46 protein-coding genes and 1 tRNA gene (2 of these 47 cut by a window edge) are annotated in these 57,671 nt (G+C 63.0%); 34 read left to right on the plus strand and 13 right to left on the minus strand.

The window, feature by feature from the left end; genetic code table 11:
- Positions 1–612: the 5' portion of a betaine-aldehyde dehydrogenase gene (gene betB / locus K5R33_RS02575; RefSeq protein WP_220747391.1), read on the minus strand. 849 nt of this gene lie to the left of the window's left edge; the window shows 612 of its 1,461 coding nt (coding positions 1–612); it begins with the start codon at positions 610–612; its stop codon lies beyond the left edge, outside the window.
- A gap of 279 nt (positions 613–891) precedes the next feature.
- Between betB and K5R33_RS02580 the strand changes: the two genes are divergently transcribed.
- The 3 genes from K5R33_RS02580 (at position 892) to K5R33_RS02590 (ending at position 3,739) form a co-directional block, all read left to right on the plus strand.
- A tRNA-Arg gene (locus K5R33_RS02580) sits at positions 892–968 on the plus strand.
- A gap of 714 nt (positions 969–1,682) precedes the next feature.
- A complete protein-coding gene (locus K5R33_RS02585) occupies positions 1,683–2,738 on the plus strand; it encodes a Gfo/Idh/MocA family protein (protein ID WP_220747392.1) in 1,056 nt (351 codons plus the stop codon).
- The gene (locus K5R33_RS02590; protein WP_220747394.1) at positions 2,735–3,739 is read left to right on the plus strand and encodes a Gfo/Idh/MocA family protein; all 1,005 of its coding nucleotides are present in this window, start codon (positions 2,735–2,737) and stop codon (positions 3,737–3,739) included. Before K5R33_RS02585 ends, K5R33_RS02590 begins: the two co-directional genes overlap by 4 nt.
- Positions 3,740–3,967: 228 nt before the next feature.
- Here the strand turns inward: K5R33_RS02590 and K5R33_RS02595 are convergent, their stop codons facing one another.
- Entirely contained in the window at positions 3,968–7,948 is a 3,981-nt protein-coding gene (locus K5R33_RS02595) for a beta strand repeat-containing protein (protein ID WP_220747395.1), read from the minus strand.
- A gap of 266 nt (positions 7,949–8,214) precedes the next feature.
- Here K5R33_RS02595 and K5R33_RS02600 point away from each other — a divergent pair, with 266 nt between their 5' ends.
- Positions 8,215–8,742, plus strand: coding sequence for an RNA polymerase sigma factor (locus tag K5R33_RS02600; protein ID WP_220747396.1), 528 nt, complete (start codon positions 8,215–8,217; stop codon positions 8,740–8,742).
- Between the two features lie 4 nt (positions 8,743–8,746).
- Here K5R33_RS02600 and K5R33_RS02605 read toward each other — a convergent pair whose 3' ends face one another.
- Positions 8,747–9,316: a hypothetical protein gene (locus K5R33_RS02605; RefSeq protein ID WP_220747397.1), complete on the minus strand. Its 570-nt coding sequence runs from the start codon at positions 9,314–9,316 to the stop codon at positions 8,747–8,749.
- Positions 9,317–9,597: 281 nt separating this feature from the next.
- On the opposite strand from K5R33_RS02605, the gene K5R33_RS02610 reads away from it, so the two are divergent.
- Complete coding sequence (locus tag K5R33_RS02610) at positions 9,598–12,390, plus strand: bifunctional aconitate hydratase 2/2-methylisocitrate dehydratase (RefSeq protein ID WP_220747399.1); 2,793 nt, start codon at positions 9,598–9,600, stop codon at positions 12,388–12,390.
- Positions 12,391–12,471: 81 nt separating this feature from the next.
- Here the strand turns inward: K5R33_RS02610 and K5R33_RS02615 are convergent, their stop codons facing one another.
- The 4 genes from K5R33_RS02615 to K5R33_RS02630 form a co-directional block, all read right to left on the minus strand.
- Positions 12,472–13,767, minus strand: coding sequence for a TRAP transporter large permease (locus tag K5R33_RS02615; RefSeq protein WP_220747400.1), 1,296 nt, complete (start codon positions 13,765–13,767; stop codon positions 12,472–12,474).
- Entirely contained in the window at positions 13,767–14,294 is a 528-nt protein-coding gene (locus tag K5R33_RS02620) for a TRAP transporter small permease subunit (RefSeq protein ID WP_220747401.1), read from the minus strand. Before K5R33_RS02620 ends, K5R33_RS02615 begins: the two co-directional genes overlap by 1 nt.
- A 94-nt stretch (positions 14,295–14,388) precedes the next feature.
- Positions 14,389–15,348: a TRAP transporter substrate-binding protein gene (locus tag K5R33_RS02625; RefSeq protein WP_220747402.1), complete on the minus strand. Its 960-nt coding sequence runs from the start codon at positions 15,346–15,348 to the stop codon at positions 14,389–14,391.
- Positions 15,349–15,509: 161 nt separating this feature from the next.
- Positions 15,510–16,742, minus strand: a complete 1,233-nt coding sequence (locus tag K5R33_RS02630) for an NAD(P)/FAD-dependent oxidoreductase (RefSeq protein ID WP_220747403.1) — start codon at positions 16,740–16,742, stop codon at positions 15,510–15,512.
- A 540-nt stretch (positions 16,743–17,282) separates the two neighbouring features.
- On the opposite strand from K5R33_RS02630, the gene K5R33_RS02635 reads away from it, so the two are divergent.
- The 8 genes from K5R33_RS02635 (at position 17,283) to argB (ending at position 25,346) form a co-directional block, all read left to right on the plus strand.
- Positions 17,283–17,978: an aspartate/glutamate racemase family protein gene (locus K5R33_RS02635; protein ID WP_220747404.1), complete on the plus strand. Its 696-nt coding sequence runs from the start codon at positions 17,283–17,285 to the stop codon at positions 17,976–17,978.
- 214 nt (positions 17,979–18,192) lie between these two features.
- Entirely contained in the window at positions 18,193–19,077 is an 885-nt protein-coding gene (gene ttcA, locus K5R33_RS02640) for a tRNA 2-thiocytidine(32) synthetase TtcA (protein WP_220747405.1), read from the plus strand.
- A 55-nt stretch (positions 19,078–19,132) separates the two neighbouring features.
- Positions 19,133–20,695 carry a putative bifunctional diguanylate cyclase/phosphodiesterase gene (locus K5R33_RS02645; RefSeq protein ID WP_220747407.1) on the plus strand — a complete coding sequence of 521 codons (1,563 nt, stop codon included), beginning with the start codon at positions 19,133–19,135 and terminating at the stop codon, positions 20,693–20,695.
- A gap of 251 nt (positions 20,696–20,946) precedes the next feature.
- Positions 20,947–22,902 (plus strand): membrane protein insertase YidC, encoded by a 1,956-nt coding sequence (gene yidC, locus K5R33_RS02650; protein WP_220747409.1) that lies wholly within the window; start codon positions 20,947–20,949, stop codon positions 22,900–22,902.
- Entirely contained in the window at positions 22,899–23,633 is a 735-nt protein-coding gene (locus K5R33_RS02655) for an MOSC domain-containing protein (protein ID WP_255576065.1), read from the plus strand. Before yidC ends, K5R33_RS02655 begins: the two co-directional genes overlap by 4 nt.
- Positions 23,630–23,800 carry a hypothetical protein gene (locus K5R33_RS02660; RefSeq protein WP_220747410.1) on the plus strand — a complete coding sequence of 57 codons (171 nt, stop codon included), beginning with the start codon at positions 23,630–23,632 and terminating at the stop codon, positions 23,798–23,800. The genes K5R33_RS02655 and K5R33_RS02660 overlap by 4 nt, the downstream gene beginning before the upstream one ends.
- Entirely contained in the window at positions 23,797–24,450 is a 654-nt protein-coding gene (gene yihA / locus K5R33_RS02665; RefSeq protein WP_220747411.1) for a ribosome biogenesis GTP-binding protein YihA/YsxC, read from the plus strand. The genes K5R33_RS02660 and yihA overlap by 4 nt, the downstream gene beginning before the upstream one ends.
- 26 nt (positions 24,451–24,476) lie before the next feature.
- On the plus strand, positions 24,477–25,346 hold the full coding sequence (gene argB / locus K5R33_RS02670; protein ID WP_220747412.1) for an acetylglutamate kinase: 870 nt from the start codon (positions 24,477–24,479) through the stop codon (positions 25,344–25,346).
- A gap of 99 nt (positions 25,347–25,445) precedes the next feature.
- Here argB and K5R33_RS02675 read toward each other — a convergent pair whose 3' ends face one another.
- Positions 25,446–26,723 carry a DUF3422 family protein gene (locus K5R33_RS02675; protein WP_220747413.1) on the minus strand — a complete coding sequence of 426 codons (1,278 nt, stop codon included), beginning with the start codon at positions 26,721–26,723 and terminating at the stop codon, positions 25,446–25,448.
- Positions 26,724–27,011: 288 nt separating this feature from the next.
- On the opposite strand from K5R33_RS02675, the gene K5R33_RS02680 reads away from it, so the two are divergent.
- Both K5R33_RS02680 and K5R33_RS02685 read left to right on the plus strand, forming a co-directional pair.
- Positions 27,012–28,586, plus strand: coding sequence for a Re/Si-specific NAD(P)(+) transhydrogenase subunit alpha (locus tag K5R33_RS02680; RefSeq protein ID WP_220747414.1), 1,575 nt, complete (start codon positions 27,012–27,014; stop codon positions 28,584–28,586).
- A 14-nt stretch (positions 28,587–28,600) separates the two neighbouring features.
- Positions 28,601–30,040, plus strand: a complete 1,440-nt coding sequence (locus K5R33_RS02685) for an NAD(P)(+) transhydrogenase (Re/Si-specific) subunit beta (protein WP_220747415.1) — start codon at positions 28,601–28,603, stop codon at positions 30,038–30,040.
- 72 nt (positions 30,041–30,112) lie between these two features.
- On the opposite strand, the gene K5R33_RS02690 is transcribed toward K5R33_RS02685, so the two are convergent.
- Positions 30,113–30,595 carry a hypothetical protein gene (locus tag K5R33_RS02690; RefSeq protein ID WP_220747416.1) on the minus strand — a complete coding sequence of 161 codons (483 nt, stop codon included), beginning with the start codon at positions 30,593–30,595 and terminating at the stop codon, positions 30,113–30,115.
- A 465-nt stretch (positions 30,596–31,060) separates the two neighbouring features.
- Positions 31,061–32,167, minus strand: coding sequence for a 4-hydroxyphenylpyruvate dioxygenase (hppD, locus tag K5R33_RS02695; protein ID WP_220747417.1), 1,107 nt, complete (start codon positions 32,165–32,167; stop codon positions 31,061–31,063).
- A 145-nt stretch (positions 32,168–32,312) separates the two neighbouring features.
- Between hppD and K5R33_RS02700 the strand changes: the two genes are divergently transcribed.
- The 3 genes from K5R33_RS02700 (at position 32,313) to K5R33_RS02710 (ending at position 35,591) form a co-directional block, all read left to right on the plus strand.
- Positions 32,313–32,765 (plus strand): Lrp/AsnC family transcriptional regulator, encoded by a 453-nt coding sequence (locus K5R33_RS02700; RefSeq protein ID WP_220747418.1) that lies wholly within the window; start codon positions 32,313–32,315, stop codon positions 32,763–32,765.
- A gap of 58 nt (positions 32,766–32,823) precedes the next feature.
- A complete protein-coding gene (locus tag K5R33_RS02705) occupies positions 32,824–34,779 on the plus strand; it encodes a monovalent cation:proton antiporter-2 (CPA2) family protein (protein WP_220747419.1) in 1,956 nt (651 codons plus the stop codon).
- 347 nt (positions 34,780–35,126) lie between these two features.
- A complete protein-coding gene (locus K5R33_RS02710; RefSeq protein ID WP_220747421.1) occupies positions 35,127–35,591 on the plus strand; it encodes a hypothetical protein in 465 nt (154 codons plus the stop codon).
- 650 nt (positions 35,592–36,241) lie between these two features.
- Here the strand turns inward: K5R33_RS02710 and K5R33_RS02715 are convergent.
- The gene (locus K5R33_RS02715; protein ID WP_255576063.1) at positions 36,242–37,669 is read right to left on the minus strand and encodes a Glu/Leu/Phe/Val family dehydrogenase; all 1,428 of its coding nucleotides are present in this window, start codon (positions 37,667–37,669) and stop codon (positions 36,242–36,244) included.
- A 223-nt stretch (positions 37,670–37,892) separates the two neighbouring features.
- Here K5R33_RS02715 and K5R33_RS02720 point away from each other — a divergent pair, with 223 nt between their 5' ends.
- From K5R33_RS02720 to K5R33_RS02750, 7 genes are all read left to right on the plus strand, one after another.
- The gene (locus K5R33_RS02720; RefSeq protein WP_220747422.1) at positions 37,893–39,857 is read left to right on the plus strand and encodes a TadE/TadG family type IV pilus assembly protein; all 1,965 of its coding nucleotides are present in this window, start codon (positions 37,893–37,895) and stop codon (positions 39,855–39,857) included.
- Positions 39,854–40,414: a TadE/TadG family type IV pilus assembly protein gene (locus K5R33_RS02725; protein ID WP_220747423.1), complete on the plus strand. Its 561-nt coding sequence runs from the start codon at positions 39,854–39,856 to the stop codon at positions 40,412–40,414. Before K5R33_RS02720 ends, K5R33_RS02725 begins: the two co-directional genes overlap by 4 nt.
- A gap of 10 nt (positions 40,415–40,424) precedes the next feature.
- Positions 40,425–41,225: a TadE/TadG family type IV pilus assembly protein gene (locus K5R33_RS02730; RefSeq protein WP_220747424.1), complete on the plus strand. Its 801-nt coding sequence runs from the start codon at positions 40,425–40,427 to the stop codon at positions 41,223–41,225.
- 131 nt (positions 41,226–41,356) lie between these two features.
- The gene (locus K5R33_RS02735) at positions 41,357–42,607 is read left to right on the plus strand and encodes a sarcosine oxidase subunit beta family protein (RefSeq protein ID WP_220747425.1); all 1,251 of its coding nucleotides are present in this window, start codon (positions 41,357–41,359) and stop codon (positions 42,605–42,607) included.
- A 142-nt stretch (positions 42,608–42,749) separates the two neighbouring features.
- On the plus strand, positions 42,750–43,013 hold the full coding sequence (locus K5R33_RS02740; RefSeq protein WP_220747426.1) for a sarcosine oxidase subunit delta: 264 nt from the start codon (positions 42,750–42,752) through the stop codon (positions 43,011–43,013).
- Complete coding sequence (locus K5R33_RS02745) at positions 43,010–45,928, plus strand: sarcosine oxidase subunit alpha family protein (protein WP_220747427.1); 2,919 nt, start codon at positions 43,010–43,012, stop codon at positions 45,926–45,928. The genes K5R33_RS02740 and K5R33_RS02745 overlap by 4 nt, the downstream gene beginning before the upstream one ends.
- Positions 45,921–46,430, plus strand: coding sequence for a sarcosine oxidase subunit gamma (locus K5R33_RS02750; RefSeq protein ID WP_220747428.1), 510 nt, complete (start codon positions 45,921–45,923; stop codon positions 46,428–46,430). Before K5R33_RS02745 ends, K5R33_RS02750 begins: the two co-directional genes overlap by 8 nt.
- Here K5R33_RS02750 and K5R33_RS02755 read toward each other — a convergent pair.
- Positions 46,427–46,600 carry a hypothetical protein gene (locus tag K5R33_RS02755; RefSeq protein WP_220747429.1) on the minus strand — a complete coding sequence of 58 codons (174 nt, stop codon included), beginning with the start codon at positions 46,598–46,600 and terminating at the stop codon, positions 46,427–46,429. The genes K5R33_RS02750 and K5R33_RS02755 overlap by 4 nt on opposite strands.
- Before the next feature lie 128 nt (positions 46,601–46,728).
- On the opposite strand from K5R33_RS02755, the gene dnaG reads away from it, so the two are divergent.
- From dnaG to K5R33_RS02785, 6 genes are all read left to right on the plus strand, one after another.
- Positions 46,729–48,747, plus strand: coding sequence for a DNA primase (dnaG, locus tag K5R33_RS02760; protein ID WP_220747430.1), 2,019 nt, complete (start codon positions 46,729–46,731; stop codon positions 48,745–48,747).
- Between the two features lie 86 nt (positions 48,748–48,833).
- Entirely contained in the window at positions 48,834–50,822 is a 1,989-nt protein-coding gene (rpoD, locus tag K5R33_RS02765; RefSeq protein WP_220747432.1) for an RNA polymerase sigma factor RpoD, read from the plus strand.
- 716 nt (positions 50,823–51,538) lie between these two features.
- Complete coding sequence (locus tag K5R33_RS02770) at positions 51,539–51,802, plus strand: HlyU family transcriptional regulator (protein WP_220747433.1); 264 nt, start codon at positions 51,539–51,541, stop codon at positions 51,800–51,802.
- Between the two features lie 85 nt (positions 51,803–51,887).
- Positions 51,888–52,355 (plus strand): thiol-disulfide oxidoreductase DCC family protein, encoded by a 468-nt coding sequence (locus K5R33_RS02775; protein WP_220747434.1) that lies wholly within the window; start codon positions 51,888–51,890, stop codon positions 52,353–52,355.
- Positions 52,352–52,864: a DUF4166 domain-containing protein gene (locus K5R33_RS02780; RefSeq protein ID WP_220747435.1), complete on the plus strand. Its 513-nt coding sequence runs from the start codon at positions 52,352–52,354 to the stop codon at positions 52,862–52,864. The genes K5R33_RS02775 and K5R33_RS02780 overlap by 4 nt, the downstream gene beginning before the upstream one ends.
- 4 nt (positions 52,865–52,868) lie before the next feature.
- Positions 52,869–53,288 carry a secondary thiamine-phosphate synthase enzyme YjbQ gene (locus tag K5R33_RS02785; protein ID WP_220747436.1) on the plus strand — a complete coding sequence of 140 codons (420 nt, stop codon included), beginning with the start codon at positions 52,869–52,871 and terminating at the stop codon, positions 53,286–53,288.
- Between the two features lie 546 nt (positions 53,289–53,834).
- Here the strand turns inward: K5R33_RS02785 and K5R33_RS02790 are convergent.
- A complete protein-coding gene (locus tag K5R33_RS02790; RefSeq protein ID WP_220747437.1) occupies positions 53,835–54,671 on the minus strand; it encodes a methyl-accepting chemotaxis protein in 837 nt (278 codons plus the stop codon).
- 169 nt (positions 54,672–54,840) lie between these two features.
- On the opposite strand from K5R33_RS02790, the gene nrdR reads away from it, so the two are divergent.
- The 3 genes from nrdR to K5R33_RS02805 form a co-directional block, all read left to right on the plus strand.
- Positions 54,841–55,305 carry a transcriptional regulator NrdR gene (gene nrdR / locus K5R33_RS02795; protein WP_220747438.1) on the plus strand — a complete coding sequence of 155 codons (465 nt, stop codon included), beginning with the start codon at positions 54,841–54,843 and terminating at the stop codon, positions 55,303–55,305.
- Positions 55,302–56,414: a bifunctional diaminohydroxyphosphoribosylaminopyrimidine deaminase/5-amino-6-(5-phosphoribosylamino)uracil reductase RibD gene (ribD, locus tag K5R33_RS02800; protein ID WP_220747440.1), complete on the plus strand. Its 1,113-nt coding sequence runs from the start codon at positions 55,302–55,304 to the stop codon at positions 56,412–56,414. The genes nrdR and ribD overlap by 4 nt, the downstream gene beginning before the upstream one ends.
- 306 nt (positions 56,415–56,720) lie before the next feature.
- Positions 56,721–57,671, plus strand: partial view of a calcium-binding protein gene (locus K5R33_RS02805; protein ID WP_220747442.1) — the beginning only. 1,299 nt of this gene lie beyond the right edge of the window; the window shows 951 of its 2,250 coding nt (coding positions 1–951); the start codon lies at positions 56,721–56,723; its stop codon lies beyond the right edge, outside the window.

The raw sequence follows: 57,671 nt of genomic DNA on the forward strand, positions 1-57,671 counted from the left end.
GAACAGACCGGCGGGCAGGCCCGCCTCGACCAAGATTTCGGCCACCTTGAGGGCGCAGAGCGGTGTCGTCTCGGAGGGTTTGAAGACCATGGCATTGCCGGTGGCCAAGGCGGGCGCGCCCTTCCAGCAGGCGATCTGCGTGGGGTAGTTCCAGGCGCCAATGCCGACGCACACCCCCAGTGGCCGCCGAATGGTATAGGCCCAATCGCCGCCAAACTGCATAGAGGTGCCTGTCGTATCCACGGCCAGCCCGCCGAAGTATTCCAAGGCATCGGCCCCCGACGTGGCATCGGCCACCAATGTCTCCTGCAGGGGCTTGCCGGTATCGAGGGTTTCCAACACCGACAGGTCCCGATTGCGGGCACGGATTAGGTCGGCGGCCCGGCGCAGGACACGCCCACGCTCGGTCGGGTCAGTCGCGGCCCAGTCCGCCTGGGCGCGTTGGGCTGACGCAAGCGCGGTTTCGACCACATGGGGCGTGGCCCCGTGGACGGTCGCGATGACCTTACCGGTCGCGGGGTAAACCACGGGGATCGGATGCCCGGCGGTGTCTTCCAAATAGGCGCCGTCGACGAAGTGACTGGCGGTTGGGGTCGGATCGATATGCGTCATCTCAAACTGTCCAAGGTCGGTCCGCGCCCCCCCAACTGTTTGCAGGGACCACGGACGTGCCGGGGCGGTCTGGTTGTCCACACCCCCCAATCGAAACTCTGTCTGTACGTTATGGACTCCGGTGGCGACGGGGCAATGCCCACCGCAGGCTCCGGACCCAGGGTGCGCGTAGGCAATTTCAGCACAGCCGTCAATTGATCCCTGGGCTGCATGTCGGCCCCGCCCGACCAATCAAAGGGTTGACGCAGCCATGGGTAGCGGGGCATCCGACGGTGTGGAGGGCTCTTAGCTCAGCTGGATAGAGCAGCCGACTTCTAATCGGCAGGTCGAGGGTTCGAATCCTTCAGGGCCCGCCACCGTCTCCCTCGCAGTGTTTTGGCTGGGAAGTCCCGGACAAGGGACGTGACTTTGGCGATCTACACTAGACTTAGGGGTGATCCTTCATTCAGACTTTGTAGGCCCCCTTCGCTGGGTGTGTTCGCCGATTGCGTCGCCTTACCCGTCTCAGGCTGTGCGGACTCGGATATACAGGGACGCGGCGAAGCTGTCTGAACTCCGCTGCGCACGACCAACATCCGCCCAAGTCGGGAAACCATTTCGGGTTCGCTCATCTACGCCAGGGGCTCAGTGTCGCATCCAGTGCAGCCTGTCGGCGTGTTTAGGTCGTCGAGCGTAATTCTGGGAATCTCAGACCCTGCAAATCGACCTTCAGATGCCAGAGCACATCGCTAGATCACGGCAGGCGACTACCCCCCGACAAGACAGAACAAGGGCAGAGGCCATACCACAGGTCCAAACCGTTTGCTCCCGGCTGCCCGATCCAGATCTGGCCACTCCCGCGACCGTTACGGGCTGCGGGTCGAACCCGGCATAGAGCAGAGCCAAGGGGAGCATCGTGCCGCCAGGCCGCAACACTGCACCCGTCAGGCACGAGGGGTGCCTTCCCGTGGGGCTATCGGCAAATGCGCTCTGTCGTCTTTTGCGTTCCCAGGGGCCGTCGATTGGCCTACGCCTGACGTCAGAGGAGGCGCCCGGATCACCACGGGCCGGAAGACACCGGGGGAACACATATGGACGAGATAGCGGGGCAAAAACCGCTTGGCCTGGCGATGATTGGCGCGGGCATGGTTGCGGCCACCCATCTCCGCGCGATCCGCGCCTTGGTCGGGCGCGTGACCCTGGTGGGGGTGATGGCACGCCAGGCAGCCTCGGCGCAGGCACTGATTGATCAGGCGGATTGGGACGTCCGCCCAAAGGTCTACGCATCACTGGCAGACGTGGCGCGCGATCCAGCGGTCGACATTGCCGTGGTCGTAGCACCCCCCAATGCACGTCTCGACGTGATTGCGCCGCTGGCCGACGCCGGACAGCATATCTTACTGGAAAAACCAGTCGCGCGGACGGCAGAGGAGGCCGCCCAGGTCGTCGCCCTGTGTGACGCGGCAAACGTGAGGCTCGGCGTGTTCTTTCAACACCGGATGCGCGAGGCCTCGCGGGCCGCCCAGACCCTTGTCGCAAGCGGCGATCTGGGTTCGCTCGGCTTGGTTGAGGTTGCCGTCCCTTGGTGGCGCGAACAATCGTATTACGACGACCCTGGCCGAGGGACCTATGCTCGCGACGGCGGCGGGGTCCTTATCTCCCAGGCGATCCATACGCTGGATCTGGCCTTGAGCCTGGCAGGTCCGGTGGTCTCGGTCCAAGCGATGACGGCGACCACCCGTCTCCATGATATGGAGGCCGAAGACTTCGCCACGGCTGGTCTGCGCTTTGCAAACGGCGCGGTCGGGTCCGTCGTGGCCAGCACAGCTGCTTATCCAGGCAAGGCGGAAACCATCGTGCTGCATTTTGAGCGCGCCAGCCTGACGCTGGACTCAGGCGTTCTGCGCGTGGCCTGGCGGGATGGCCGGGTCGAGACGGTTGGGGGTCAGGCCGGAACCGGTGGCGGCGCGGACCCCATGGCCTTTACCCACGAATGGCACCAGGGGATCATCGAGGACTTTGTGGACGCCCTGCACGCGGGCCGTCCCCCCATCGCCCCCGGCGCGCAAGCCTTGGCCGTGCATCGCCTGATCACCGCAATAGAAACGTCGGCCCGAACAGGGCAGCGAACGGAGGTTCTGCCATGAAATTTGGCGCAATCGGCATCGACCATCGCCATATCTTTGGGATGGCCGCCAACATGATCGCCGCGGGCGGGACCTTCGCCGGATGGTGGACCGATGGTGCCCCCGAACCGCTTGCCGGGTTCCAAAAACGATTTCCAGATGTTCCTCGGGTCGCGGAAGCCGATGCTCTGTTGGCCGATCCGACCCTTGATCTGATCTTAATCTCTTGCATCCCGCGTGACCGTGCGGGCTGGGCAATCAAGGCGATGCAAGCGGGCAAGGATGTGATGGTCGACAAACCGGGGTGCACGACCCTGGATCAATTGGCGGCGATCAAGGCCGTGCAGGCCGAAACCGGTCGCATTTGGAGCGTGGATTTTTCCGAGCGGTTCGAAGTGCCCTGCGTCACCCGCGCCGCCGAATTGGTGCGGGCGGGGGCGATTGGCAAAGTTGTTCAGACCGTCGGGCTCGGCCCCCACCGTCTCAACCGCGCGACGCGGCCCGGTTGGTTCTTTGAGCGGGAGGCCTATGGCGGGATCATCACCGATATCGGCAGCCACCAGATCGACCAGTTTCTGTATTTCACCGGCTCCACCGATGCGACGGTGATGCACGCCAGTATCGATAACGTGGGGAACCCGAACGATCCAGACCTTCAGGACTTCGGCGAGGTCGTGCTGCAGAGCCCCCAGGGGCGGGGCTACATTCGGTTGGATTGGTTCACGCCGGACGCCCTGCCGACCTGGGGGGATGGTCGGCTGACGATTTTGGGCACCGAGGGCTACATCGAATTGCGGAAGTATGTGGATGCAGGCGCCTCCGATGCGACGGACACGCTGATCCTCGTGAACGGGGAGCGCCACGCGAAGATCGACGCCAGCGACGCCGGGATGCCGTATTTCCATAGGCTTATGGCGGACATCCGGGATCGAACCGAGACCGCCATGCCCCAAGCCCATGCCTTTAAAGTGATGGAATTGGCCATCACAGCGCAACTCCATGCGGAGCGTCTCGGCGCCTAGATGACACGGCGACCCGACGCCGATCAACGCGCGCCGCTCTGCCACCATGTTGGGTCAGGCGATGAGGCGCCCTTGTCGCACGTCGAAGGCAAGGGGCGCATCGCCAGACGTTATCGCGCAGGACGAGCGGACTGCCCAAGGCAGTCGAGCCGCAGCCGGGCTAGCGAAGCCTCGTCCTCGGCACGCATCCTGCGACGACGGTCCTGCCCGCCGGGCTGTGCCCAGCCGTTACAGAACGAAGTCATCGACCGTCACGCCCGCCCCCACGATGTAGATCTGCCCGTCGGCCACCTCGTCCCCATCCACATCAAGCGAGGCAATCGTCACATCCACGCCCGACAAAACGAAGTCATTTAAGATTATCTCGCCCGCCATTCCCGTGAACTCGGTCCCTGCGTGGGTGAACCGCTGATTTCCGGCGAGGGTCTCATCGGCGTCGATCAGGAACAGGTTGATCTTGTCGCCTTCGGTGCCGTCGAAATCCCGCACCTCGTCCCGCCGGAATCGCCCCACGCCTGTATCGTCGATGCTGCGGAAGACGAAGTTGTCTGCCCCCGCCCCGCCCGTCATGAAATCACGGCCACCGCCGCCCTCGATCCGGTCATCACCGCCTTGACCCAGCAGAACATCGACATCGTCCCCTCCGAACAGGCTGTCGTTATCGGCGCCCCCGAGCAGGGTGTCGCGGCCATCGAGCCCGTGGAGCTCATCGGCGCCCAGGGACCCGTCGAGACGCTCGCCCTTGGCGTTAGAGCCGAAAATGCGGTCGGCATGGGCGGAGCCGAAGACGTTCTCAATGCTCCCGAGGACGTCGTTGCCGCCCCCACCCGACGCGAACCCGCTTTCCAAGGACACCAAGACACCGGACGACAGCCCCACATAAAGGGCCGTGTCAGATCCCGTTCCGCCGAACAGAGTGTCATCGCCAAGACCGCCGATCAGCGTATCGTTGTTAGCGCCGCCGTTGATGCCGTCATTGCCTTCACCGCCCTCCAGGCGGTCCAAGCCTGCGTCACCGGACAGGGTATCGTCGCCATCGCCGCCCAAAACCCTGTCGTTGTCGGCACCACCCGACAGACGGTCGCGGTCGTCGCCCCCGCTCAGCGTGTCGTCGCCCGCGCCCCCTGCGATATTGTTCACACCGCCATCGCCCCGCAGGTCATCGGAAAACGCAGATCCGATCAGCGCCTCCACGCTCTCAAACGTGGAGCCAGCGGCGAAGCCTGTGTTCAGGCTTTGGTTAGTCAGACGAACCGTTGCACCTTCGGTCGCCTCCGCCAGCGATACGGTATCAAATCCAAGACCGCCGTCGAAGGATTGACCAACCGCGCTGGCAACGATCCGGTCGCTCCCCCCGAAGCCAAAGACCTGGGTGGCCCCGGCTGGCGCGGCAATCGTCTCGGACCCGGAGGTGCCCAGAATGATGGCATCGTCGATCACGGCAGACAGGCTGACGGTGCCATCCGCGAACTGCAAACGTTCAATCGAGTCGAGAACATCGACGCCTTCGGCGGCATCCGTCGTGCGCAGGTCCCCGACCGCCACCTGCCCGGCAGCCGTGCGCCCGATGACGTAATCGGATCGGTTGCCGCTATAGACAGCCGTGTCGGTTTGACCTTCCCCAATTAGCGTGTCATCGCCCCGGCCACCGACCAAGCGGTCGGAGTTAAATGCGCCTTTGATGACGTCATCGCCGTCGAGCCCCTCAATCGTGACCTTGTTGTTGCGGGATTCGAGAACGTCGTCGAAGTTGGACCCCGTGATGTGTTCAACGCCGGTGATGGTATCGCCGTCCGCGTGACCACCCGACACGGTGGCAGCGGCCCCGTTCAGGCGCACATTCACGGCCGCATCGGACCCGCTGTAATCGATGCGGTCTTGATTACCGCCCCGCCCTTCGATCACGTCCGCACCGGCGCCACCGACAAACGCTTGGTTGCGGTCGTTCCCGATCAAGGTGTCATCGCCTGCGCCACCGTCGAACAGGCCCGTGCCGGTACCGCCGTTGCGAATGAGGTCTTCACCGTCGCCACCACGCAATGTATCGCGCCCGCCGCCGCCATTGAGGGTGTCGTTCCCCTTGCCGCCCTCAATCACGTTGACGCCGCTGTTGCCCTGAAGGTTATCGGCGAACTCGGTCCCGATAACATTCTCAAACCGTCTGTATGTGAGGGACCCTATGGTACCGCCGTCCAGCGTGGCCGTGACAGCCGATGACACCCGTTGAAGGTCCAACGTGTCGATGCCGGAGCCGCCGTCCAGGTCCAGACCAGCCTGCGCCGCCACATCGCCAACCAGCTGCGCCGTGTCATCACCGCCGCCGAAGACGACCTTGGTGGTCTCAACCTCTCGAATGTCGAGCGTGAAGAGACCGGCGGATGTTTGACCGTTCAGCTCCGTGCGCGCGAAGAGAAGGCCGTTTTGCCCCACTTCAAAGCTGGCCACATCCGCGTTCTGGAGGTCAGTGTTCACCAGATCCGTGTTGAAATTCACCTGAACCGTGTCGGTCCCGGCGCCGCCGTTGAATAGGTCGGACCCGTCTCCGTTGTTCCAAACGATGAGGTCCGCGCCGAGGCCACCGAACACCTGATCGTTGCCCTTGCCCCCAATCAGCGTGTCAGCACCATCCAGACCGTTCAGGGTATCGTCGCCCCCTAAGCCACGGATCTCATTGTCGCCGGTGTTGCCGGTCAAGCTGTCAGAGCTGAGGTCAGAGCCGGTGACGTTTTCGATATTGCGAACCGATTGTACGCCAGCCCCTCCACCGACTGTGTAGGTCTCAGCGGCTAAGTCGACGGTGACGAAGTTAAACGTGTAGCCCGACATGTCCAACAAGTCGGTGCCCGTGCCCCCATCGACGTCGTCGATGAAATTCCCGTTTTCGACAATGATCGTATCATCGCCTCCTCCGCCATTGACGGTATCGATGCCGCGATTGCCGTTGAGAACGTCATCTTCGCCGCCCCCCAAAAGGGAGTCTGCGCCCAATCCGCCAGTCAGGGTGTCGTCGCCCCGGCCGCCTGCAATGGTGTCATCCCCGTCGCCCCCGTCGATGGAATCGTCATCACGGGTCGCCAGCACATCATCGTTGGCGTCGGTCAATTGCAGGTTCAAAGGTCCCACGCCCAAGCCCACCGTTTGCAGCGTGGTGCCGTCTAGGAAGGACAAGATCAGAAGGCCGTTTGGAAGCAATGTGGCCGATGGCGACGACACCCCGGCGCCTTCGGCCACCTTAACGTCCGATCCGACCTTGGCGCCGGTGGAATCGAAGCGCTGGACCAGCAGTTTGTTGCCGCTGTTTTCGCGGTCGAACAGGGCGACGAAGCCCCCATCGTCCAGGGCAATGATCTCCGGCTCGTTGTGCTGGTCACCCCCGGTTCCGAAGATCTCGACGGGGGCAGGCGTCCGCGCGGTCCCGTCCGCCTCAAAGATTTGAAAGAAGACATCCGCCTCAAGGCCGGTGTCCGAGGTATAGGCAACGGCGAAGGCGCCATCGGACAGCGCCGTGACACGACCGTCCGAAACGGCCCCGCTGGTCGGAGAGGTGGACGTGCCACGGGCGAGTTCCGATCCATCGGGCGCCAGGAGGATGAACGTGAGAGCGTCAACCGCGCTGGTTCCCGTCCCGTTGCTGTCGATCACCACCACGCGGTTGCCACCAGCCAAGATAGCGGAGTCCAGCGTCGTCGCGGCATCGGCGTCGATTGCCGTGGATGTGGTTTGTGAAAAGGCGCCACCGGTAACCGCGCGATGTTCTTGCAGAGTTCGGACACCACCCGTCTCATCGACGACGTGCAGGGCAATGTCGGCCAGGCGCGTCCCACTCAGAACCGGATCGGTCAGTGTGCCCGCCGAGGTAAATGTCCCCGCAAGGGTGGTGGTGGCCGCGACTGTCCCGCCTGACACCCCAAAGGAGGCGACGACCACATCGCCCCCGACGGTTTGATAGGCCAAGACGATCTCTTGGCCGTCGATGGCAAGCACATCGAAATCGCCTGTGGCCGAGCCCGTTGCCAGGAGGGCTTCGACATCCACCGTCGTGACAACATCCGAGAAGGCTTGCAGGCGAATGTCACCGTTGGGTGCGCGGTAGACTGTCACAAAGGATCCGTCCGACAGCACAATCGTGCGGTGGTTTGCAGCAGGGTCAGCGGTCGTATTGGCCTGTTGTTGGGCAAACACGATGGACGGTGTGGTCACGGCAGGCATGGGACTCTCTCCAATTGCAAAACCTCCGCTCGCGCGGAACGATCAGGGAGTAGTCGGGGCCACCGCAGAAATGGTTCAAAGAAACGGCGAAAAAATCGCAAATATTTGTCTTGTCGCGGTTTTCTGACACGAGGCCGCCCCTCGCCACGGGTGTTCACGCTGGACGCTCGCCTTGAAGGACCAGTCTCTCAGCCTTGCAGGACCGGTCCCAGAGTGTCACAAATCAAGGGCGTAGCGATGCAGCAAGGGGTGCAGACGCAGTTCTCATGGAAGACCGTGATCTGCTCAAACGTATCGCATCGGGCGACACCTCTGCCATGCGCGTCTTCTTTGAACGCTATGAGGCCTCGCTCTTCGCGTTTCTGCGCAGTCGCGGGGCAGATACGCAGACCGCGGATGATGTTGTGCAAGACGCGATGCTGGCCGTTTGGCGCACGGCCGGATCCTTTCGCGGCACCTCGCGCGTTAAGACCTGGCTGTTTGCGATTGGGCGCAACAAATTGATCGACCGGCAGCGTCGCGGGTCCCACCTACAGGTTGTGGAGGACGTGCCAGACACGGCGGATGACGCGCCCAATGCCGAAGCCTTGCTGATTGCGGCGCAGGATGCAGAGCGTGTGCGCGCATGCTTGGACCGGCTTAAACCCCATCACCTGACGGCCATGCGGCTCGCCTTCTACGAGGACATGACCTACGCAGAAATCGCCGAGATTGAGGGCCGCCCAGAAGGGACGATCAAAGCCCGCGTCCATTACGCGAAGCAACTCTTGATGCGGTGCCTCGGCAAACGCTAGGCCCTCAATCCGCCGCAACCCGGGATATGAGATCGGGCCGCCGACCCAACAGATCCTGGGCCCGGTTCCGCGTCTGTTCGTCTGCGAAGGTCAAACGATAGACACCCATGGCCCCTGGGCCGCTTGAGATGCGGGCCCCGACCTCCGACAGCAGGGCAGAGACCTCGGCGACGTCTGCCGTCTCCACAAACACAACCTGCAAGGTGGTGATCCGATCCGTTGTGTAGGCGGGGTGATAGATCCGCTCCGACCACGGGGTCACCCCCGGCTGGACAAAGGACCAAACGGCCGTGGCGAGACAGGCCACGCTTGCCGCTTGCAGAATGGCGCGCGCCCGAGGCGTTCGTCGTTCCAAGGGCCGCGTCGCCAAGCGACGCTCAAATCGCGCCCATCCATCCGGTGGCGGTCGCGGCTGGGAGGACGGGTCGGCCAAGACTTGCCGGACCGTGCGCAGAAGCGCCACCTCTTGTGCCGTACCCGAGTGCCGGTCTTGGTCCCTCAACCCCTCTCTCGGATCGCGGTGCGAGGGGCGCCCCGCCACGTGGGTCCGCAGCCTGTCATCCCGATCCGTCATTATCCCTCCATCAGGTCGCGCAACCTCTCTGGGGCGCAGGGCACAGGACCTGCGCTCCCCCTGTGACGCATGGGGCGGTCGAAGGGTTGAAAAGATTTTTCGGCTTCGGGAGCCGGAACTGGCGACCTAGGACTAGCGCGCAGCTTCATCCTGTCGCACATGCGGATCTTGAAGCCGTTCCGCTTTTCGGTATACAGCGGCATACAATTAAGTGTCGGTCGGCCCGAGGGCCAATCCCTCCGATCGACGTGCCATCGGAACCCTAGCCAGATCAGGTCGCCATGAGCCTTTACGCCGCATACCTAGAAGAGATCGCCGCCCGCAAATCCGAAGGGTTGAACCCCAAGCCCATCGACGATGCCGGTCTGACGCTGGAGATCATCGAACAGATCAAGGACACGGCCCATCCGCACCGGGCTGATTCTTTGCAGTTCTTCATCTACAACACGCTACCCGGCACCACGAGCGCGGCGGGCGCCAAGGCGCAGTTCCTCAAGGACATCATCCTCGGCACCGCCACCGTTGCGGAGATCACGCCGGAATTTGCTTTTGAACTGCTCTCGCACATGAAGGGCGGCCCCTCGGTCGAGGTTCTGCTCGACCTGGCACTGGGCGATAACACCGAGGTCGCGCAGCGGGCCGTCGACGTGCTGAAGACGCAGGTCTTCCTCTATGAAGCGGACACCGACCGGATTGCCGCCGCCTACAAAGCCGGCAACCCCTTGGCGAAAGAGCTGCTGGAAAGCTACGTCCAGGCTGAATTCTTCACCAAGCTTCCCGAGGTCGAAGAAGAGATCAAGGTCGTCACCTACATTGCCGCGGAAGGCGACATTTCGACCGACCTGCTTTCGCCCGGCAACCAGGCCCACTCCCGCTCGGACCGGGAGTTGCACGGCAAATGCCTGATTTCCGAGGCCGCGCAGCAGGAAATCGAGGCGCTTAAGCTTCAGCATCCCGACAAGCGCGTGATGCTGATCGCCGAAAAGGGCACCATGGGCGTCGGCTCGTCGCGGATGTCTGGGGTCAACAACGTGGCCCTTTGGACCGGTAAGCAGGCCAGCCCCTATGTGCCCTTCGTCAACTTTGCCCCCATCGTGGCGGGCACCAATGGCATTTCGCCCATCTTCCTGACGACCGTTGGCGTCACCGGCGGGATCGGTGTCGACCTCAAGAACTGGGTCAAAAAGCTCGGCGATGACGGCAAGCCCGTCCTCAACAACGATGGTAACCCCGTGCTGGAGCAAAAGTACTCCGTCGATACGGGCACTGTGCTGACCATCAACACCCGCGAGAAAAAGCTCTACTCCGAAGACGGCAGCGAAGAGCTGGTGGATATGTCCGCCTCCTTCACCCCGCAAAAGGTGGAGTTCATGAAGGCCGGTGGATCCTACGCCATCGTCTTTGGCAAAAAGCTTCAGACGTTCGCCGCCGAGACCCTGGGCGTCGAGGCCCCGCTGGTCTTTGCCCCCTCCAAGGAAATCAGCCATGAGGGCCAGGGCCTGACGGCGGTCGAAAAGATCTTCAACGCCAACGCCCGCGGCGCGACGCCAGGCAAGGTGCTGCACGCCGGATCGGACGTGCGGGTCAAGGTCAACATCGTCGGATCCCAGGACACGACGGGTCTGATGACCAGCCAGGAACTGGAAGCAATGGCCGCCACGGTCCTGTCGCCCAGCGTCGATGGTGCCTATCAGTCGGGCTGTCACACGGCCTCGGTCTGGGACGTCAAAGCCCAGGCCAACACGCCCAAGCTGATGGCCTTCATGCATAAGTTCGGCCTGATCACGGCGCGCGACCCCAAGGGCGTGTACCATTCGATGACCGACGTCATCCACAAGGTGCTCAACGACATCACAGTGGACGATTGGGCGATTATCATCGGCGGTGACAGCCATACGCGCATGTCCAAGGGCGTGGCCTTTGGCGCCGACTCCGGCACAGTGGCCCTGGCCCTGGCCACGGGCGAGGCGACCATGCCGATCCCCGAGACGGTCAAGGTCACCTTCACCGGTGAGATGGCGCAGCACATGGACTTCCGCGACGTGGTCCACGCCACCCAGGCCCAAATGCTGGCCCAGCACGGCGATAACGTCTTCCAAGGCCGGATCATCGAAGTGCACATCGGCACGCTCCTGGCCGACCAGGCCTTCACATTCACGGACTGGACCGCCGAGATGAAGGCCAAGGCCTCCATCTGTATTTCCAACGACGATACGCTGATCGAGTCGCTGGAAATCGCCAAGGCGCGCATCCAGGTCATGATCGACAAGGGCATGGATAACGACGTTCAGATGCTGCAAGGCCTGATCGACATCGCCGAAGCCCGGATCGCTCAGATCCGCTCGGGCGAAAAGCCCGCCCTGCGGCCCGATGACAACGCCAAGTACTTCGCCGAAGTCGTCGTCGACTTGGGCGCCATTGACGAGCCGATGATCGCCGACCCGGACGTCAACAACGCCGACGTCTCCAAGCGCTACACCCACGACACCATTCGCCCGATTTCCTACTACGGCGCGGAAAAGAAGGTGGACCTGGGCTTTGTCGGATCCTGCATGGTCCACAAGGGCGACATCAAGATCGTGGCCCAGATGCTGCGCAACCTCGAAGAGGTGCACGGCAAGGTGGAGTTCCAGGCCCCGCTGGTGGTCGCCGCCCCGACCTACAACATCATCGACGAGTTGAAGGCGGAGGGCGACTGGGAGATCCTGCAAAAGTACTGCGGGTTCGAGTTCGACGACGCCGCGCCCAAAAAGGTCGCGCGCACGGAGTACGAGAACATCCTGTATCTGGAGCGTCCGGGCTGTAATCTCTGCATGGGCAACCAGGAAAAGGCCGCCAAGGGGGACACCGTCCTGGCCACCTCGACCCGCCTGTTCCAAGGCCGCGTCGTGGCCGACAGCGCGACCAAGAAAGGTGAGTCGCTGCTGGGCTCGACCCCGGTTGTCGTCCTCTCGGCGATCCTGGGCCGGACGCCCACGCTGGAGGAATACAAAGCCTCGGTGAACGGCATCAACCTGACCAAGTTCGCACCGCCGCTGACGAAGCCGCTGGACACGCTCTCGGTTCACTTCTGAGACCGTAAGACACCATGAAAAGAAGGCCGGCGGTTTGTAGGACCGCCGGCCTTTTTCGTTGTCTTGTTAGCGCCCTGCTCCCTAGCGGCTCAAGACCTCCGGCAGCCAGGTGGCCATCCCCGGAAACATGAACAAGATCACGATAAAGACCGCCATCACGCAGAACATCGGGAACGACGCCCTGGAGATGAAGCCCATGTCCCGGCCCGTCATCCCCTGCAACACGAACAGGTTGAACCCGATGGGCGGCGTGATTTGCGCCATCTCAACGACGATCATCACATAGACGCCGAACCAAAGCATATCGAACCCGGCGGCGCGCACCATCGGCTCGATCACGGCCATGGTCAAAACGATGGAGCTGAGGCCGTCCAGAAAGCAGCCCAGCACGATGTAGAACAGTGTCAGGATCACGATCAGCATGACGGGGCTGAGGTTCCAGGCCTCGATCCCCTCGGCCAGCGCGCGCGGAATGCCCGTGAAGCCCATGGCCAAGGACAGGAACCCTGCCCCCATGAGGATCAGCATAATCATCGCATTGGTGCGCACCGCGCCGATGATGCTGTCCATCAAGCTGGCCCATGTCAGCGTCCTTTGCAGCGCCGACAGTAGGATTGCGCCAAAGACGCCCAGGGCCGCCGCCTCGGTTGCCGTCGCAATCCCCGCATAGATGGAGCCGATGACCCCGGCGATCAGCAGCAGGACCGGCAACAGATCCAACAGGCGACGCCCGATGTTGGACACATCAACCTCCGCCATGGGATGGAACGTCCGGCGGTTCAGCATCGCCCAGCCCATGACATAAATCATCATGCAACCCGCCAGGGCCAAACCGGGGATCAAGGCGGCCATGAACAGCTTGGAAATGCTTTCGTTCACGGTCACGCCGAACACGATCATGGCGATGGAGGGCGGGATCAACAGACCCAGCGTCCCGGCCCCCGACAGGGTCCCGACGATCATTTTCTCGGGGTACTTCCGGCGCCGCAGTTCCGGGATCGACATCTTGCCGACGGTGGCAACCGTCGCCGCCGACGACCCGGAAATCGCGGCAAAGACCGCCGACGCGCCAATGTTCACATGGAGCAGCGACCCTGGCAGCCCCCGCATGAACGGCGCCAGCCCGCGAAACAGCGTCTCCGACAATTTGGTTCGGAACAGGATCTCGCCCATCCAGATGAACAGGGGCAAGGCCGTCAGGGTCCAAGACGATTGCTCCCCCCAGATGGTCAGCGCCATGGAATCGCCGATGGGGCGCGAAGTGAACAGAGCCAACCCCACGGCCGCCGTGGTCAGAAGCGCCGCGCCAACCCAAATGCCCAGCGCCAGGAGCGCAAAGAGGGTGCCGACGAAGATCAGGATCGCAAGGGTTTCCATTAGACCTCTGCCCCGTGGCTGTCGGACCGCTCAGGATCGATGGCGCCATAATCGAACAGCGCCTGGGCAAGACTGTGCAGCACGGCAATCGCCAACAGCCCCGCGCCTAGCGCGACTGGTGTCTGCGGGATCCAGAGCGGGGTCGCATCGGCGCCCTCGCTGCGTTCACCGAACTGATAGCTAAAATAGACCAATCGCCCCATGTAATAGGCCAGGAAGCAAGCCACGGCGGACATGATCGCCAGGCAGACGGTCTCTAGCCACTGGCGGCGCCTGCCGTGGAAGCGTTGAATGACAAGCCCGACGCGGATGTGGCCGTTTGTTCGAAAGGTGTAGCTGAGCGCCATGAAGGTGCTGGTGGCCATCACATAGCCCGCCAAGTCGTTAACGCCGCCAAGGTAGAGCCCGAACAAACGCCCCACGACAGAGTACAGGATCAGCCCGCAGAGGCCGACCAACAAGGCGCCAGCGCCGTAGCCTGCCATTCGGTACAAGGCGTCGAGACCTTGGGAAAGTCTATGCCACATGGTTCGGCCCCCAGATGCTCACACGGACATCGGGTCCGACGGTGCTGACCACCACCGGACCCGTTGTTCTGCATATCGTCGTCTCAACGATGGTTTACTGAAGGCTATCGAGAACCGCCTGGCCCCGCTCGCCCACACGCTCCAACCAATCGGCGCGCAACTCGCCCCCAACCTCTTGGAAGGCGGCGAGAACCTCGGGCGTCAGGTCTGCAACGGTCATGCCTTTCTCGGTGAATTGCTCCACGTACCATCCGGCCAATTCCTCCGCCTGGGCCCAGCACGAGGCTTCGGCATTCGCGGCGGCGGTTTCGATCACGCCCTGGGTATCAGCGTCCAAACCATCCCAGGCCCGCTGGTTCACAAAGACCATGTTGCGCGGCAGCCAAGCCTGCACATCGTAGTAGTAGTCCACATGTTCCCAAAGCGCGCGGTCGTACCCGGTGGAGCCGGAGGAAATCATCGATTCTGCGACGCCCGTGGCGAAGGCTTGGCTCAACTCCGCCGCTTCGATGGTGGTGGGCACCATCCCCAGGCCGTCGGCCATCCGCGAAGTGGTGGCGTTATAGGCCCGGAACTTCAGGCCCGCGATGGCCTCCAGGGAGGTCGCCTCGGCCACGGAGTAGAAGCCCTGCGGCGGCCAGGGGCAGGAATAGAGGAAGTGCAGGCCCGCCTCGGCAACGGTTTCTTCCAAGGTCTCGCGGGAGGCATCATAAAGCGCCCGCGCCCCTTCAAAGCCTGTGGCCAGGAACGGCACGCTGTCGATCTCATAAAACGGATCTTCGTTGCCCAGCGCCGAGATCAACCGCTCGCCCATGGGCGCAAGCCCACGGCGCACAGCGCCATAGATCTCCGACCCGGAAAACAATGACCCGCCGGGGTGCGTGACCACCTCTAGATCGCTATTGGCGGTCACTTCCTCAGCGAAGGCGGCTGCGGTTTCGGAATGGTAGTTCGTCGCCGAATAGGCCAGCGCCATGTCCCAGGTCTCTGCCTGCGCCGCGGCGGCAGACAGCATGACGATGGCAGACGTAGTCACGGTGGCAAAAGATCTCATCTCGTCTTCCCTGATGGTTGTGCGTTTTCGTTTTTTATTCGGGGATCATCCGGCAATTTGAGATCGATCTTATCGCGCCAAACGGCCGCACAATCCCCAATGGGGATCAGCGTATCGGCAAGATTGGCACTTGGATAGCATTTGTCCGCCTGCCGCGCGGGCTAAAGGCCAAAACGTCCTGGCGCATAGGGTCTGGGGTCGATGGCAGGCGGACGGCCCTCGATCAGGTCGGCCAGCAAACCACCGGTGCCGGCAGAAGTGCTGAACCCGATATGTTGGTGGCCCGCCGCGACCCAAAGCCCGGGATGCCGCCGGATCGGTCCAATGGCAGGCAAACTGTCTGGGAGGGTGGGCCGGTTTCCAACCGCAGGTGTGGCCTGAGCGGGCGTGCCAAACGCCAACGCATCGCGGGCGGCTGCGACTGCGGCGTCACACATGCTCGGGGATGGCGGACTGTTCAGGTGCGTCAACTCCGTCCCGGTGGAAATCTGGATACCGCCCGGACGCGGCGCCGCTACATAGCCGCCGTCCACATCGAAAAAGGGCCGCACCAAGGCCCCCGCGCTGGCGAAAATCTGAACGTAGCCCCGCTCCACAGCCAAGGGGAGCGGCGGGCCCAGCGGGGCCAAAAGGTCATTTGTCCAAGGCCCCAAAGCCAGAACGACATGGTCGAACGGACCGTCTTCACCGTCGGACAGGGCCACGCGCCACCCGTCCGCCCGCTTAGACAGCCCGGAGACCGACGCCTGGCGGAGCGTCACGCCAGAGAGGACCGCTAGATCCACATAGGCCCGGCCAAGGGCGCGAGGGTCGGCGTGGGCCGCGCCCGTCACATGGACGCCACCCCCGAAGCAGGGGCGCAGGGTGGGCTCAAGCCTTGCGATATCGGCGGGTGTCACCACCTCAGCCGCCACATCGCGGTCATGTAGCCGCTTGGAATGGGACGTGGCCCGCGCGATCCCCTCGCGCCCACGGTACAGGATCAGCCAGCCCTTGGCCTCCAAACCATCGAAGCCGGCCCTGCTGGTTAGGAGGTCGTGTTGTGTTCGGGCATAGCCAATCAACTCGGTCAACGCGCGGATGGACCGTTCCGACCGGGATCTGCGGCTGTTGTTCAGAAACCGGATCGCCCAAGGCAGAAGCCGCGGCGCCGACCGTAGGTGGACCCGAAAGCCCGGATGACGACCGGTTACCAGCCGAGGAAGATCCGAGAACAGGGCCGGGTTGTTCAGCGGGATCACAGAACTTGTGGCCAGGACTCCCGCGTTCCATCGAGACGTCTGCTGCGCTGGCGTCTCCTTGTCGAGCAGCGTCACGCGGTGCCCCCTGTCCGACAACGCCTGGGCACAGCAGATGCCGACAAGGCCCGCTCCGACGACAACCGTCCGCGTCAAAGCCTCGGCCCCAAAACGTCCGCCAGACGCGACCTATCACACATTGTGTCCTCTCCCCCTGTGCTTGCCCAGCAGGCCGCCACACCAGAATGACCGCGCGCGCGATGGATGCAACTTGACGAATTGCCGGGCCGTCTCTGATTGTCGAGACCATGTCGAAGACGGCCAGAATATGGACCGAGGATGCTGTGGAGCGCCGCATCCTCTGGAGGTCGCAACGAACGGCCGGAGGTCAGACCGGCTGCAGCCGGGCTCGACGGAACCGCGCGCCTTACCGCATCGCAGGCCTCACAAAGTGCGGGATCATCACGGGGTGCTCCATCGTTCTGAACACCACCCTCAGGAAGGCGAACAGCCTGGCCTTGGTGCACCTGGAAAGCCCACGGTGCGTGGTCTTTGGGCGCCATCTCGACGGGCACAACCAGAGGCCGGTACGGAAGATCGGTCAACGCACCTCAGGAATGCCCGCGTGACGCTTCGATTAGCCCAGCGCTCCGGGCGGTATGAAACCCCTCCCGCCCGCACACCTCAGTATCGCCCATGACAACCGGACCCCATATCGGCGTGCTGATGCTGGACACGGCCTTTCCGCGGATCCTCGGGGATGCGGGAAACGTCGACAGCTACCCCTGCCCGGCGGTGCTCCATCGGGTTGCGGGGGCCGAGGCGCGTCGGGTCGTGCGCCCGGGTCAACCCGACGTGGACCTGCTACCCCCCTTCCTGGCCGCCGCCCGCACGCTTGAGGAGGGTGGCGCCGTCGGCCTCGTCTCAACCTGCGGCTTTCTCGTCCATTTTCAGGGCGATATTGCCCGTGCCGTCGGTATCCCTGTCATTCTGTCAGCCCTGTCGCTCTGTCCGTTGGTCCAGGGAATGACCGGTGGGCGGCCCGTCGGCATCCTGACCGCCTCTGCCGCGAGCCTGACGCAAGGCGGACTTGCCGCCGCAGGGATCGCGCCACAGGACGCACATGTGGCGGGCCTGGAAGATTGCCCCGCGTTCGCGCTGGCCATACTCAGCCCGGACCCTACACCCCTTGAGCAGTTCGACTCGCAAGCCATCGCCGCAGCGGCCGTTGCCCGTGCCCGGGCACTCATCGACCATACGCCGGAGATCGGGGCCATCCTGTTGGAGTGCGGCAACTTACCCCCGTACACCCAGGCGATCGCCCAGGCGACGGGGCGCCCTGTTTTCAGCATCCTGGACGCCGCCCGGCTTCTTTGGCGAGACGGCATTTAGCAGACCTGGGATGCCTGGAACCCAGACGCCTGCCCTAGTTGGATCGTGAGCGACGATACCTTGGGTCCCGCACCTCAGCGCATCCCCTACCGTCCTAATCTTACCCACGAACTTCGACCGACGGATCGTCACAGACCAGCCGTCAGACGCCTGCATGCGCTGGTAGCCCGCGCGCACAAGTCCCGCTATATGTCCCCCGAACCAGGAGGCGCCGATGCTGGACCAGCCCGAAGACGACATCCACGCGCTGTTTCACGGCGCCCCCAAAACGACCGAGTTTCGCAAGCTGCGCAAACGCATCATTCGGGACACCCGCGAGGCGATCGACCGCTATGCCATGGTGAACCGTGACGGCACCCGCGCGCGCTGGCTGGTGTGCCTGTCCGGCGGCAAGGATAGCTACACGCTTTTGGCCGCGCTGACCGAGTTGCAATGGCGCGGGTTGCTGCCCGTGGACATTCTGGTCTGCAACCTTGACCAGGGTCAGCCCGGGTTTCCGGCGACGGTCCTGCCCGAGTTTCTCAGTAAGATGGGCGTTCCCCACCGCATCGAATATCGGGACACCTATTCCGTCGTCGTCGATAAGGTTCCCCAGGGGCGCACCTATTGTGCGCTCTGTTCGCGATTGCGGCGGGCGAACCTGTATCGTGTTGCGCGCGAAGAAGGCTGCTCGGCGGTGGTTCTGGGCCACCACCGCGACGACATCCTAGAGACGTTCTTTTTGAACCTCTTCCACGGCGGCAAGGTCGCGACGATGCCGCCAAAACTGCTCAACGACGAGGGTGATCTTTTTGTCCTGCGGCCCCTCGCCCATGTGGCCGAAGCCGATTGCGACCGGTTTGCCCGCGCCATGGGATACCCGATCATTCCCTGTGACCTCTGCGGGTCGCAGGATGGGCTCCAACGCCAGGCCATCAAAGCTATGTTGGACGGGTGGGAGGCCAAGGCACCAGGCCGACGGGCCAAGATGTTCTCGGCGCTTTGCCAAGTGCGGCCATCGCATATGCCGGACCCGGCGCTGTTCGACTTTGCGGGCCTTATGGCCACGGCTGACCAACCGGTTGAAGCAAATTCTATGGAAGTTCCCCGCCTGCGTTAACAGAGAGGTGAGGCCTCGGTTGCTAGCGTTGCGACGCTTAGTCGCCGGAGGCACCATGGACCAGGACCGCGCTCAATCTGATATCGGATCGACCCTGGCGCAACGATGGGCCGCCCTGCGGGCCTCGGTCGATTGGGTCCTACTTTTCCCCGCATTCGCGGCCATCGCTTGGCTGATCGGCGAAACAGCGGTTGCCATGGTCCTGGTGGTTGTCCTTCCCGTTCTGCTCGCGCTGCAGGGCACGTCGCGCAGGGGACGCGCCGGCGACCTTTCAGAGGGCACTACGCCCTCGGGCCAGCAGATGCACAGGCTTACCCTGCAACGGTTCATAGACGACGTGTTGGAGGATTGCGCCCGCCGGGACCGCACCACCGCCGTGCTACAGGTGCGCGTGGACGATCTGCACGTGGCCGATGGCGAATGGGGCACGGAAATCTCCGAAAAGGTTATGGACCGCATCATTCAGCGCATCGCGGCAACCATCCGGGGTCAAGATGGGGTCATTCGATCGGGCGACGGTTGTTTGACGATCGTGCTGGCCCCGACTCGGCGCGCCGACCTTCCCGTGGTGATGAACATCGTGGATCGGGTCCAGGCCGCTGTGGCGGAACCCATTTCGCTGGAGGGCAGATCCGTCCGGGTCCGATCCTGCGTGGGCATCTGCTCCGAGGCGATGGCCCCCGCACGAACGGGGGCGGCACTTTTGGCGGCAACGGACTGCGCCTTGCGGGTCGCCATGCGCCAAGGGGACGATGCGGTCCGGGCGTTCAATCCCGACCTGCGCACCCAGGTCGAGACGGATCACAAACTGTCAACACAGGTCGATGAGGCGTTGGATCGGGGCGACATTCTTCCCTGGTTCCAACCACAGATCGACTCTGTCACGGGGCGGATTGTCGGTTTTGAGGCCCTTGCCCGGTGGGATCATCCGGAGTTTGGCCTGCTGGGGCCGGATCAATTCCTGCCATCGGTCCATTCGGCAGGCCGCATGTCAGACCTTGGAGAAATCATGCTGCGGGGAAGCCTCGAAGCGATCTCCGGCTGGGACAAGCTCGGGTTGGATGTGCCGACCGTTGGCGTAAACCTGTCGCTCGAAGAGTTGAGCGATCCACGATTGGCCGACCGCTTGATCTGGCAAGTCGACCGCTATGACCTGGCACCCAAAAGGGTTGCCATAGAAATCCTGGAAAACGTCACCCTACGTGAGAATGACGAGATCATCGTTCATAATATCAATCAATTACGCGACGCTGGATTCCATCTCGACTTGGATGATTTTGGGACCGGCGCGGCCTCAATTTCTCACATCGCGCGGTTTGGCGTCCATCGGATCAAGTTGGACCGCAGCTTCGTCCACCACATCGACAAGGATGACACACAACGCCGAATTGTGCGTGCCATCCTCAGCCTTGCCGACAACCTCTCCATCGCCACCCTCGCGGAGGGGGTCGAAACCCAATCGGAGCGGGACACCCTGACCAAAATGGGCTGTCCGCATCTGCAAGGGTTTGGGATTGCGCGCCCCATGCCGCTCGCCGACGCCACGACATGGGCGCTTGCCAAGCGGCGCGGCGACGCGAGCGCGCTGCACCAAATGCGCCCCCACGGAACAGCGTGACCGCCTGCGCAACAGCCCGCCCCTCCTATTCCGTTATCCGCCTTGCCGCGATTTTGCTCCCTGATGCAGGGTTGCGCGTCCTCACGCGGCTACAAATGCAAACGGGGATCCGCCAATCTCAGCACCCCACAATCTGCCGATGCCACCTGACGGCGTTTTCGTCACGGCGGCCCGCACCCGGTTTCGCCTTGACCTTCGGGCGCGCTGTCTGTTGAACGGCGCGCAACCCCGACATGCCCCGGACAGGTCCCATGGACGATCAAAATAAGAACCTTATCCTTGCCACGGTCTTGTCGGCCCTGGTCATGCTTGTCTGGTTTGTCTTGTTCCCACCCGAACAACAAGCCCCCACGGTCGCCGAGACCCCCACCAACGACGGGTTGGTGGTCGATGCAGAAGGCGGCGCCATAACGCCACCCGCCGCCCCCGGCGTCACGGCAACCCCGGATACGCTCGCCGTCACGCCCGGCGCTAGCCGTAGCACCGCCCTTGCGGCGGCGACCCGGATCCCCGTCGAGACACCGCGTCTAACCGGATCCATCTCGCTCAATGGGGGGCGTATCGACGATATCTCCATGCTCGACTACCGCGAGACATTGGACGAGGGTTCGCCGATCGTCACGCTGCTGAACCCGGCGGGCGGGCCCAGCGCCTATTACGCATTGCACGGCTGGGTCCCGGCCGGTGATCTGCCCTCTGACGCGGTGCCAGGGCCAAACACGGTTTGGAGCGCCCCGCCGGGTGCAACGCTCACGCCAGACTCCCCTGTCACGTTGACATGGGACAATGGCGCGGGCTTGATCTTTCAACGTGAGATTTCCGTCGATGCGGATTTCATGTTCTCCATTCGCCAGTCCGTCGAGAACACGACCGACGCATCCATTCGTCTGGCGCCCTACGGCCTGATCGCGCGACACGGCGAGCCGGATACGGTCAACTTCTTCATCCTGCATGAAGGCGTTGTCCAAAAGATCGACGGTGAACTGGCCGAACTGGACTACGGTGATGTGACCGACCTCGACCCCGTTGCCGCCGAAGGCGGTCGGGTTGAGATCCGCCAGGTTGAGGCCTCTGGCTGGCTCGGCTTTACGGACAAGTATTGGATGACCACCCTCATCCCCGCCGAGGCGCAGTCCTTCGCGAGCGTGGTCAAATATGTCGAAGGCGCCGACATCTACCAGACTGAAACGCGCCTGCCTGCGATCACGGTCGAACCGGGCGCCACCGGCGCCTCCGCCAGTCGCCTGTTTGCAGGGGCGAAGGAATGGGCCACGATCCGGAACTACGAAGCCGGTCGAGAACTGGGCGGTTTGGGCGACCACCTCGCCTATACCTTTGGGCTGACGGACGAGACGGGCCAAGAAGTCGACCGGTTCATCGACAGCATCGACTGGGGCTGGTTCTATTTCCTCACAAAGCCGATCTTCATGGGGCTGCACGGTCTGAACGTCGTGATCGGCAACATGGGCATCGCCATCATCGTGCTGACCTTGATCATCAAGGCGATCCTGCTGCCGCTGGCCTACAAAAGCTACGTCTCCATGGCGCGCATGAAAGAATTGCAGCCCGAGATGGAGAAGCTCAAGGAAAAGGCCGGGGATGACCGCCAAAAGCTCCAGCAAGGGATGATGGAGCTCTATAAGACGAACAAGGTCAATCCGGCGGCGGGATGTTTGCCAATCCTGCTGCAGATTCCGATTTTCTTCAGTCTTTATAAGGTGATCTTTGTCACGCTTGAGTTGCGCCATGCGCCCTTCTTCGGGCCGTTCCAAGACCTGAGCGCACCGGACCCCACGTCCATCATGAACCTGTTCGGCCTGCTGCACTTCGCCGCGCCGGACCCGTCGTCTGTGTTGGCGCTGGTCTTTATTGGGATCCTGCCCATCCTGCTGGGCATCTCCATGTGGTTGCAGCAAAAGCTGAACCCGGCCCCCACCGACCCGACGCAAGCGATGATCTTCGCCTATCTGCCCTGGGTCTTCATGTTCATGCTGGGCGGCTTTGCCAGCGGGTTGGTCATCTACTGGATCGCGAACAACACGATCACCTTTATCCAGCAGTATTCCATCATGCGGTCCCATGGATCCAAGCCCGACCTCTTCGGCAACATCAAGGCGAGCTTCGCGAAGAAGACCCCAGCCGCCGCCAATGAGGCAAAAGCGCCGACCGGCAAATCGAAGGCCCCGAAGACCAAGGACAAGTCGTGACCCCGCGTCTGACCGGCATAATGCGCTACCCGATCAAAGGGATCGGGCGCGAAACGCTGGAGTCGGTCACGCTGACCCCAGAGGCCCCCATGCCCGGCGACCGAGCCTGGGCCTTGCTGCATGAGAACGGCGCCGACACCGACGATTGGCAACCCCGGCGCAACTTCCTTGTCGTTGCCACCGCACCTGCTTTGGCGCCTGTGACCGCAACCAGCGGAGCGGCGGGGATCACGCTGCGCCACCCCGATCGGCCAGACCTCACCTTGGACCCCAGCCAAGACGGTCCGACCTTGATCGACTGGGTCCGTCCGCTTTGGCCGGAGGACAGACCCGCGCCGAAGCGCCTCGTCCGCGCGCCAGCACAGGGAATGGCTGACAACGGTGAGGCGCAGGTATCGATCCTGAACCTCGCATCGCTGCGCGCCCTCTCCCAACGTCTTGACTATCCGTTGGAAGTGGATCGGTTCCGCGGGAATCTGATCGTCGATGGGATCCCCCCTTGGGGTGAGTTCGACTGGGTTGGGCGCACGATCACTATCGGCGCCATCCGACTGTCCGTGACCGAGCGGATCGAGCGCTGCCGCGCGACCGAGGCCAACACCACCACGGGGCTTCGTGATGTCGATCCGGTTCGGGGCCTTCGCGAGGGTTGGGACCACAAGGACTTCGGCGTCGTGGCCACGGTCATGACCGGCGGTGACATTCACGTCGGCGATACGGTTGTGGAATGACTGCGCTCCGCGCCCATGATGTTCTGAACGACGGGACGTCCGGCCAATCTCGCGCCAGCCATTACGCCGGGCGCAAGCGCGTCATGCATTGGGTCGATGACCCTTTGGCGGGAGTCCTAGGTCTGGCCCTGCCTCCTGTTCGCTCCACCTGGGTCATTTCCGCATGACGGCCCTCCCCTTCCCAGAGGTGACGCCCCCCGACGCCACGACCGAGGAACGCGGGCGCAAGCTGTTTGCGACGGGCACCGATTTTCTCAAAGGCGTGGTCGCCATGTCGGGGATGCCCCCGGCGGATCGTGTGGAGGTCTGCTTCGCCGGTCGCTCAAACGTCGGAAAATCGACGCTCATCAACGCGGTAACCGGGCGCCGGGCCCTGGCACGTGCCTCCAACACGCCGGGCCGCACGCAGGAAATCAATTTCTTTACCGTAGCCGACAGCCATTACCTCGTGGATCTGCCAGGCTATGGCTTCGCCAAGGCCCCCAAGGCGGAGGTGGCCAAGTGGCAAGCGCTGCTCAAATCCTACCTCGCCGGCCGCGCGTCCCTGCGCCGCGCTTTCGTCCTGATCGACGCACGCCACGGGGTCAAAGCTGTCGACGAAGAGATCATGTCCCTCCTCGACGCCTCTGCCGTGACCTTCCAGACGGTGTTGACCAAGATGGACAAGGTGAAAGTGGCAGACAGGGACAAAGCCTTGGACACCACGCGGAAGGCCCTGGCCCGACACCCCGCCGCCTATCCGGAATTGATCCTCACCAGCAGCGAAACCGGCCAAGGGATCGCCACGTTGCGATCCGTCATCGCCGATATCGCCTGACGGCGCAGGCCGCGAAAGACAGCCCCATGAAACCGCAGGACGCCATGACCAGCCGCGACAACACTGCCATCGCCCGGACCCTGAACGAGGCACTGCCCTATTTGCGGCGCTACAACGATGCGACGGTTGTGATCAAACTGGGCGGTCACGCCATGGGGTCTGACGAAGGCATGGCCAGCTTCGCGCGCGACGTTGTGCTCATGCGGACGGTGGGTATCAATCCGGTCATCGTCCACGGTGGTGGGCCGATGATCAACGATCTGCTCGCACGGCTCGGCGTGACCTCGACCTTTGTGCGGGGCAAGCGCGTGACCGACGCCGAAACGGTCAAGGTGGTCGAAATGGTCTTGGCGGGCCAGGTCAACAAACGGATCGTGCAAGCGATTAATACGGCAGGTGGACGCGCGGTCGGTCTGTCCGGCAAGGACGCGGACATGATTGTCTGCGAACCCGATGACCCCGAGCTTGGGTTCGTCGGTCGCCCCACCGAGGTCGACCCCAAATTGCTGCATGCGCTGTTCCGGGATGAGATGATTCCCGTGATCGCACCCATCGGCACGGGCGCAGCCGACGAAACCTTCAACATCAATGGCGACACAGCGGCAGGCGCAATCGCGGGGGCCCTTCAGGCGGACCGCCTTCTCCTATTGACCGATGTGGCGGGCGTGAAGGACGGCAGCGGCAAGGTCGTGACCGAACTGACCGTCGAACAAGTCCATGCCCTGACCAGTGATGGCACGATTGCGGGCGGCATGATCCCCAAAACGCAGACCGCGCTAGATGCTCTCGATGCTGGCGTGCGGGCAGCCGTCATTCTGGATGGCCGCGTCCCCAACGCGGTCCTCCTAGAGCTTTTCACGAGCCACGGCGCAGGCAGCCTGATCCGCGCGACGTAACGGACGGTTAAGGTTAACGCGCCCCCGCCCCCGCTTCTTCTCGGCTTAAATACTCAAACGCCGACGCCGCACCCAAACGAGTCGCAGGGGCCTTGGCGCCTACTTCTCCACATGCTGGCGAATGCGCCGCACGACAAACCAGACGAGCGCCACGACAGGCAATACCACGAGGGCGGACACCATTTCCTTGGTCATGCCTGCCTGGGCGCCCAACGGATAGAGCAACGCCGACACAAGCCCCAGCGCGTAGTAGCTGATGGCAACCACAGACAGCCCCTCAACAGTCTTTTGCAGACGCAGTTGGGCTTCTGCGCGGCCGTCCATGGACTTGAGCAGGGCCGCATTCTGGTTGGCCCGGTCCACGTTCACGCGCGTCGACAACAGATCACCCGCGCGCTTGGCTCGCTCCGCCAAGGCCTCCATGCGTGCCTGCACCGACCGACAGGTGCGCATCGCCGGATCGAACCGACGCATCATGAACTCGGCAAACGTCTGGCGTCCGCCGAATCGCTCCTCCCGCAGGACGGCGATGCGCTGGTTCACGAGGCGCTCATAAGCCTCCTGCGCGCCGAAGCGAAAGGCTGACCGGGCGAGCATCGTCTCCAATTCGGACCCGATGGTCAGCAAACCCTCCAGGGTTTCGTCCGTCCCCGTCTCGCCTTCGCGTAGGCGCCCGACCAGGTCCGACAACTCCTGATCCATCCGTCCCACATCCGCAGACAGGCTCCGGGCGCGGGGCAAGGCCAGCATCGCCATGGTCTTGTAGGTTTCGATTTCGCACAGCCGTTGCACAATGCGCCCCGCCCGGCGGGCGCCCATGTCATTCGCCGCGAAGACCGCGAACCGCACGTGTCCCGCAGGATCAATGCGGAAATCCGAGGCGACCACGGCGCTGCCGTCCAACACATGACTGGTCGCCAAGCTTTCAGGCACGAACCAATCCGACAATTTGCGCGCCATCAGGTCGGGCGGCGTTTGCGCCTCTACCCGGATCAAGGCCGACGTCAGGCGGACACCTGGGATCTTTTCCAACCAGTCGGCGGGAAAGACGTCAAAGACCGATCCGTCGAAAGGCCGGTCGGCGACGCCCTCGGAAAACAGCGTGTAGGTCACGAATTCCGTGTGACTTTCCCATTTTAAGCGGTGCTTCCCCAATTGGCCGAAAAAGTGTGTGGCCCCAGGCGCGGGGTGATCCCCGCCAAACCGGTCCAGCAAAGCTTCCAAATGCGCACGGTCTTCGTTGCGGTCCCGGTTCACCGCGTCCTCTTCGCGCTTGACGGCCAAGAAGGCCGCGCGGCACGGCGCCGTCAAAGCCGGGAACGGACGCGCATGAAGCTCATTGGCCAGTTCGTACCGGCGGGGGTGATCACGCAACATGGCGGCTCTCCGAACAAAAATCTGATCGGGGACGTAGCGCGGGGTGGACTGTCCGCAAAGTCTGACAGAGGTATGCCATAGTATTCGTGACATTCACGTCACCAACCCCGGATCTCTGGCCGATAACGCTACCATGCTGCAGGACGGCATCATGGCAAATCATGAAATTCTAGATCCATGGACACCGCCCCTTGCGCAACATTGTGACCTGCTCCATTAGACCGGGTTGAGCATCCCGAGCACCCGTCGTATGCGGGTGTTAACGGTAACACTAGCCGGAGGGCCGAGATGAAGATTGGTGCACCCAAAGAGGTCTACGAGGACGAGAGCCGCGTAGCCATCACTCCTGAAAGCGCGGGACACTTGCAGAAACTGGGCTACGACGTCGCAGTGGAAGCAGGCGCAGGCGCCAAATCCGGGTTCACGGACGAGGCCTACCGCGCCGCTGGCGTCGAAATCGTGGCTGGCGCCGCGCAATTGTACAAAGTGGCCGACGTTGTGGCCAAGGTGCGCCCCCCCAGCGAGGATGAGGTCAAGCGGTTGGAGCATGGGCAATTGCTCATCAGCTTCTTCTACCCGGCCTCAAACGAAGCGCTGATGGAACTGGCACGCGACAAGGGTGCCTCTGTCATCGCCATGGACATGGTGCCGCGGATTTCGCGCGCGCAGAAAATGGACGCCCTGTCCTCCATGGCCAATATCGCGGGCTATCGTGCCGTGATTGAGGCGGGCAACAACTTCGGCCGCTTCTTCACCGGCCAGGTGACCGCCGCCGGTAAGGTGCCACCCGCCAAAGTCCTCGTCGTGGGCGCCGGTGTGGCCGGTCTGGCCGCCATCGGCACCTCGACCTCGCTGGGTGCGATCACCTATGCCTTCGACGTTCGCCCCGAGGTCGCCGAACAAATCGAATCCATGGGCGCCGAGTTCGTCTTCCTGGAATTCGACGACAGCGAATTGCCCGACGGCGCCGAGACGGGTGGCTATGCCCCGCCCTCCAGCCCCGAATTCCAGGCCAAGCAGCTTGCCAAGTTCCGCGAAATCGCGCCGGACATCGACATCGTCATCACGACGGCGCTGATCCCCAACCGCCCGGCCCCGCTGCTCTGGACCAAAGACATGGTCGAGATGATGAAGCCGGGCTCGGTCATCGTGGATTTGGCCGCCGAACGGGGCGGCAACTGCGAGTTGACCGTCAAGGACGAGCGCATCGTCAGCGACAACGGCGTCGTCGTCATCGGCTACACCGATTTCGCCAGCCGCATGGCGACACAATCCTCGACGCTTTACGGCAACAACATCCGCCACATGATGGCTGACCTGACGCCCGAGAAGGACGGCCAGGTCAACCACGACATGGAGGATGACGTGATCCGGGGCGCGACGATCACTCATGAGGGTGTCGTGACCTTCCCGCCGCCCCCACCCAAGGTCGCGGCCATCGCCGTCCAGAAGAAAGAGAAGCCCAAGGAGCTGACGCCCGAGGAGATCCGCGCCAACGAAGTCGCGGCCTTCAAGGCGCAGACCAAGCAACAGGTTGGCCTGATCGCCGTGGGCGCGGCGCTGTTGCTGGCCGTGGGCCTGGTGGCTCCGGCAAGCTTCATGCAGCACTTTATTGTCTTCGTGCTGTCGGTCTTTGTGGGCTTCCAGGTGATTTGGAACGTCTCGCACAGCTTGCACACGCCGTTGATGGCCGTCACCAACGCGATCTCGTCAATCATCATCCTGGGCGCCGTTATTCAGATCGGCTCCAGTTCGGTGATCGTCATCATCCTCGCCGCGCTGTCGGTGTTCATGTGCGGCATCAACATCTTCGGCGGCTTCCTCGTCACGCGGCGCATGCTCGCCATGTTCCAGAAATCGTAAGGGGGACCGGGTAAATGGACTTCGGATTCACCACCGCGGCCTATGTGGTCGCAGCCATCCTCTTCATCCTGTCGCTCGGCGGGCTGTCGGGCCAGGAAAGCGCTAAGCGCGCGGTCTGGTACGGCATCGTCGGCATGGCGCTGGCGGTCTTCGCCACACTGATTGGCCCCGGCACCGGCCTCTGGCCGCTGACGCTGGTCCTTGTGATCCTGGGCGGGGCCATCGGCTACCAACTGGCCACCAAGGTCCAGATGACGCAGATGCCGGAATTGGTCGCGGCCATGCACTCGCTGGTCGGCCTGGCCGCCGTCTTCGTAGGCTTTAACGCCCATTTCGAGATCGGTGCCGTCGAGGCCGCCAAGGCCGCAGGCGACGACACCTATGCCATGGGCACCTTCGCGGCCTTGATCGCCAAGAAGACCCTCGTGGAGATCAACATCCTGCGGGTGGAGCTGTTCCTGGGCATCTTCATCGGGGCCGTCACCTTCACCGGCTCTGTCATCGCCTATGGTAAGCTGGCCGGTAAGGTCGACTCCGCCGCCAAGAAACTGCCCGGTGGGCACCTTCTGAACGCGGGCGCTGCTGCGCTGTCGCTGCTGTGCCTGTTCTGGTACTTCGGCTCCGGCGGGTTCCTGCCGCTGGCGATCATGACGCTCGCCGCCCTGTTCATCGGCTATCACCTGATCACCGGCATCGGTGGCGCGGACATGCCCGTCGTTGTGTCGATGCTCAACAGCTACTCGGGCTGGGCCGCTGCAGCCATCGGCTTCTCGCTTGGCAACGACCTGCTGATCGTGGTCGGCGCGCTCGTCGGCTCCTCCGGCGCGATCCTGTCCTACATCATGTGTAAGGCAATGAACCGCTCGTTCATCTCGGTCATCCTTGGCGGCTTCGGCGGTCCGGCGGGTGAGCAGATGGCGGTCGAAGGCGAGCAAGTCGCCATCGACGCGGACGGTGTTGCCCAGGCCTTGAACGAGGCAGACAGCGTGGTCATCGTGCCCGGCTACGGCATGGCCGTGGCCCAGGCCCAGACCGCCGTTGCCGAACTGACCCGCAAGATGCGCGCCGCTGGGAAAGAGGTTCGCTTTGCGATCCACCCAGTTGCCGGTCGTCTGCCCGGTCACATGAACGTTCTGCTGGCCGAAGCGAAGGTGCCTTACGACATCGTGCTGGAGATGGATGAGATCAACGACGACTTCCCGGACACGGACGTCGTGATCGTCATCGGCTCCAACGACATCGTGAACCCTGCCGCGCAGGACGATCCCAACAGCCCTATCGCCGGGATGCCGGTGCTGGAAGTCTGGAAAGCAAAGCAGGTCTTTGTGTCCAAGCGGGGCCAAGGCACCGGATACTCCGGCATCGAAAACCCGCTGTTCTTCAAGGACAACACGCGGATGTTCTACGGCGACGCCAAGGCTTCGGTGGACAGCCTTCTGCCCAAGATCGGCTGACCAGTACCCCTACGCTCGCAACAAGAAAGGCCGCCCCGGAGGGCGGCCTTTTTCACGTCAGATCGTAAGATCTTACATGTTCAGAAGCGTCTCGATCTGGTCGCGGTTGAACTCATTCGAGTCGTCGGAATAGCCCATGAAGTACAGTTGCGCGACTTGGGCGTCCGTCAGCGTCGAGGCATCAACATCGAAGCCTTGGGTATCCAGGAAGTTCTGGACCGAGGTGACGACCGAGTTCTCACCCGACGGCATCAGGCCGGACGCATCCGCTTCCGACAGGATGACGCGGCGTTCCGTGATGGTGCGGCTCTCACCCATACCGTCCAGCGCGGCCTCGATCTTCAGATTACGGTCGCCCGCGCTGTCTTCCTGACCCGCGAAGTAGATCTCGATGATCTGCTCGTCGGACAGTTGGGTCATGTCGACGTTGTTGATGCCCGCCTCGCTCAGCGTGGCCTCGGCGTTGGCAATCAGGCTTGGCGACACACCGGTGTAGGCCAAAGCGGGACCGGTGGCGGCGATGGTGGCGGCGGCGATAATGGCAAAGCGTTTCATGTCTTTTCCTTTCATCTCGTCTAACTGACGCTGCTGTTGTGCGGCGTCTTGCAGGAACAACAGTCACCCCAGCCTTTGGTTTCCGGTTTTTTCTGACTTTTTGTTTGGAACCAAATGGCAGCCAAGATCGTTTCGGCGCTCTATTTTTGCTGGGCCAGAAACGGCAAGTGCCCCGGCGTTTCAGCCGGGGCACTGCTCAACAGACACCTTCTTCACCGCACAACCATCCGAAGATGCCCGGAGGCCGATGTGATGGTCAGGAGGAGGGACGCGCCTGACCACCACGGTGCGTTGCGCCCGAGACGGGCGTCGCGCGATCGGGTTTGATCCAAGGACGGCCCGTCCGGTTCGGAGGGGGGAACCAGGATTGAGCCAGCCCAGGGATCACGGTCGAACAACCCAGAGCCTGGGATCTTGTTCCGGACGGACAGCGGATTTCTTCGGTTGACGATGATTGAACGACCGTCAGGAGGCTTTCAGAACACCGCGTGCAATCTGATCTGCTTCGATGGATTCAAACAACGCCTGGAAGTTCCCCTCCCCAAAGCCGTCGTCTCCCTTTCGCTGGATGAATTCAAAGAAGATCGGACCAATGCAGGTCTTCGAAAAGATCTGGAGCAGGACACGCGTCTCCCGTGCGGCCCCCCCGTCGATCTCGACCACACCTTCCCCGTCGATCAAAATGCCATGGCGTGCCATCCGCTCTAGCGGTTCGCCATGATTGACCACGCGGTCGCCACTGGCCGCATAATAGGTGGCAGGCGGTTTGGGCATGAAAGACACGCCATTTTCGGCGATCTGATCCACGGCTTCGTAAATGTCCCGCGCCCCGACTGCGATGTGCTGGATCCCCTCTCCGTTATACTGGCGGAGGTATTCGACGATCTGCCCGGTCTCGCCGCGATCTTCGTTGATCGGAATGCGGATGCGCCCACAGGGTGACGTCAGCGCACGGCTGACCAGACCAGTGTACTTCCCTTGAATGTCGAAAAAGCGGATCTCCCGGAAGTTGAACAGATCCCCATAGAACTTGAACCAAGTGTCCATGTTCCCCCGGTGAACGTTGTGGGTCAGGTGATCGATGTAGTGGAACCCCACCCCCGTGGGGTGCGCGTCCGCAATCCAGTCGAACTCCGCGTTGAAGGGCGAGGCGTCGCGGTATTGGTCCACGAAGTAGATCAGACTGCCCCCAATCCCGACGATGGCGGGCACATCCAGGGTCTTGGCGCCGACATATGGCGTCGCCCCACGGGCCACCGCGTGATCAAACGCCCGCTGCGCATCCGCGACGCGCCACCCCATGGAGGGCGCGCAGGGTCCATGGTCGGCGACGAAGTCCATCGCATGGCTGCCGGGTTCCGCAGTCAGGAGATAGCTGATGTCCCCCTGCTGCCAAAGCTCAATCGCGCGCGTCTTGTGCCTCGCCACAAGGGCATAGCCCTGTTTGCGAAAGGTATCGCGCAGATCGTCGGGCGTGGGCGAGGCGAATTCCACGAAGGCAAATCCGTCCGTGCCTGCAGGGTTTTCATCAGTGATATCGGAATAGGGTGCATCGTGAGGGAAAGGGCCCATGGAAACCTCCGTTTGCGTTTTCGGCAGTGTCCCGCATGTCAGAAGCGCGATGCGCGCGAAGATAGTGCTAGAAACACCTATGCGTGCGGGTCCTGTGCGCCTATTCTTCATCACATGCGGATCGATTGCATGGAGCGTTTCACCGATGGATCCCACTGACCGCGCCTTGCTCCAGGCGTTACAGCGGGACGCGACCCAATCGTCGGAAACGCTGGGGCGGATCCTGAACCTTTCAGCGAGCCAAGCCAGCCGTCGGCGCGCGCGCCTGGAACGGGAGGGCGTGATCCGCGCTACGGTCGCGCGGCTGGACGGACCGTCCCTGGGCCTCCAGGTCCAGGCCTTTGTCCAAGTGCAGATGGCCAGCCATGCTCCCAAGGAGGCCCGGGCCTTCTTACAACGGATGGAGGCTGAGCCGCGCGTCACCTCTGTCTGGACCCTCACCGGAGAGGCCGACTATCTGCTGCGCGTCTGGTGCACGGACCTGGCCCAACTCAACGACCTAGTGCACCGGGTTCTGCTGCCGCACTCCGCCGTGGCCCGCGTTCAAAGCCAGATCGTCATGGACCAACCGAAGCGTGATAGTCCCCTGCCCGTTTGAGAGGCAGCGCACGGCAATTCGGTTGCCCCCGCCCCCGCCCCTGCCATAGCGTTTGCATATGGAAACCTTCCTCTTTCAGGCCGTGATCTACCTGGGCGCGGCGACCCTGTGTGTACCTCTGGCCGTGCGCTTCGGCTTCGGCTCCGTCCTCGGATACCTCCTCGCTGGAATCGTGATCGGGCCTGTTCTGGGACTCGTCGGTTCAGAGACCGAGGACCTCCAACACTTCGCTGAGTTTGGCGTGGTCATGATGCTGTTCATCATTGGCTTGGAGTTGGAGCCGCGCACGCTTTGGGACATGCGAGCCAAGCTACTGGGCTTGGGCCTAGGCCAAGTCGGCACGACCATGGCAGCGGTCGCGGGATTGGCCTGGCTACTGGGGATGACATGGCAAGTCTCGCTCGCCATCGGCATGATCTTGGCGCTGTCGTCCACCGCTATCGTGATGCAAACGCTTGAAGAAAAGAGCCTCACGCCAACGCGCGGCGGACGCTCGGCCTTTTCGGTGCTGCTCGCCCAAGACATCGTCGTAATCCCAATGCTGGCGCTCATGCCGCTTCTGGGCACGGGGCGCGGCGGGACCGAGGACAGTCATGGGGGCGGCCACGGCGGCGCCATCGGCGATGGCGGCAGCGCCAGTATCGTCGCTGACTTCACCCATTGGGTCGATACCCTGCCCGCCTGGGGGCTGACGATGCTGACCGTAGGCGCCGTCGCCATTGTCATCCTTGGCGGCACCTACCTGACGCGGCCGATTTTCGCCTTTGCGGCCTGGGCGCGCCTGCGTGAAATGCAGACAGTTGTCTCTCTGCTATTTGTTGTGGGGGTGGCCGAGATGATGATGCTCGTCGGCCTGTCCCCGGCCCTCGGGGCTTTTCTGGCGGGCGTGGTGCTGGCCAATTCGGAATTCCGGCACGAGTTGGAAGCCGATATCGAGCCCTTCAAGGGGATCTTGCTAGGCCTTTTCTTCATAACCGTCGGCGCAGGGATGAACTTCGCCACGCTGACCGGTGCGCCGCTGACGGTACTGGGTCTCGTCGTCGGGTTGATCGCCCTAAAGGGTGCCATTCTGTTCGGATTGGGGGTGTTGTTCCGCCTAAAGGGGCAAGATCGGATCTTGTTCACCCTATCGCTGGCACAGGCCGGTGAATTTGGCTTCGTTCTGATCGCTGCGGCGACCCAGGGTGGCGTCTTCGGGACAGAGATCTCGTCGATCCTTCTGCTGTCCGTGGCCCTGTCGATGCTAGTCACTCCACTATTGTTCATCGCCTACGAACGCCTGGCCGCACGCAGTTCCGGCACAGCCGAAGTGGACGGCGACAACATCGACGAAACGCCGGAGGTCATCATCGCGGGCGTCGGTCGCTTTGGCCAAGTGGTGCATCGTATGTTGCAGGGCGCCGGCGTCAGGACCGTCGTGCTGGACCGCGATATGGAGACGATCAAGCTTTTGCGCCAGTTCGGGATCAAAACCTATCTGGGCGATCCCACCCGCCCTGAGATGTTGCGCGCCGCTGGGTTGGCATCGGCCAAAGTGCTGGTCGTGGCACTGGACGACAAGGCGGACGCGGTACGGTTGACCAAGATGGCCAAGGCAGCTAACCCAGATATCCACATTGTCGCCCGGGCCTATGACCGCGTCCATGTCTACGAGCTTTACCGCTCGGGCGCCGATGACATCGTGCGAGAGATGTTCGACAGCTCCCTCCGGGCCGGGCGCTACGTGCTGGAGCGGATGGGCTGGTCGGAAAGCGAGGCCCATGCGGCGCGGGAGGCCTTCTATCAGCATGACCGGCGCGGCCTGCTGGAATTAGCGAAAGTCTGGAAGCCAGGCGTGCCGATCCAGGACAACCCGGAATACACCGCCGTCGCGCGGGAGTTGTCCCGCGGCCTTGAGAACGCGTTGCTGACCCGTTTTGGCGAAGACCCGGATGCGGCGGCTGCGGCGAATTCGGAAGACGGTGCAGATACCGAGGCCGGGTCCGACAGCAAACTTGCTGACAAGGCGAGCTAAAGGCCAGCGCGCGACACGGATCCGCCGATTCAAGCGTCGCGAGGTGCCAATCGCGGTCGGGCGATGCTCTCTAGGTGCATCGCCCCCAAGGGCCTGTTGGGGTTAATGTCCTTGCGTGGTGCGGACCGCCGCTCCGCGTCCAGGGGGTCCCAACGGATCGTCCGCCGCACCTGCGGGAGCCGTCCACCGACCAGGTCAGCCGGGCACCGCGATGGATGTCGGTCTACGCCGGCCAACCCGACGCGCCCGTTGACTGTTGGAAGCACTGCCTTACCTCCGTCGGTCACGGTGGCTCTGGCAAACCACCGTAAATGACAAGCGGGTTAGAAAAGTTTGGGAGGATTGAAATGCTTAGAACAACAGTCGCCGCCTTAGCGGTCGTGGTCGCGTCTCCGGCACTTGCCGAAACGAGCGCGGGCGAAGAAGACCTGCGGGAGATCAACGAAGAGCTTGCTGATTTCAACTGCGGACCTGTCGAAGCCGCTGAGCAAGAGACAAGCTATCTCTTTGAGATGGATGACGTCGCTTGTGCCGCGCACCAATACGACATCAAAGTCAGAAAAGTGGACGACGCCCATATCATCGTCAGCATGACATACGACGGTCCTTTGGAAGGCGATGCAGCGCCGACCGAAGACGACATCGCGCGGATCATGACGGTTCTCGAAGAACTCCAGTGCGAAATGGACCCCGACGATATCGAAAAAGAAGCCGATGGCTTTGAGCTTGACGACGTGTACTGCACGACGGGGCGCTATGACATTGATCTGAACGCCAGCTTCGAAGAAACGAACCGCCGCGCTGAATACTGACGGATCGGTCTTTCCGGGTCCAAAAGAGCCTCCGGAACCTGTTGTCGCGACGCGATTGTCGCGGCAACGCCCCGCGCACTTAGCGCAATGGGGATGGTACATTCCGTTGCTGATGGGCGAGGTGCTCAGCGGTTCCGGGGTCAGCGATCGTCGCCCTAGGGATCACACTTCGGACGTTGGCGAACAGAGCCGTGCCTAAACGCAATCGATCCTCTCCGTCCGCACGACAGGGGCCATTTCCAACGGACTTGGCCGCTTCAACTGCGAGGGCGCACTTCCCCTTGTCCGTATACGCCCGGGAGATGGCTACTCGAGCTAACGCCCAAGCAGTTGGTTTCTCTCGACATCGAAAGGGAAGACGTCGATTATTCGAAATCTTCCCATGTGGCTGGACGCGTGGAAGGTCTGGCGATTCTATCGTCGGCGCGCCCCAACAGGCGCAACGCGACGCCCCTAGAGCCGGGGGGCTCTGCGACGCCCCCCAAGGGCCAGCTTGTTCCCATCCGAGAGAGCCGAAATTACTCTCTGGCTTGACCGCAGGAGACGACCAAAGCCCGGATCGCTTGGTTTGCCGGAACATCCGCCGACAGGTCCCGCGACTTAGGAACGCCGTGCCCCGCTCACCCCAGGGATTGCCGCAATCGTACGCCTCACAGCCCCTTCGCCTGGTAGCTGGCCGCGATCCGGCTGATCGCGACGATGAACCCGGCGGTGCGTAGGTCGGGCACATCCGCGCGGCCCTGCCAAACCTCGCGCATGGCGCCGTAGGCCCCGCGCATGGTGTCGTCGAGCCCCGAGCGCACCAGTTCCAACTCCCCCGCGCCGCGAAGGTAGCGGGCCTTGAAATCATCTGACAGGGTCCAGGCCAGCCCCTTGTCGCGGGACAGACGCTCCAACTCATCGACCAAGACCTGGTGGCGCGCCTCCTCCGCGCGGCGTTGCATCCGGCCAAAGCGGATATGGCTCAGGTTCTTGACCCACTCAAAGTAGCTCACCGTGACCCCACCGGCGTTGGCATAGAGGTCGGGAATGATCACGCAGCCCTTGTCCAACAGAATGTCATTCGCTTCGGCCGTCACGGGGCCGTTTGCCGCTTCGATGATGAGGGGGGCTTGGACGCGGGGGGCATTGCCCGTGTGAATGACCCCCTCCAAGGCAGCGGGGATCAGAATGTCGCAGTCCGCCTCCAGCAGGGTTGCGCCATTGGCATCGAAACGCGCGTCGGGAAAGCCTTTGACCCCGCCCGTCTCGCGGATGTGGGCCCGCACGGCATCCACATCCAACCCTGTGTCGGACCAAATGCCGCCATCCCGCTCGATCACGCCGGTGATCCGGGCGCCGTCCTCGGACGATAGGAATTTGGCGGCATGGTAGCCCACGTTCCCCAGCCCTTGTACGACGATGCGCTTGCCATCCAGGGTGCCTGTCAAACCGGCTGCGGCCATATCCTCGGGGTGTCGAAAGAACTCCTGCAGGGCGTATTGAACGCCGCGCCCCGTGGCCTCCACCCGACCGGCGATGCCGCCTGCATTGGCCGGTTTACCGGTGACACAGGCGTTGCCGTTGATGTCCGTGGTTTTCATCCGCTTATACTGATCGGCCATCCAGGCCATCTCCCGCTCCCCGGTGCCCATGTCCGGGGCGGGAACGTTCTGTGCGGGGTTGATCAGGTCGCGCTTGATCAACTCATAGGCGAACCTGCGCGTAATCTGCTCCATCTCATGGGGCTCCCACGCGGAGGGGTCTATGCAGAGGCCGCCCTTGGAGCCTCCGAATGGCGTCTCCACAAGCGCGCATTTGTAGGTCATCAGAGAGGCCAGCGCCTCCACCTCGTCCTGGTCGACGGCCATGGCGAAGCGTATCCCGCCTTTGACCGGCTCCATATGTTCGGAATGGACGGAGCGGTAGCCGGTGAAGGTATGGATTTCGCCCCGCAGCCGCACACCAAACCTTACCGTGTACGTGGCGTTGCAGACCCGGATCTTTTCCACCAGCCCAGGGCTGAGATCCATCAGCGATACGGCGCGGTCGTACATCGCGTTCACGGAGGCGGTAAATCCGCCTTGAATTGCAGTCATGACATGTCTCCCCCCTGATAACGGACCGCTGGTGCGCCCGTCGCCCCTAGCTAATCCCGAAACCCGCGACCAAAGCTAGAATAGGCACCGATTTGTTCACGGATTGTGAACAGAACCATGGTTTGACCGCATTTGAGCCCGACAGACTTCGCATTCCGGGGGCATCTCGGGTGGTGGCGTAATCCGACTCGCCAGTGTTGTTAATCATTCCTGAGGGATTGCCGTGTTCCGTCTCCCCAAGTCCTTGACCGCCGCCCATGCCCTAACAACGCGTTTCTACCGTCGCGAAGACGGGGCACTGGCAGTTTTCGGCTTGCTCATCCTCGTGATGATGATGATTGCCGCTGGCGTCGCACTGGACATGATGCGGTCCGAGGTCGACCGCGCCCATGTTCAAAGCACCATCGACCGCGCCGTGCTGGCCGCCGCGTCGCTCGATCAGGCAGCCGACCCCACCGAAGTGGTGCAGAACTACCTGCGGGTGAACGGGATCGACGAAGACAGCGTGACGATCACGACCTCGGTGACCTCCCAAAGTCGACGGATCTCGGCCCAAGCCAACAGCGACGTGAACACCATCTTCATGGGAATGCTCGGCTATGATGAGCTGGTGGTTCCGCTGTCCTCGACCGCAGCCGAAGACAAGGGCGACGTGGAGGTCGCAATGGTGCTGGACATCTCCGGCTCCATGTCGGGCAGCAAACATACCAACCTGCAATCGGCGGCCATCGCCTTTGCCAATAACATCTTCACGACGGCGGCCAATGAAAACAGCCGGGCGGTGATTTCCGTCATTCCCTACCAGGACAGCGTCAACCTCGGTGACGAAGTTGGCACCTGGTTTCCGATGACGATGGAACACACCTATTCAAGGTGCGTGATTTTTGACACCGCAGAAGCCTATCTGACCACGGGCATCGCAGCCGGAACCGTCCTGACGCGCGTCAATCACTTCGACCGGCACGAGTACTCGCACAACTACGACGGCACGATCCGCAGGTCAGTCTGCCCGACGGATAACTCCCGCGCGATCCTGCCCTGGGCCACGAATATCGGCACGGTCCGCGATCACATCAACGCACTGGTCGCCCGGGCCGGGACGGCTGTGAACCTGGGCGTGAAATGGGGGGCGGCCATGCTGGACCCCAGCCTTCGCCCCCATGCCACACAGATGATCGCAGACGGGAAGCTGTCGACCACGTATCAAAACATCCCTGCCGATCTGGATGATCCCGCGACGACGAAGATTCTGATCGTCATGAGCGACGGCAAGAACGAGGAGATGCGCGACATCTACCCCGACCGCAAGAACGGTCCCTCGGGCGTTTTCGTGTATCGTCCCGACCTGGAGGTCCCGGTGTTGACGCCAGTCGACGGCACAACGAACAGCACGCAGGGCGACGGCCATACCCACGGCAAAGGCCACGGGCCTGGGCACACCCACGGCAATGGGCACGGTCCCAACCACACCCATGGCAACAGCCAACAGACAACAGGTCAGCAGACAACCGGCATCGATGACATCGATGGCGCCAGCAATTGGTCCCCGAACTGGTATCAGAACCGGGGCCGGGGACAGGATTGGGCGCTGAACGGCGAAACCTACAACGGCTATCCTTGGTGGACGGATGCGGATCGACGCAACTGGGTCGACTTTGATGGCGAAGGGGAACACCCCGATACCGGTCAGAACGTCGAGGTTCAGTATTCGATCTGGTCCGAGCAAAACCAGATGTTCTGGGTAAAGAACCCGGCCACGAGTACCAACCAAGCCACCGGTGGCGAATGGCGGTCACAACCCGCAGGCGGCACGGACGCGATCGAACTGACATTCGCGGAGTTCTACGCCGCTGTCCCCGTGACCTTCGGCAACTTCTGGAAAGCTGGAAACGGCGACCCCAAAATCGATGACGCCACGCGCGATTTCTACATCCGCTACGAAGGGGAGACCTTGGCCTCGCTGCCGCGCCTCGATAGGTATCTGCAAGACATCTGCCGCACCGCGCGGGAATCCGGGATGTTGGTCTTCACCATCGCGTTCCAGGCCCCCTCGGGCGCCCAGAACGACATGCGCCAATGCGCGGGCGCCGATAATCCGACACGGTTTAACAACGTGGAAAGCCTCGATATCGCGAGCGCTTTCAACGACATCCTGATCGCAATCAACCGATTGAAGCTGACCCAATGACGCATTCACGCTCCACTGCCCAAAGGGGGGGGCTGCGCGCCCTCCTGCGTCGCGCAAGACGCGAAGACGGTGCCGCAACGGTGGAATTCGTCCTGCTGCTGCCCGTCTTCCTGGCGCTCTTCCTGTCGTGTTTTGAGGCCTCCTTGGTCTTGATCCGCCAGGTTATGCTTGAACGGGGTCTAGACGTCGTCGCGCGCGAGATTCGCCTCGACAGCAGCAATGGCCTGACCCAGACGGGCATCCGCGACAATATCTGCGCCGAGGCCCGGATCCTGCCCGATTGCACCGCGAACCTGCTTGTGGAACTGCAGGAGATCGATCCAGCGAACTACGACCTGCCGAGCACTGTGCAGCCCTGCGTGAACCGCGAAACCTCCGTCATGCCGACCCCGGCCTTTGTGTCTGAACGCGCATCGAAAATCGTCTTTGTGCGGGCCTGTTTCGCCGTCGATCCTTTCATGCCGGGCGCAGGGCTCGGCGCGCAGCTTGTGTCGTCGGTGGATGGGACCAGCCTGCGCATGGTGGCGGCCACGACCGTCGTCGTCGAACCGATCTAAGGAGGCCGTCATGATCTGCGTCCATCGCTTCCGATCCTGGGCCACAGAGGCGTGGCGCCGCGAGGATGCCGCGCTTTCGGTCGAGGCGGCCGTGATCCTGCCTATGATGGCGTTTTTCTACGTCGCAGCCTTCGGATACTTCGACGCTTACCGCCGCGAGGCAACCATCACCAAGGCCACCTATGCGGTCAGCGATATGCTGTCGCGGCGCGAAGACACGGTGTTGCCCCTCGATTTTGAGGGCGCCCAGGCCCTGTTCGAAGCGATGACCTTCACTGAGGATCAGGCCAGGTTGCGCTATACCCAGGTCCGCCGGGTCGGCGAGGAGGTGGTCATCACGGACACCTACAGCACCGACAACTCATCGGACATGACCGAGGCCCGCTTGGACGGGCTGCGCAATCGTATCCCCACGCTCCTCGAAGGCGAATATGTCGTCATTGTTGAAGCGCAGGTGAGCTATGCCCCCGTCTTCAACATCGGGCTGGAGCCGCGCACTTTTGAACGGATCGTGACAGCGCGCCAGCGGTATACGCCCAGAATGGATGTGGACGTGACCGTTCCGCCGCCGCCTGAGTTGATCCGGACCTCGTCTGTACAGACAGAACCCGAGGAGCCCGAAACCGAGACCTCCGTCGAGCAAGAAGTTGCGAGCGTTGAAGAGACGAACGCACCCGAAGAGGAGAGCGGTTGGAAATGGCCATGGGACATTGATTGGGAAGCGGTCTCCGCATGGTGGGATAGTAGAGACAGCGATGACGATGATGACGATGACGATGACGATGACGATGACGATGACGATGATGACTAAAATATTAGTCTAATCCTCAAGGCCTCGCGGCGCGGGTCCACCGTGTCGCGGGGCGACCCTCCGGCGTCGTCAAGTGGCATTGCCGCTCAAAACGGACTGGCTAGGCTGTTCCCGTGGAGATGGGGACAGCCATGCGCTTCAGCGCCTTAGAGATCATCAAGCAAGGTCTGATCGGCAACACTGGATGGCGGCCCCATTGGCGCTCCCCCCAACCCAAATCCGAATACGATATCCTCATCATCGGAGGCGGCGGGCATGGCCTGGCGACGGCGTATTACCTCGCGCGCGAGCATGGGCTCTCTAACATCGCGGTCTTGGAAAAAGGATACCTTGGCGGCGGCAATGTGGGCCGCAACACCACCATCGTGCGCGCCAACTACGGGATGCCAGGCAATTCGGAGTTCTACTCCCACTCCCTTAAGCTTTGGGAAGGGCTGGAACAGGAGTTGAACTACAATGCCATGATGTCTCAGCGCGGCATCTATAACCTGTTCCATTCCGATGGCCAGCGCGACGCCTATGCCCGCCGGGGCAACACGATGATCACCCAAGGCGACGACGCGGAGCTGTTGGATCGGGACGCCGTCCGCAAGCGTCTGCCCTATCTGGACCACGACAACGCCCGCTTCCCCGTGTTGGGCGCGCTGTACCACGGTCGGGGCGGTACGGCGCGGCACGATGCGGTCGCATGGGGGTTTGCCCGCAGCGCAGACCAACGCGGCGTCGACCTTATCCAGACCTGCGAGGTGACGGGCATCGACATCGACAAGGGCCGCGTGACAGGTGTGCAAACCACGCGCGGTGCGATCCGTGCCAAGACGGTCGGGATCGTGGTCGCGGGACGATCCTCGCAAGTCGCCGCCATGGCTGGCCTGCGCCTCCCCATCGAAAGCCATATCCTCCAGGCCTTCGTGACCGAGGGGCTAAAGCCCTGCATCGACACGGTGGTCACCTTCGGCATGGGGCACTTCTACATCAGCCAATCGGACAAGGGCGGTTTGGTGTTTGGCGGGGATCTGGATTTCTATGCCAGCTATGCCGCCCGCGGGAACCTGCCCATGGCCGAACATGTGATGGAGGCTGGCATGGCGCTGATGCCGATGATCGGCCAGGCCCGCGTGCTGCGATCTTGGGGCGGGATTATGGATATGACGCCCGACGGATCCCCGATCATCGACAAGACCCCCATCGAAGGGCTCTATCTGAACGCGGGCTGGTGTTACGGCGGCTTTAAGGCTGTGCCCGGCTCTGGCTATAGCTTTGCCCATCTGCTCGCCACGGGGACCCACCACGCGCCCGCCGCGCGCTTCCGATTGGACCGCTTCGCCCGGGGCGACGTGATCGACGAGGAAGCCACCGGGTCCCAGCATAACCTGCACTGATGCCACGCGCCGCAAACATAGGCCGTCCCTGGCGCCGCTTGGACCAGCCCACGGCGGGCCATCTTGGCACCGTCGTACGCCGCGCTGACCGCTCCGGCGCCGCCTCCGCACCGCTGGCTCGCGTCAAACGAGGTCCCGTCCCATGCGCCTGACCTGTCCAGTGTGCGGTGACCGCGACCGGCGTGAGTTCACCTACCTCGGCCATGAGACCTATCTGCACCGCCCCCCCGCCGGCGCCCCGGCGGAAGCCTGGGATGCGTACCTGCACCTGCGCGACAATCCGGCGGGTCTGACACGGGAGCTTTGGCACCATGGATCAGGATGCGGGGCTTGGCTGTTGGTGGAGCGGGACACGGTCACCCATGACATCCTTTCGGTGCGCCTCGCGCGGGAAGACACCGCATGAGGATCGACGACAAGGGCCTGATCGACCGCGGCCGTCCCCTGCGGTTCACCTTCGACGGCAAGCCGATCCAAGCGTTTCACGGGGACACCGTCGCCTCGGCTCTGCTGGCAAATGGCATTCGCTTGATGGGGCGGAGCTTCAAGTACCACCGTCCGCGCGGCCCCCTGACCGCGGACAGCGCCGAGCCGAACGCCCTGGTGACGGTTCATAGGGGTCCGCGCGCGATCCCCAACACGCGTGCCACGGTGCAGGAGGTCTTTGATGGGTTGACCGTGCGCAGCCAGAACGCCTGGCCCTCGCTCCGATACGACGTGATGCAGGCCAACGACCTGCTGGCGCCCTTCCTCGGGGCGGGGTTCTACTACAAGACGTTCATGTGGCCCAAAGCCGCTTGGGAAAAGCTCTATGAGCCGGTGATCCGGCGCGCGGCTGGGCTGGGCGCCCTCCCAGGGGGCGCAGACCCGTGGCAACAAGAAAAGGCCTTTGCCCAATGCGACGTGCTGGTGGTGGGCGGCGGACCCGCCGGGCTGATGGCGGCGTGCACCGCCGTGGAGGCGGGGGCGGATGTGATCTTGGCCGATGAGAGCGACCGCCTGGGTGGACGGCTCCTGACCGAAGACACACAGATCGATGGTCACGCTGGATACGCCTGGGCCGAGGCCATGGCCGCCGAACTGCAAGCAAAAGGCGTCCGGATCCTCACCCGAACGACCGTCACGGGCGCCTATGACGGCGGCACCTATGGCGCGTTGGAGCGGGTTAGCCACCACGTCGCCGACCCCCACCCTGACCTGCCGCGCGATTGTTTTTGGCGGATCGCCGCGCGACGTTGCGTGCTGGCGGCGGGCGCGCTGGAACGGCCCATTGCCTTCCCCATGAACGACCGCCCGGGCGTCATGCTCGCCTCAGCGGTGCGGGCCTACTTGCACCGATGGGGCGTGGCCCCTGGCCAACGGATTGCGGTTTTCACCACCTGTGACGACGGCCACCGCACGGCCACGGACCTCAGCGCTGCTGGCGTGGAGGTTGCGGCTGTCATTGACCCGCGCGCCGACGCGCCACCGGGCGCAATCCGGGGCGAGGTGGTCTCGACCCAGGGACGCCTCGGTCTCACGGGCATCACCATCCGCTCGGACGGCGGCTTGCGGCAGGTCGCGTGCGACGCGCTGGCGGTGTCGGGCGGTTGGAACCCCACGGTGCATCTGACGTGTCACATGGGCGCGCGCCCCACGTGGGATGCGACCCTGGCCACCTTTGTGCCCACCGCCGATGCCGTGCCTGGCATGTCGGTGGCAGGCGCCGCCGCCGGTGTTTTCACGACCTCCGGCGCGCTTGAGACGGGACGGGACATCGCCAAGGCGGCGCTCGCAGCCCTCGGCGGCAGACGGGTTCGCATCCACATACCGACCGCCGATGAGACGCCCCCCCGTCAAATCGCCCCTCTGGCCGTCGAGGCCCCAGACACCGCGCGACACCGCGCCTGGCTGGATTTTCAGAACGATGTGACGGTTAAGGACGTGCGGCAAGCGGCCAAGGAGAACTTTATCTCGGTCGAGCACATGAAGCGCTACACGACCCAGGGAATGGCCACGGACCAGGGCAAGAACTCCAATGTCGGGGCCTTGGCCGTGCTTGCCGACGCAACAGGGCGTGGCATTCACCAGACCGGTGTCACGACCTTTCGCCCGCCCTTCGTCCCCGTCCCCATCGGGGCCATGGGCGCGGGCGGGACCGGCGCGGGCTTTGCCCCCGAACGCCGCATCACCGCGGATCAGCCCATGCGCGACCGGGGCGCGCCGATGATCGAAACCGGCCTCTGGTATCGTCCCGGATGGTTCCCAAAGGCGGGCGAAGACTGGCTGGCGGCCTGCACGCGCGAAGCCGCCATGGTACGAAGGTCGGTCGGCGTGGCCGACGTCTCGACCCTGGGAAAGATCGACATCCAAGGGCCCGACGCCGCCAAGCTGCTGGACTTCGTCTATACCAATACCTTTTCGACCCTGAGGGAGGGCCGCGTGCGCTATGGCCTTATGCTGCGCGAAGACGGCCACGTCATGGACGACGGAACCACCGCGCGACTGGGGCCAAAGCACTATGTGATGACCACGACCACGGCCGCCGCAGGTCAAGTGATGACACATCTGGAGTTCGTCACCCAATGCCTGCACCCCGAGTGGGACGTTGCCATCCTCTCGACAACAGAAGCCTGGGCGCAGGTCTCCGTCGCAGGCCCCAAAGCGCGCGACCTTGTGCAATCCGTCGTAGCGGAGCCGGTCACGGCAGAGACCTTCCCCTTCATGGCCTGCGGCACCGTAACCATCCTTGGCGTTCCCGGTCGGTTGTTTCGCATCAGCTTCAGTGGCGAACATGCCTATGAGGTCGCGGTGCCCAGCCGATATGGCGCGGCGCTCTGGCAAGATCTGGTGGCGCGGGCCGAGGACATGGACGGCGGCCCCTATGGGATGGAGGCGCTGAACGTCCTCCGCATCGAGAAAGGATTCGTGACACATGCCGAAATCACGGGCCGCGTGACGGCCTTCGACATTGGGATGGACCGCATGATCTCCGCCAAGAAGGATTGCATCGGCAAAGATGCCAGCCGCCGCCCGGCCCTCCTGACCGACCGGGAGGAGATGGTCGGCCTGCGCGCCACGGACGGGGGCAGCCTCACCGCTGGGGCGCATCTCTTTGGCCTGACCACGCCGCTGCGGCCTGAGAGCGATCAGGGCTATGTCACCTCCGCCTGTCACTCCCCGACCCTCGGTCGGTCCATCGGGCTTGGCTTCCTGCGCAATGGTCGGGCCCGCTTGGGGGAGCGGCTGCGCATGGTCGATCACCTGCGCGATCAGCGGTGCGAGGTCGAGGTGACGGCCCCCGTCCACGTGGACCCGGACGGGGGACGCGCCCGTGACTGACCTCACTGCCCACGATCCAGCCGAAGACCTGCTACCGCTGCACCATGGCGACGTCCGGCTGTCCACATATCGACCGGAGGCGATCACGTCACTCATGCCCCTGCGCGGCGCCGCCATCGCGATCCCAGACCCGGGCCGGGCGGAGGCGATGCTCGGCGGTCTGCTGCTGTGGTCCGGGCGCAACCAGGGGATGTTGCTCGGTCCACCCCCGGCGAACTTGGACAAGGTCGCAATGACCGATCAATCCGACGCCTGGACCATCCTGCGCCTAGAGGGGCCTGGCGTGGATCAGGTCCTATCGCGCCTCACGCCGCTGGATCTGAACCCCGCCATATTCAAACCGGGCCGCACGGCGCGCAGTCTGCTGGGCCACATGAACGCGCTGTTCCATAGGCGCGACGCCGAGATCTTCGACATCTGGGTCTTTCGCTCCATGGCGGGATCAGCGATTCACGACATTGAACGTGCCATGCGCGGTCTTGCCGCCCGCCAGACGCTCTAACGCAGGCGTTCCTGTCCGTCGAAGACCGACGAGGTCTCGACGCCCATGGTCACACCACCGATGACTGTCGCCGCCAGGCCCAACAGGGCCACAACCATGACGATCACGGGGAATGGCACACTGCCCGTCTCGTCGCAGGCGCGCGCCCGCATGTTCACCAACCAATTCATATGCGTGTCATGGCGGGGCTCAGTGAAACGCCGATGGAGCCGCCACGACCGTCCCGCGAAATTTCGGTGGCCACATTTGGACACGGGCCGTTCTGGACTCTGCCCCCCCGCGCACCGATATTCGAGAGATGCGTTTGCCCGACAGTTTCTTTGATGAGATCCGCAACCGGCTCAGCCTGTCCCAGGTGGTCGGGCGCAAGGTCGTCTGGGACATGCGCAAGACCAATCAGGCCAAAGGCGACTGGTGGGCGCCCTGCCCCTTCCACCAGGAGAAATCCGCCAGTTTTCATGTGGTTGACGACAAGGGGTATTACTACTGCTTCGGCTGCCAGGCGAAGGGCAACATCTTCAAGTTTGTGCAGGAAACCGAAAACGTCAGCTTCATGGAATCGGTCGAAATCCTGGCGCGTGAGGCCGGGCTTCCGATGCCCGCCCGCGACCCGAAGGCCGCCGAGGTGGCCGACCGTCGCACGGAACTGGCCAAGGTCACCGAAGCGGCAACAAAGTGGTTCCGGCTGCAACTCAATACCGGCGCCGCCGCCGAGGCCCGCGCCTATCTGGACCGTCGCGGCCTGCACCGTGAAACGGTGGAGCGGTTTGAGATCGGCTTTGCCCCCAGCACGTCGGATGCGCTGATCCAAGACCTGACGGCCAAGGGCATCCCCTATGACATGCTGGAGGCCACGGGCCTCGCCGTCACCGAGGACGGGCGCGGCAGGCGCGACCGCTTCATCAACCGGATTATCTTTCCCATCCGCGACGCCCGCGACCGCGTCATCGGCTTTGGCGGGCGGGCCATGAACCCCAATGCGCGGGCGAAGTACCTGAACTCCCCCGAGACGGAGCTGTTCGACAAGGGCGCCAACCTCTACAACTTGCGGGCTGCCCGGCAGGCGGCGGGCAAGGGGCATCCCTTCGTCGTGGCCGAAGGGTACATGGATGTGATCGCCCTGCACCAGGCGGGGTTCGAGGCCGCGGTGGCCCCCCTAGGCACCGCCGTGACCGAGCGCCAGTTGGCCATGATGTGGAAAGTCACGCCCGAGCCCTTGATCGCTCTGGACGGTGATGCCGCTGGCCAAAAGGCCGGTCTGCGCGTGGCAGACCTGTCCCTGCCGCTGATCGCCGCGGGACAATCCCTGCGCTTCGCGGTCCTGCCCCAGGGCCAAGACCCGGACGATCTGATCCGTGCCGAGGGTCCAAGTGCGATGCAGCGCGTCTTGGATGGCGCACGCTCCATGCTGTCGCTCCTGTGGGCGCGCGAAATCGAGGGGAAATCCTTCGACAGCCCCGAGCGCCGCGCCATGCTGGACCGCGACCTGCGCAGCCTGCTGGGCCGGATCAAGGACTCCAGCCTGCGCAAACAATATCGTGCCGAAGTGGCTCGCAAGTGGACAGAGCTGTTTGACTTACCGTTTGACGGCTCGCTGGACCCCAGTCCGTCAGCCACGCTTGACCCCACGGCTTATGACGCGCCAACCCACGACGGCGTTACTGTCTATGACGCTACCCCGGCACCAACGCCCCGTCCTCGCATATGGCGTGACCGCCACACACCAGCCCCGGCCAAATCGGTCACACGAAATTCGCCCATCGCCCAAGGAAGCCTTAACCCTGACACAGTGCTGGAACAGGTGGCGCTTGCGGGGTTGGTTTTGCATCCCGCGTTGCTGGAGGAGTTCACCGCCACGCTGGAGGATATGACCTGGTCAACAGATCAGACCGCGCGCATCGCGCTGGCCCTGTTGGATGTCCCAGCCGGGGCCGATACGGCGACGGTCCGACGGGAAATGTCTCAAAATTTAGACGAAGATACACTTGATCGCTTGCTTGCTCAGCCCCAGGTGTCCATTTCACCTATCGCCAAATCGGGTGCCACCTCCGAAACGGCCAGACGCTGCATTCTCGACGTCCTCAACCGTTTAGCAGCGCGGCGCGGGGTCGACCGGGAGCGTCATGAGGCTATTGAGGATATCGTTGAGGGCGCAGACGAGGGGATAACGTGGCGTTTGGCAGAGTCGACGCGTTGGCTCGAAGCGGCCAACAAACCAGCAGAGGGGACCGAGGACAGCCTGTCCGAAACCTCCAACGCGGCCCACTACGATAGCCTTTTGGCCACGCCGAAAGGGAAGACACGCAAAGACGGGTGATTCGGGGTGCGGCCCCCGACGATTCGCGCTAGTGATTCGTAATTCGCCTGGATTATATGGAATCACCCGCCGGAGGAGCGTCAGAGATGGCCAAAGACACCGACGACCAGAAGCAGGACAATGAGGGCGATATCTCCCTCGATATGAGCCAGGCGGCCGTCAAACGCATGATCGCGGAAGCGCGCACGCGCGGCTACATCACCTACGATCAGCTGAACCAGGTGTTGCCGCCGGAACAGGTGTCCTCCGAGCAAATCGAAGACGTGATGTCCATGCTGTCCGAGATGGGCATTAACATCATCGAAGCCGAAGAAGCCGAGGACGAAGAAGAAAAGCCCCAGGGCTCCACCGCTGTCGTCGACGCCTCGAAAAAGGGTGGCGATGTCGCAACCACGGACGGCCCCGCCGAAAAGCTGGACCGCACCGACGATCCCGTCCGCATGTACCTGCGCGAGATGGGCTCGGTTGAGCTGCTGTCGCGCGAGGGCGAAATCGCCATCGCGAAGCGGATCGAGGCCGGGCGCAACACGATGATCCTGGGGCTTTGTGAAAGCCCCCTGACCTTCCAGGCGATTACGATCTGGCGCGACGAACTTCTGTCCGAAGACATCCTCCTGCGCGATGTTATCGACCTCGAGACGACCTTCGGCGACCAGATGGGCGACGATGACGAAACCTCAGTCGTGGGCGCCGCTGCCACCGCGCAGCCCGCCAACGACAACAAGGCCGAGGCCAAGCAGGAGTTGGATGCCGACGGTAACCCGATCAGCTCCGACGATGACGACGACGAAGACGACGGCGCGAACATGTCGCTCGCCGCGATGGAGGCCGCGCTTAAGCCCCGCGTCTTGGAGACCCTCGACCGTATCGCCGACGACTACGCGAACCTAGCCGAGATGCAGGACCTGCGGATCAGCGCGACGCTGAACGAAGACGACAGCTTCTCCGACAAGGAGGAGGCGACCTATCAGGCCCTCCGCTCCGAAATCGTTGAACTGGTGAACGGTCTGCACCTGCACAACAACCGGATCGAAGCGCTGATCGACCAGCTTTACGGCATCAACCGCCGGATCATGTCCATCGACTCGGGCATGGTGAAGCTGGCCGACCAGGCCCGCATCAACCGCCGCGAATTCGTCGAGGCTTATCGCGGCCAAGAACTCGACCCCACCTGGGTCGAGCGGATGATGGAAAAGCCCGGCCGCGGCTGGCAGGCCCTGTTCGACCGCAACCGTGCCAAGGTCGAGGAACTGCGCGGCGACATGGCCCAGGTCGGCCAATACGTCGGCGTCGACATAACCGAATTCCGCCGCATCGTGAACCAGGTCCAGAAGGGCGAGAAAGAAGCCCGTCAGGCCAAAAAGGAAATGGTCGAGGCGAACCTGCGCCTCGTGATCTCCATCGCCAAGAAGTACACGAACCGTGGCCTGCAATTCCTGGATCTGATCCAGGAGGGCAATATCGGCCTGATGAAGGCCGTCGATAAGTTCGAGTATCGTCGCGGCTATAAGTTCTCGACCTATGCCACCTGGTGGATCCGCCAGGCGATCACCCGGTCTATTGCCGACCAGGCCCGCACGATCCGTATTCCGGTCCATATGATCGAGACGATCAACAAGCTGGTCCGCACAGGTCGCCAGATGCTGCACGAAATCGGCCGGGAACCGACGCCCGAGGAACTGGCCGCCAAGCTGCAGATGCCGCTGGAAAAAGTCCGCAAGGTGATGAAAATCGCCAAGGAACCGATCTCCCTTGAGACGCCCATCGGGGACGAGGAAGACAGCCAGCTGGGCGATTTCATCGAGGACAAGAACGCTGTTCTGCCGCTGGACTCGGCCATTCAGGAGAACCTGAAGGAGACCACGACCCGTGTGCTCGCCTCGCTCACGCCGCGCGAGGAACGTGTGCTGCGCATGCGCTTCGGGATCGGCATGAACACCGACCATACCTTGGAAGAGGTCGGCCAGCAGTTCTCGGTCACCCGCGAACGGATCCGCCAGATCGAAGCGAAGGCCCTGCGGAAGCTCAAGCACCCAAGCCGGAGTCGGAAGCTGCGGTCGTTCCTAGATCAGTGAGCGACGGCGGCACGCCGACACCACAACGGCTGATACTTCTGCGCGTGGTCGCGGCGTGGATGAGAGTATCGGTCATTGTCTTTTCTCTTATAGTCGGGGCATTTTTCATTTCGGTGTTCCTTCGCCCGTCGGACCCTCCGTTTCTCGTGTCCTCGGCTTACATTGAATACTGGAAGGTGCCTGCTTACCTCATCGGACTGGCAATAGGAGCCATTTGCGCCGCTATCCTTCTTGTGCCGAAGTCCCTTCGACTAGAGTTAACGCGACACACTTCCTTGCCCGCTCCGGACCCGAGACGTGAAGTCAAATCAGTCTATGGCAAAGCCTTTTACGCATTGGTTCTGGTCGTTATCATGGCCTTTGCAGTGAAAGAGATGATTTTGGAGGCATTCCCCTATTGGTTCTCTTCAGGCCAGGGGATTGAAAGGACGGAGGTCGTCTTCATGGGTTACCCCGTCTCTCAAAAAATGGGCGACGGCTGGCGTCTTGTAGCGGTCAATGGACACCGGCGCCTCGTACCTATCAGATCCCGTCTCCTACGGCATTGCCTGTCTGACGGGTCCCAGCTCACCCTGACAGGCGAAGAAGGAAGTTATGGCATGTACGTCCACAGCCTGGTCGCCTTAGACAGCAGGCACAGAGACATGATCGAGATCGATTTCCTACAGGGAACCTATCGAGTTCCAAACAGGTGTACGTAAAGGACGCGTCGTGCCATGAATCTTCTAAAGAAACTCTTCAGCGGCGGGCCAAAAGAGCCGCCTGCTCCCGCCTCCGTGGACTACCAGGGCTATAAGATCACGCCCGCACCAGAGAAGACCGGGGCCGAATACCGCATCGGTGCGATGATCGAGAAGGATGGCAAAACCCATCACCTGATCCGGGCGGATACGCTGCGGGATGCGGATGCCGCCTCTGACGCGTCCATCGCGAAGGCACAGCAGATGATTGACCACCTGGGCGACCGCCTCTTCAACTGAGCGGCCTCCTGAGGCTTTTGGTCCCATTGAGACGACGCTGAAGCGCCCCACGTTTGGGTCACACAGTTCTAATTCCCTTTAGACCATGCCCCATCCCATTCCCACGACTGACCTCGCCCCGCCCCTCCGTCAGGCCCTTAAGGGCCATGATGTGATCGTGTTCGACGGGGAATGCGTCCTCTGTTCACGCTTCTTCCGATTTGTCCTGCGCCACGACAAACAGAGCCGCTTTCGTTTCGTGACGGCGCAGTCGCCCCTGGGTCAGGCGCTCTATGGTGACTTGGGCCTGCCGACCGATGACTTTGAGACCAACCTCGTCATCGTCAACAACCAGATCCATCAACGGCTCAACGCTTTTGCTGCTGCGATGTCGGCGCTCGGCTGGCCCTGGCGAGTTCTGGCGAGCGCCCGATATGTCCCCGAACCTCTGTCCTCCACGCTGTACCACGCCATCGCACGCCGCCGGTATCGCATCTTTGGCCGCTACGACCACTGTATGATCCCGACCCCAGAGGTGCGCGATCGCTTCCTCGACCTGCCGCGCGCCGCGTGACGTCGCTCTATGCGCGCGTCATGGGCGATGCCTTTGGCCATCTGCCCACGGCATTGGCCCATTTCCACGGGGGCACAGGGCGGTGGTCCGGAACCGCTCACCTGCGGCAAGGGTCACGTCTGGCCCGAGGTGCCGCGCGCCTTGCCGGCTACCCTGATACCTCAGGCCCCGTACCGCTCGTCCTGACGATCACAGCCGATGGCGACACGGAGACTTGGCAGAGGGCGTTCGATGGCCACACCGTCACCACGCGGCAGAGGCAAGCAGGACCGGAGCACATCGCGGAGACCGTTGGCCCCAGCACGCTTTTGATGCGCCCCACGGTCAGCGGCCGTGCCTTAACCATGGGCGTCACTGGCAGTCGGCTAGGTCCCCTTCCCCTACCGCCCGTATTACACGGTGGTGGCCGCGAAGAGGCGGACGGCGACAGCATCCACTTCGACGTGACCGCCCATGTCACTGGAATTGGTCTGCTCATAGGATACGCCGGGACCCTATCTCCGGAGTGATCCCATGCACACGACCTTTACCATTCAAACGCGCGGCCCCGGCCTGACGGAGATCACCCGCGATGTTGCGGCTTGGTTGCCCGATGGCAGCGGGCTGCTGACACTGTTCATCCGCCATACCTCGGCCAGCTTGCTGATCCAGGAAAACGCGGACCCAGAGGTTCGGCCTGACCTCACCGCATTCCTGCGCCGGCTCGCCCCGCCGACAACGGACCCAAGCATGGCTTACCTGACCCATACATATGAGGGCCCAGACGATATGCCGGGCCATATCAAGTCCATGCTCCTGCCGACCAACTTAAGCATTCCGGTCATCGATGGGCGAATGGTTCTGGGCACGTGGCAGGGCATCTACGTGGTCGAACACCGGGATCGTCCGCACAGCCGGGACGTGGTCGCCCACTTCTTGCGGGATGTTGCATAGCTCTGCGACGCCTGGACTTCGGACGTAAGCGGTCCCGGCTGAATTCACCGACGCGCGCCTGCATCCCGCACCCAAGGTGACAGCCGAGTGACGGGTTACGGCACTGACGGCGAGAAAGCCGACCAACACAGTCGTATGGACCGTCGCGCGCGCCCCACGCGGCTTCCCCGTCCAGCCTGAACCAAGCGAGCACTGCCGCCCCCTACAGCTCGACCTTGCGCTGCCAATGGAAACCGAGGAACGGCCCTTGAGACCTCGGTCACGACAAAGGCGCCAGCGTGAGAGTGCCACAGCGCAGACCCGAGCACATCCTAACGGGCCACGCGAACGATCACATCCTGCGCACGGCACGGTTAGCGACCAGCCACCTGCAAATGGATCCCGACGTCCCGCGTCCCGCGCCACCAGACGACTTGCGCCCCTTACCCTACGCCGCTGGCCACCATCCGGCGCAATGCGCAACCACCCCGATCGCTCCACGCGACAGCCATGCCGTGCCGTGGCCTGCGAGCCTAGCGGACGCCCGACCCAACTCCGCGTCACCGCCTAAGCCACCGAGCGACTATCCTGCCCACCAACCTGCTCGATCAGGCCAAGCGCCTCTCGGACGATGTGCTGATTGGCCGCCGAGCCGTCGATGGCCGCTTGGTCTTGGTCGTCCAACTCGGACAACCGTTGCAGCAGGCCACGCACCTCAGCCCCGTCCCGATCCAAGTCTTTTCGCAGACCTTCGACCATGGCCCGCGCCGCCGTTGAACTTTGCCGCGATGTGGCCAGCGTCTCAACAACCGTCACATTGGCCGACATCAGCGCCTCCATCGGGTCCTGCGTCCCCAGCACACGATCCCGCATGGACGCCAATTGCTGGGCCAGCTTGACGATGAGGTCATCAATCAGCTTCGCGCGGGTGCTCGATTGCTCCGACAGGGCCTGCATCTCTCGGGCAACCACAGCAAACCCTAGCCCCGCCTCGCCAGCGCGGGCCGCTTCGACCGATGCGTTAATCGCCAGCAGTCGAGCAAGGCGCGCAATGTTTGACACGGCCCGCGCGTGCCCCTCCACGTCAATAAGCGCCTGCTGCAAAGCCGCTTCGTCGTTGAGCAGCTTGTCCATATGGTCTCGCACCGCCACTGCCCGATGGCCCAGAACCTCTGCCTGGTTTTGGAGAGTCTCCACTCGCTCCCCTGCGCCACGAAAGTAGGCTCCTAACTCGGTCTGTCGCGCCAGGAGACCATCGAACCGATCCTGAACCCCCGCCACATCCGCCAAAACCGCACGCGTCTGATCCCGCCGCTGATGGGCGGCGCGGTTGACCCGTTGCGCATTGCCCAGAATGGTTCGCAACAGGGTGCCTAGACGTCCAAGGGCAGTGTCCGCGACCATCGCATCTCTCCGTCAGCACTGTCTCGGACTTAGCCCAACGGATTTAATGGCCGATTAACGGGCGTCTGACCCTTGCCAACACCATCCATGGGGCGGCACAGTGTTGTCGCACCAAGGACTGGTTCCCGCTGCCACATATGGCGGGGCCTCGGGCCACCGGAGACGTAATATGCGCTGCCCTTTCTGTGGAAACGTGGACACTCAGGTCAAGGACTCGCGACCGGCTGAGGATCACGTGGCCATTCGCAGACGCCGATCCTGCCCGGCCTGCGGTGGGCGGTTCACAACCTACGAACGGGTCCAGCTGCGCGACTTGGTGGTCATCAAAACAACGGGCAAGCGGGAGGAGTTCGACCGCGACAAGCTGGAACGCTCCATCCGGATTTCCATGCAAAAGCGGCCCGTCGACCCGGAGCGGATCGACCAGATGATTTCCGGGATCGTGCGGCGGCTGGAAAGCATGGGCGAGACGGATATTCAGTCCAAGGCCATCGGCGAGATCGTCATGGAAAGCCTGGCCCGGATCGACACCGTTGCCTATGTGCGGTTTGCAAGCGTTTACAAGAACTTCCAAGCGGCTGACGACTTCGAGGATTTCGTGTCCGAACTGCGCCCCCCCACCCCGACATCGTGACACCCGAAGACGATCGCCGCTGGATGGATGCGGCCCTGGCCCTGGCCGCGCGCGGGCTCGGACGGACATGGCCCAACCCCACCGTGGGCTGCATTATCGTCGCTGAGGGGCGCATGGTGGGACGGGCTCGCACGGCGGACGGCGGGCGCCCCCATGCGGAACCACAGGCCCTGGCACAGGCGGGCGACCACGCTCGGGGTGCCACCGCTTATGTCACCTTGGAGCCCTGCGCCCACCATGGCCAAACCCCGCCCTGCGCCGAAGCCCTCATCGCGGCTGGCGTGGCCCGCGTGGTCGTGGCCCAACAAGACCCGGATCCCCGGGTGGATGGCGGCGGGCTGGCCGCGCTGCGCCAGGCCGGGATTGCCGTCACCACGGGCGTCTGCGTGGACCAGGCCCAGCGGCTTCAAGCCGGGTTCCTGACCAGGCAACGGCTCGGACGGCCCCTGGTGACCCTCAAACTGGCGACCACGCTGGATGGTCGCATCGCGACGGCCAACGGGGAAAGCCAGTGGATCACCGGACCCACGGCGCGCGCCCATGTCCACGGGCAACGGGCGCAGCATGATGCGGTTCTTGTCGGCGCGGGAACCGCACGGACCGACGACCCGCGCCTCACGGTTCGGGGCCTGGGACCGCGCCCGCAACCGGTGCGGCTTGTCCTGTCCCGCCGCCTGGATGTCCCAACGGACAGCGCCCTGACGCGCAGCACTGACACGGCCCCGGTGTGGATGCTCCACGGTCCCGACGCGCCAGAGGACAAGCGACGGGTCCTGACCGAAGCCGGCGCGCGCTTGCTGGTGGTTCGAACCCGACAGGGGGGGCAGTTGGATCTGGAGGATGCGCTGAGACTCCTGGGGGATATGGGCCTGACGCGGGTCTACTGCGAGGGCGGCGGCACGCTTGCGGCGGCGCTTCTGTCGGCCGACCTGGTGGATCGGCTGGACTGCTACACCGCTGGCGCCGCCATTGGCGCCGAAGGCCGCCCCGCACTGGGCGCCATGGGTTTGGCCCATTTGTCAGAGGCGCCTCGCCTCCGTCTATCGGACAGTCGCAGCCTCGGCGGCGATGTGCTGCATCGTTGGACCCGGCCAGAAACGTCTGCATAGAAAACTTGCTTGCGACCTATCGCGCGCCCGACACCGGCGGCTGCCACATCTAACACGGACGCCCCGGCGGGACGGATCTCTTCCCACAAGCCCGAACCAATGGTTAGTCTGACGGCATTCGACACGCGTCTGGGGGAGGTGTGCCATGCCCATAGATCACGCGCTCACCGATCCGGGGCCGCGCCAGGGATGTGTTCCGCAATCGGGACGCATTGGGCGATCTGTCCGGTTTCGGCCATGCCCCAACACCCATTGTCCGCGCCCCAACGTGCGCCCTGCCGCCATTCTTAAAACCGGAGCATTGCCATGCCATCCTTTGTAATCACCACCGACACGACGGCGAACCAGGTCCTCAACACCGGAGATATCGGATTCATTGCCCCGAGCGGCGGAATTGCAACGGGGGTCACAGCCGGCGTGACCATAACCGGCAGCGACGCCTCACTCGCGGTGTTGGGCTATCTTGCGGGGCTGGGTCAAAATGCGGTCATCTCCGGTACGGAGGACGTGGATATTTCCGTCGGCAAGACGGGCTCCATAACCGCGCAAGGCGGGCTCGCGTCGGGTATTATCGCCATCCTCGATGGGACAAATTCATCCTTCCGACTGTCAAATGAAGGGCTTATCCAATCCTTCAACGAAGAAGCGGTCACCACTGGCTTTATCTCTGCGACGTCACGGTCAGAGGTCGATATCTCGAACAGCGGACGGATCATTGGAGACAACGTCAGCCTGTCGCTTGCCGTTCGCTTTGGCAGTATTTCCGTGACAAACGACGGTTGGATCGAGGGAACCGGGGGCCGCGGGATCACCCTGTCAGAGGCGTTTGGCGATGGCACCCCCCACACCGTCACGAACTCAGGCACCATTCGGGGCAAGACCGAAGCGATCCAATACAACGCCTCCGACACCACGAACGGCGTGATTATCGTCAACACCGGCGAGATCTTGTCTGACGGCACGGCCATCAAGCTGGTCAATGAGAATTCCAACGACGGCGGTGTCAACCTGGTGGTCAACGACGGGCTGATCAGCGGACCAACGGCAGCAATCAACGTCGCGATGGGGACCGCCGACATCGTGAACCGAGGTCAGATGAACGGCGATGTCTCCCTAACCCTGCGCAGCGATTCGCTAACCAATACTGGAACCATCCTTGGCGATGTGAAGACCTTTGCCGGGGCGGATTCTATCAAGAACCTTGGTGTTATCCTTGGCGATATCGAGACCGGCGACGGCGGGGATACGGTGGACGTG

The organism is Jannaschia pagri (assembly GCF_019655435.1).
GTDB lineage: Bacteria > Pseudomonadota > Alphaproteobacteria > Rhodobacterales > Rhodobacteraceae > Jannaschia > Jannaschia pagri.

What these genes read in the sequence shown, in the direction of transcription:
- dnaG (WP_220747430.1), top strand. Translation starts at nt 46,729, where the DNA reads ATGCGTTTGCCCGACAGTTTCTTTGATGAGATCCGCAACCGGCTCAGC.
- argB (WP_220747412.1), top strand. Translation starts at nt 24,477, where the DNA reads ATGAAACCGCAGGACGCCATGACCAGCCGCGACAACACTGCCATCGCC.
- K5R33_RS02680 (WP_220747414.1), top strand. Translation starts at nt 27,012, where the DNA reads ATGAAGATTGGTGCACCCAAAGAGGTCTACGAGGACGAGAGCCGCGTA.
- K5R33_RS02690 (WP_220747416.1), bottom strand. Translation starts at nt 30,595, where the DNA reads ATGAAACGCTTTGCCATTATCGCCGCCGCCACCATCGCCGCCACCGGT.
- K5R33_RS02740 (WP_220747426.1), top strand. Translation starts at nt 42,750, where the DNA reads ATGCGCCTGACCTGTCCAGTGTGCGGTGACCGCGACCGGCGTGAGTTC.
- K5R33_RS02675 (WP_220747413.1), bottom strand. Translation starts at nt 26,723, where the DNA reads ATGTTGCGTGATCACCCCCGCCGGTACGAACTGGCCAATGAGCTTCAT.
- K5R33_RS02620 (WP_220747401.1), bottom strand. Translation starts at nt 14,294, where the DNA reads ATGTGGCATAGACTTTCCCAAGGTCTCGACGCCTTGTACCGAATGGCA.
- K5R33_RS02730 (WP_220747424.1), top strand. Translation starts at nt 40,425, where the DNA reads ATGATCTGCGTCCATCGCTTCCGATCCTGGGCCACAGAGGCGTGGCGC.
- K5R33_RS02705 (WP_220747419.1), top strand. Translation starts at nt 32,824, where the DNA reads ATGGAAACCTTCCTCTTTCAGGCCGTGATCTACCTGGGCGCGGCGACC.
- K5R33_RS02660 (WP_220747410.1), top strand. Translation starts at nt 23,630, where the DNA reads ATGACTGCGCTCCGCGCCCATGATGTTCTGAACGACGGGACGTCCGGC.
- yidC (WP_220747409.1), top strand. Translation starts at nt 20,947, where the DNA reads ATGGACGATCAAAATAAGAACCTTATCCTTGCCACGGTCTTGTCGGCC.
- K5R33_RS02755 (WP_220747429.1), bottom strand. Translation starts at nt 46,600, where the DNA reads ATGAATTGGTTGGTGAACATGCGGGCGCGCGCCTGCGACGAGACGGGC.
- K5R33_RS02770 (WP_220747433.1), top strand. Translation starts at nt 51,539, where the DNA reads ATGAATCTTCTAAAGAAACTCTTCAGCGGCGGGCCAAAAGAGCCGCCT.
- K5R33_RS02585 (WP_220747392.1), top strand. Translation starts at nt 1,683, where the DNA reads ATGGACGAGATAGCGGGGCAAAAACCGCTTGGCCTGGCGATGATTGGC.
- K5R33_RS02600 (WP_220747396.1), top strand. Translation starts at nt 8,215, where the DNA reads ATGGAAGACCGTGATCTGCTCAAACGTATCGCATCGGGCGACACCTCT.
- K5R33_RS02635 (WP_220747404.1), top strand. Translation starts at nt 17,283, where the DNA reads ATGACAACCGGACCCCATATCGGCGTGCTGATGCTGGACACGGCCTTT.
- K5R33_RS02645 (WP_220747407.1), top strand. Translation starts at nt 19,133, where the DNA reads ATGGACCAGGACCGCGCTCAATCTGATATCGGATCGACCCTGGCGCAA.
- K5R33_RS02715 (WP_255576063.1), bottom strand. Translation starts at nt 37,669, where the DNA reads ATGACTGCAATTCAAGGCGGATTTACCGCCTCCGTGAACGCGATGTAC.
- K5R33_RS02710 (WP_220747421.1), top strand. Translation starts at nt 35,127, where the DNA reads ATGCTTAGAACAACAGTCGCCGCCTTAGCGGTCGTGGTCGCGTCTCCG.
- nrdR (WP_220747438.1), top strand. Translation starts at nt 54,841, where the DNA reads ATGCGCTGCCCTTTCTGTGGAAACGTGGACACTCAGGTCAAGGACTCG.
- K5R33_RS02745 (WP_220747427.1), top strand. Translation starts at nt 43,010, where the DNA reads ATGAGGATCGACGACAAGGGCCTGATCGACCGCGGCCGTCCCCTGCGG.
- K5R33_RS02615 (WP_220747400.1), bottom strand. Translation starts at nt 13,767, where the DNA reads ATGGAAACCCTTGCGATCCTGATCTTCGTCGGCACCCTCTTTGCGCTC.
- K5R33_RS02610 (WP_220747399.1), top strand. Translation starts at nt 9,598, where the DNA reads ATGAGCCTTTACGCCGCATACCTAGAAGAGATCGCCGCCCGCAAATCC.
- K5R33_RS02595 (WP_220747395.1), bottom strand. Translation starts at nt 7,948, where the DNA reads ATGCCTGCCGTGACCACACCGTCCATCGTGTTTGCCCAACAACAGGCC.
- ttcA (WP_220747405.1), top strand. Translation starts at nt 18,193, where the DNA reads ATGCTGGACCAGCCCGAAGACGACATCCACGCGCTGTTTCACGGCGCC.
- K5R33_RS02625 (WP_220747402.1), bottom strand. Translation starts at nt 15,348, where the DNA reads ATGAGATCTTTTGCCACCGTGACTACGTCTGCCATCGTCATGCTGTCT.
- K5R33_RS02725 (WP_220747423.1), top strand. Translation starts at nt 39,854, where the DNA reads ATGACGCATTCACGCTCCACTGCCCAAAGGGGGGGGCTGCGCGCCCTC.
- hppD (WP_220747417.1), bottom strand. Translation starts at nt 32,167, where the DNA reads ATGGGCCCTTTCCCTCACGATGCACCCTATTCCGATATCACTGATGAA.
- rpoD (WP_220747432.1), top strand. Translation starts at nt 48,834, where the DNA reads ATGGCCAAAGACACCGACGACCAGAAGCAGGACAATGAGGGCGATATC.
- K5R33_RS02790 (WP_220747437.1), bottom strand. Translation starts at nt 54,671, where the DNA reads ATGGTCGCGGACACTGCCCTTGGACGTCTAGGCACCCTGTTGCGAACC.
- K5R33_RS02785 (WP_220747436.1), top strand. Translation starts at nt 52,869, where the DNA reads ATGCACACGACCTTTACCATTCAAACGCGCGGCCCCGGCCTGACGGAG.
- K5R33_RS02605 (WP_220747397.1), bottom strand. Translation starts at nt 9,316, where the DNA reads ATGACGGATCGGGATGACAGGCTGCGGACCCACGTGGCGGGGCGCCCC.
- K5R33_RS02775 (WP_220747434.1), top strand. Translation starts at nt 51,888, where the DNA reads ATGCCCCATCCCATTCCCACGACTGACCTCGCCCCGCCCCTCCGTCAG.
- K5R33_RS02590 (WP_220747394.1), top strand. Translation starts at nt 2,735, where the DNA reads ATGAAATTTGGCGCAATCGGCATCGACCATCGCCATATCTTTGGGATG.
- K5R33_RS02735 (WP_220747425.1), top strand. Translation starts at nt 41,357, where the DNA reads ATGCGCTTCAGCGCCTTAGAGATCATCAAGCAAGGTCTGATCGGCAAC.
- yihA (WP_220747411.1), top strand. Translation starts at nt 23,797, where the DNA reads ATGACGGCCCTCCCCTTCCCAGAGGTGACGCCCCCCGACGCCACGACC.
- K5R33_RS02685 (WP_220747415.1), top strand. Translation starts at nt 28,601, where the DNA reads ATGGACTTCGGATTCACCACCGCGGCCTATGTGGTCGCAGCCATCCTC.
- K5R33_RS02700 (WP_220747418.1), top strand. Translation starts at nt 32,313, where the DNA reads ATGGATCCCACTGACCGCGCCTTGCTCCAGGCGTTACAGCGGGACGCG.